We start from the raw sequence: 57,671 nt of genomic DNA, 5'->3' as shown, positions 1-57,671 counted from the left end.
ATCCGCACACTGCTGAACTACGCCGTCCTCAAACACTGCAATACGGTCAGACATAGTAAGTGCTTCGGTCTGATCATGGGTAACATAGATGGCGGTAAAACCTAACTGTTCGTGCAAGCGCTTAATTTCAAATTGCATCTGCTCACGAAGGTTTTTATCCAAGGCGCCTAAAGGTTCATCCATAAGAACAATCGAAGGCTCAAAAATCAGCGAGCGCGCCAGTGCTACACGCTGCTTTTGACCGCCGGAGAGCTGACCCGGATAGCGGTCACCAAAGTGTTCAAGCTCCACCAGTTTTAAAAACTCTTGAACCTTCTGTTTGATTTGCTCTTTGGGTAGTTTGCGAACATTAAGGGGATAAGCGAGGTTTTCTGCCACCGTCATATGAGGGAATAATGCGTAGTGCTGAAATACCATGCCGATGTTGCGATGATAAGGCGCAACGTTAGTGATGAGTTCTCCGTTGACTTCTATCCCACCGCTGGTTACATCTTCAAACCCAGCGAGCATCATTAAGCATGTGGTTTTGCCAGAGCCAGAAGGCCCCAACAGTGTCACAAACTCCCCTTTAGCGATGTCGAGGCTAAAGTCTTTCACCACAAAATTGTGTCGGTCATAACTCTTTTTTACATTCTTGAATTGTACGTAACGACTGTCCATTTCTACTGCCTATCCCTCTGCTTCAAGCTCAACCTCAAAAACTGAGCGCTATTCAAAAACCTAGTTTTGATTAACAACTGAGCAACATTTGATTTTAGAAAGTGTGATTTATCCTTTGTTTTTCAGACATAAAGAGGGATTACGAAATGTTGCAACTTGTACAAAAATTAAGCTCAGTTCGAATGAAGGTGTGAATTAGGAAGATCTACTAGATAAAAATATCAGTATCATAGAAATAAATGGAAGGAACTGCTTATTTGATAAATCAGTCGTTAAATTTGATCTTCGTATCAACACGCACTCTTAGAACAAATTTAGCAATATCAACGAGCTACAAGCGCTATTACATTGTGATACTTAGATGGAATATGGGCATAATCAGTATGCTATTTGACTTGATAAAATCGTTAACCTACTAAAATAACAGCGTTATTCTGGTTAAAGCCGTCGATGTCTACTGCCCGCGTGTCTCTCAGAGGAAACGTTCCTGTGGCAATCAAACAAAAAAGCCGAAGCAAACGCTCCGGCTTTCAACTCATCTCAGGGCGGGTCATCACACCATCGATTAAACGATACGCAGACCACCTTGAGCGATAGCAAAACGACGAGCACGAGTAAACGACAATGCGTTAGTAATACCCTCACCAGTTGGACCCGCGATAGTGAATGTAGACGTTCCTTCTGCGTTATAACCCACACCAGATAGCGTTGGGCCGTTGTGCGCAAAGATAGTGGTGTTGATGCGAGCACCAAACTTAGTCACGTTCTCGATGTTACCCGAGTAGATACATGCCGAGTGCTTATTGGCACGCTCAGCCGCCACTGCGCGGTCGATGGCTTCATCGATATCTTTACAGATAACCACAGGAAGCACTGGCATCATTTGCTCTACGTGAACCAATGGGTGGTCGTTTTCTACCAGCATTACTGCAAGGCGAGTATCAGACTCAACACCGATTGATTTTAGGATTTCACCTGCATCTTGACCGACGTGTTTTTTCACCGGGTGCCAAACACGAGCAATCTCATGGGCTGTGCACGGCTTCGCGCCTTCAAACTCATCTAGCGTCAGAATTTGCTCAGTTAATTGCTCTGCTTCTTCTGCTGTTAGCACGTAAGCGCCAACTTCTTCTAGCTTATCAAGGAATGCATCTGCTACGGCCTCTTCAACGAAGACTTCCTTCTCGCCAATACACAGTAGGTTGTTATCGAAAGAGGCACCGCCGTACACGCCCGCCGCTGCTAGATCTAGGTTAGCGGAAGCATCTACGATTACTGGCGGATTACCAGCGCCTACGCCGACACCTTTCTTACCAGATTGTAGGATAGCCTTAACAAGACCAGGGCCACCTGTACCCACAAGCATATTAATCAGTGGTGACTGAGCAATTTCGTTTAGTGTTTCTAGTGTTGGCTCTTTTACCATAGTCACTAGGTTCTCTGGGCCGCCTGCTTCTACGATGGTTTTGTTTAACAAGTCAATCATCACCGCAGAAACCACTTTAGACGATGGGTGAACGTTAAACGTAACCGCATTACCACCAGCAAGCATCGAAATTGCGTTGTTCACTATGGTTTCTGTTGGGTTAGTCACAGGCGTTACCGCGCCGATAACACCATAAGGTGCGCGCTCACCAAGAGAAATACCGTTGTCACCAGACCATACTTTAGTATCCAGTACTTCCGTACCCGGCGTTTTCATTGCCGTAAGATGGTGCTTAGCGATTTTGTCTTCCACACGGCCCAGTTTTGTCTCTTCACGAACCATTTTTGCGAAGTCTTCTGCACGCGCTAATACTGCTTCACGAATAGCAGTTAGGATGGCTTCACGACCTTCTTTGGTACAGTTTACATAGAACTCTCGTTGAGCTTTATGAGTAGCTTCAATCGCAGCGTCCACTGTCGCGAATACACCTTTAGCGTTGTTAATATCAAAAGACATAGTGATTACCTCGTAAAATTGGGTATTGTGAAGACCTAGGCGTTATGCCAGTTCTTTTCGACATGTTTAGTAAGGCTAATTCCTCACCTAATATGGCTATAATTTAACCCAGACACTCATCAACTCGATGTCACTGGGTGTCAGCTTATTTGACCCATTAACGCAAATAACCCACAGCGATAACTTGACTCATTACGTAGCCCCTCACTATCTCTCGCCTCTTAGCAAACAATACGTTAGTTCACCCACAACCGTAGTTTGTTAACCTATCCGCCCAACCCCAACATCTGCTTTCTGACAAAAGCAACATTAATTCAATACCTTAACACTAGGTGTAAAATAAATTGACCCTCAGTGACATGCTGCATTTTTGACCTCCAGATAGACTAGCGTTCATCAAATCGATACCCAATTACGAACACTTCGTGAGGAATGAATATGAAAAATCAAGCGCTTTTAGAAGAGTCTGTAAAGCAACTGAGCACTATTTTAGAGACACAGCAACAGCTTCTAGCCGAGCACAAAGCTAACCAGAACTATGCTGAGCGTCTTGAAAACATTCTGACTCCAACCGATGAGCTAACCACTCAAGGTGACGACTTATTAATTGGTGGTTGCAAAGCCACTGATCTTATCGAGCAATACGGTAGCCCGCTATTCGTGTTGAGCGAAGACACGCTTCGTAACAACCTGCGCCGTGTAAAAAACGCGTTTGGCAACTACTGGCCAAAACCAATCAACGTGATGTTTGCTATCAAGTCGAATACCAACTTCGCGGTTCGAGCTATCTGTAACGAAGAAGGCGTGGGCGGTGATTGCTTTGGTCCAGGTGAAGTTGAAGCGACATACATTGCTGGCGCAGACCCAAAAACCATAGCACTAAACGGTACCGTTAAGCCTGAACTTGCTATCCGTAAAGCAATTGAATATGGCTACGCGATTCACCTAGATTCTTACGAAGAGATTGAAATCGTAGAACGCATCGCTCGCGAAGTGAAACCAGCGGAAAAAGTACGCATCGCGGTTCGTCTAAAAGTTATCCCTGAAGATTTCTTCAATGACTTCGAACCAGATGCTTATCCGTTCCCTAACTTTATCGGCGCGATGAAGTGGATCAAATTCGGCTTGCTAAAAGAAGAAGCGAAGAAAATCATCAACCGCGTAAAAGAAATCGACATGTTCGAATTCTACGGTTTCCACACTCACCTAGGCCGCTTCTCTAAACAGCCTGAAGGTTGGGATGCGCTATACCGCGAATACGCACGCAACATTATCGAAATATCTCGTGAGTGTGGCGTTCAACCTTTCCAAGTTGACCTAGGCGGCGGCTGGCCACGTGAGCGTGAGCCTGAGTGTCGTAGCAAAGAACACATGATGAACCCGAACACCATCGAAGACTATGCAAAAGTAGTGTGTGGGGGCATGCTAGAAGAGTTCACTAAAGAAGGCTTCGAAGTACCACAACTATGGCTAGAACCAGGTCGTTATATCGCAGGTAACATCGGCACTCTACTTACCTCGGTATACGTTGTGAAAGACGACCAAGAGATGGATTACACCTACACCATGGTTGATGCATCGACTTACCTAGCTACATTGGTCGAGTCTCAAGAGTCGAAGAACCCAGTTCTTCCAGCAAACAAAATGACCCAACCATTGGTAGAGAGAACCACTGAAATCGCAGGCCCAATCTGTATCCCATCTATCTGGGAAAGCGGCGCGCGCATGCCAGCTCTACAACCAAAAGACGTGCTAGCGATTATGGATGTCGGTCACTACGCAGAGTCTCAAGCGAGCCAGTTCAACTCACTACCACGCCCAGCAACAGTGCTAGTGAAAGACGGCGAAGCGGAACTCATCAAACGCGCTGAAACGGTTGATGATGTATTCGCAACGCAAATTCTTCCAGAGCGCTTTGTAAAAGCAAAAGCTGAAATTGAGAAGAAAATGGCGAAGCCAGCTGGTAAAAAGGCAGCAACTAAACGCCGCGTGGCAAGAACGCCGAGTTATTCGAAATAAGCAGGTTGCTGAGCTTTAGGCTTGGTGGTTTGAATTGAGAATTGGTGATTGGAAAGCTCCCGTTGGGAGCTTTTAACTAAACGAATCCCCATAAACTTCCATTGTCACTATTGCTTGAAGCAAAATAACAAAGCTCGACCGTGTAATTTTAACAACAGCAAACCCAAGATAGCCGTTCGTCATCAAGATAATCTTGTCCCTTGTAGAGTTATTTATAGGCAATTTAGTATTAATATCCCTTGGTTTGCCATAACGACGAGAAGCCTGAAGTACAGTTCTCTCATTTCGAAAGTCAAATGCGCCGAGAATTCATTCACTAACGATAGATCCAAGAAACAGATTACTTCTAAATGTTTGTCTAGCATCAGCTTCATTATTTGCAGATAAATACTCTAGCGTGATCGCCTCAATTTCGGCGTAAGATAAATACCGAATTACTGATTTAATACGAGCACCAATCGACTCATTGACGTAGAACTCTCGAACTCCCATTCCTATCAAAAGAATAATCAATCGCTTATCTATCTGGTTGGTTATTTTAACGCCTACCAATTTGTCACTTTCAACCATTGATTGAATGTTATGGGAAAACGTTCTTAGGGACGAGAAATCCCAGTCTAGCAAATCCTCAATTCCACTAAGCACCACAAAATTAGCGGAAGAAAGAACGGAGGGATCAAGCGGTAGTTGTTCGACATTAGTTATGACGCCGAGAGAAAAGTCTCCATCTGAGTAGCTGACATCAAACTTCCCACAGAGAAAATGTGAGATCCACCCATTGTTAGCTAGACTAACTAAGCCCTTTACTTCACGAAACTTGCTTTTGGACTTCAATGCCGAGGCGACAAAGCTCAACTCTTCGAAAAGTGCTTTTGACTCTATTTCTACGTCACTATAATCAATATCTACACGCATGGTTTTTTGATTAATTTCAAGAAGAGCGTTTATAGAAAGTTTGTTATTAAGGTAAAGATCTGACCTGTTGATTTGAATTTTCGCTGGAGTAATAGACCTCTGCCGATTTTCTAAGGTAAAAATCAAATCTATATCGACATCATCAGTAGTCCTAGCATCTAGGCTCCGATAATATTCGGTCAGCACAACGCTGTTGTTCACGCGCTCAAGTAGTCCGCTCACATCAAATGTTGAACTATCTTCGGCAGTACCATCATAATCTCGTTGTTGCGGACTGAACTCAGAACCAAGCAACCTCTTAAGTAAGTGCTTCCTCATGCTTTCAAAGTGCAACGCCTCTTCTGAATAATTGGCAACATTGAGCTGTTGCATGACCTCAACGAAGGAATCGACGAGCTCATCGACAATGGTATCAGCACTGTACACATTGCGTCTGATATTCTCTCTAATAACCGCTTGATTCTCGGGTTTTAGCAACTCCTTAGCATGTAGTTCAAATAATTTAGCAAGCTCTGGTTTTTCCTCAAATTGGCTCCTACTTCCAAGCAGTCCCATTTTCTGAAACAGTTTCCCCATTGCAACGTCATATTTATCGATCTCATCTTTATAATGGGATTTGATGTGCGCACTTGCATGTTTTTTAATTGCCCTGGTTAACGCTATGGGGGTAACAATTACGTTCATTGGTTAATCTCCCTGATGAGTCGCCATAATGATGTCTCAATACAATTAGTCAGTTACTCGATAATCGGTTCGAGATATAATGTTGAAAGAACATAATTCACGTTATTGACATTATGCCCTCTCAAGATGCACGAACTTATTAATCATTAATCTTGTGTTATAAAGGTCCTACTTAGAATTATTGGGGTGTTACATGAAAGCAAGCCAACGCGCTTATGAATCCATACTTAATATGATTCAAACTAGTGAAATCAAAGATGCGGTTGTAGAAAACGACCTTACTGAGATACTGGACATCAGCCGTACTCCTGTAAGGGAAGCCATAGCACGATTAATTGTTGAAGGTTGGGTAGAAGTCCTGGAAAACGGTGGCAAGGTAGTTTGTAAAATAACCGTCGATCAAGCACGTGAGATCTTCCAAGTTCGCATGAGCCTAGAAGCGCTGCTACTGGAGCTCGCTTGGTCCGAAATTGATAGAGAGAAAATCGCTGAGATAAAATCTCAGTGTGAACACGTTGTCTCAAATAGTAACTATGAGCAAATGCCTCAAATAATGAGTGACTTTTATCAAGAGCTAAATTCCAAGTCAAATAACAAACTCCTTGCTGAAAACATCAGCGTGTTACACAACAAAGCCAACCTAATTAAAGTAGAGCTGATTGACCAAGTTAAGAGAAAATCGGTTGAAGAAATCATCGCGCTTCTAGAAAGCATCTGCAGTGAAGATCAAGATAAAGCTGTTCACCACTTAAAGTTCCATTTAGCGGCATGCTATTACCGATTGTTTGGTGAGTTATAAACAACACTCGATTATGCACAATCTCCATCAATGAAGATTGTGCATTTAAGTTTACTTAAAGTTAGTGCTAATAGATTTTACAATTTCACTCACCGCTATCTCTTCATCGGCTCCTTCCGCCCAGACTTTTACTTTCTCTCCACCTTTAACCCCCAGCTTCATCAATGCCATTATCGATTTTGCATTGGCTTTTTTATTGTCATATTCAAGAAATACATCAGCATCAAATTGCTTGGCCGACTTAACCAACAGAGATGCAGGCCTCGCATGTATACCCGCCACATCTTTCACGATAACTTCGTCAGTCTTCATACACTAACTCCTTTGAAAGTACTTGGTACATCTCATTCACGCCCGAACTACGTAACAAAAAATCCAGCGCTTCTCGTGATTGTGCATAACCCATAATGGTCTGCAGTGTCTCAATCTGTGCGTCGTTTGAAGACATCGCCAACATAAACACGACATTCACGAGACATACCTCATCTTCTGCACCCATCATTGTAAATTCGACTGGGTTAGATAAGATCGCCACAGCAATAGCATCCGAAATTGTATGTTCACGGTCAGTATGAGGTATAGCCAACCTTCCTAGTCCTGTAGGAAACACACCTTCTCTCGCGACAATTGCATCTGAAAATGACTCTTTGACGTAACCATGCTCAAAAAGGACCTGTGCTAGTTGTCGCAGTACCTCTTCATTGGTTGAAGCATTTAAAGAAGATACTAACAGTTCCTTTTTGAATAAATTGTTCTTGCTCATTTACTGCCCCATGACCATCACATCAAATTTTCGGGTCCGCTCTCGATTTTGATCGAAGTCTACAAAATAGACGTACCCCACACTCCCTAGATTCAACTCTTTACCTTTTAAGATGAATGTCTTGCTAGGCCCAAAAAAACTCGCTCGAATATGCGCATCTCCATTTAATATGGTTCCTGGGTCTGCGGGATAATTAGGATCATCAAGGGACATCAAGAAATCTAAGTGCTTGTCGCCGGGATAACGATAATTGGTGTTCTCAGTCAGTTCTCTAGGGACTATTTTGTCAAGAATCTTGTTTAGGTCTACCTGTAAAAACTCGTCTCCGTTAAAATCTGTATCATGCACATATTCTTCGAAAATCACTGAGCAGGTCGTGTGGGCAGTTTGAATGACACAAATACCATTGTCTATACCACTTTCTCGAACGATGTTTTTAACTTCGTCCGTGATATTGTGATACGAGACCCGACCAACAACAGTATCTAAAGAGATGGTTCTGTTGTAAAAGTTCATGAGTTTAAGCTCCTTCCTTTTGCCACAGCTTCTATCATCGAAACCATCGTATACATTGGATCTTCTGAGGCAAAAATACCACTCGTAGCACCAGTTCCATGCGCACCGTTTTTGATAACGTATTCAACATCTTCCGGTGAAGATATCCCAGCAGCTTGTAACCCCAATGTTTTTGGTGATATCTCTGCGATAGTTGTCTGCGTAGATAGAATGTACTCTTTGTTAGCAGTTTGCCCTGTCCCAATAAGTTCTGTGGGCTCACAGACCATGACATCGGGATGAAGCATCGCAATGGCTTGTGCGTCTTCAAGTGAGTCGGCACAAACGATAGAGTATAAGCCTAGCTCCTTCGTACGCTTTAGAGCTGCGACAAGTTGAGCAAGTGTTAGAGGTCTCTCAGCATGATTCAAAAACACGGCTCCAACGCCAGCCTCCACCAACGCATTTGGAAGTATGTGCCCCATACCTCGTCCTATTTCAATAGGATCCATATGTTGAGCCGTCACAATGAGACGAGATGTATTATCCTTGATCATTCGCAGGTCGACATGTTGAGCCGTAAAGAAAATATCTAGGTCGTATTGGATCGCAAGTTCATCGGCCTTCTTCGCCATCGCAAGAAGTTTGTCGCCGTATAAATATGATTTAGGGTTCACCGCAATAAACGGTGCTCTGATTTCAGTCATTAGTTTTTGTCCCATACACCGAGTAGTAGTGGGAGAGTGTTTCGCCAACACGCTCGTTAATTTCTCGCTTCATCGAAAAATAATCACTGTATTGTTTTTCATTTGCGGCGCTTAGCGCGGCGATTATGAAGTCAGTGAAAATGTTAATTTTCGATATACCAAGAGAAGCACATGTTGAAAGGTTTTCATCTCCTGTTGAAGAACCTCCGTGAAGTACAAGAGGAATAGCAACGGATGCTCTAATCTCCTTTAATCTTTCGAAACTTATTTTCGGTACACCAGAGTAGGTACCGTGAGCAGTCCCAATGGAGATCGCTAGTGAGTCAGCACCACTGAGATCCGCAAACCTTATGGCTTCTTGAACATCGGTATAGACGGAGTCATTATGTTCGTGATCTTCAAAGTTCTCGCCAGCTCCTACATGACCAATTTCAGCTTCAACAGGAACGTTGTGTTTATGGGCATATTCAACAACTTGTTTGGTTAACGTCACGTTGCGATCAAATTTCTCTGCCGATGCGTCGACCATCACGGACGTAAAACCACACTCAATTGCCTTTTTGATTACATCAAAGTTCATCCCGTGATCTAGGTGCAATGCAATATCCACACTAGCCTTCGACGCTAGAAAGATGGCGATGTTCGCTGCTTCTTCTAAGGTGAGAAGATCCATGTGACACTCAGCAAAAGAAAGAATCAAAGGCATCTGTTTTTGTTCAGCAATATCGACAAATGTTTTTGCCATCTCATAGTCAATGAAGTTAGCGGAGGGAACTGCGTAGCCCCCTTCACGTGCATCCATCAACATTTTTTTTGTTGATACAAGCATAATTTTAACTCCTTATCATCTGTTCCAACTTTCCGTAGAACTCATCGACACCCATCCCTTGCAATAAAGGCAAGCTCATCAAACAGCGGTCATTAAATTGATCCGGCACTGCAGTGGTACTGATGATGATGTCAAAGTCTTCAAGTCTGCCAATTTCGTCCGCAATTTTACCTTGATACATATCTACCTGGTTCGAAAGGTTGTTATCTGAAAGCCATTCTTTTACCGTTGTGGTGACAAGAGTTGAAGTCGCGATTCCGGTACCACACATAACCATTAATTTCTTACTCATGCTTTACTCTCCTCGACAGATTGAGTCTTTACAGACTTACCTTTAATTTTATTTACATAGATCAAACCCGCTAAACACACTCCACCAATAGCGATAATACCGGTCCAGTTAAGGAGCTTAGTTATCAATACATAAAGGCCTGTCGTCCATAACCCACCTTCAGCAAGCGCTGTTATGGTCGTATTCCCTTGAAGATCAAAGTTAGACGCGATAGCGGCTTCAGTGACTAAAGGAGCGACCCAAGTAGTGATACACAGAATTGTGGCCATATAGAATGTACCAGCGATAATGGTTCTGATGATGTTGCCATTAAAGACCGCTGCCATCAGACACACAACGAAGGGAATAGTGGCCAAATCACCAAATGGTAGAGTGTTGTTGAAAGGAAGAACTACCGCCAATGCAATTGTGATCGGAACCAAAATAAGTGAAGATGATAAAACAGCTTGATCACCAACACTCAATGCCGCATCCATTCCTATATAGAGTTCACGATCTGGGAATTTTTTCTTAATAAATGCATTCGCTGCTTGAGAAATTGGCGTTAAACCTTCCATAAGCAAAGCCACCATTCTTGGCATCAGCATCATTACGGCTCCCGTCGTCACAGCTAACTGAAGCAACTCCTTCATTTCATATTGCGCTAAGAGACCAATTCCAAGACCGATTAATACCCCCATGACCGTACTGTCACCAAAAATACCGAGTTTTTCCTGAATTGTTTTAGGGTCACCCTTCCAATCTTTAACAACTGGGATTCGGTCAAACAACCAGTTAAATGGGAGAGCAAATATATAGCCTGGGATAGCAGTACCGTGGGGAAACGTAATGTTGGGGAATTTATAGTAACGATTAATTGTGCCACCGAGTATGTCGCCAAAAAGAAGTATCATTAATACATAGGAAACCGTTGCTGCAATACTAATTGCAAAGTCACCAGTAATTATATACACCAATGACGAAATAAATGCGGCATGCCATATATTCCATAAATCGACATTCATCGTTCTAGTTAAACCAAAAAAGATGAGAACGATGTTTATTCCAATTGCTATAGGTATTGATAGACCACCAAGAGCCGTACCATAACTGATGGCCGCAGCCGCGGGCCAACCTACATCGATGATGTTCAAGTTGAGACCTAAGTGCTCAACCATTTGTTGAGCTGCTGGGCCTAAACTACTTCCCAAGAGTCCGATAACCAAATTCAAACCGATAAAACCGATACCGACGGTTAAGCCTGATTTTATTGCCTTAGATATAGGTGTACCAAGGGCTATAGCAAAGACAAATATGAGTATGGGTAGAACTACAATGGATCCTAAGTCCAAAAAGCTTTGTATGAGATCTAGCATAAGATAACGTCCTAATGTTAGTTAATCGTGATCATGCTAAACACAGCCCCTCTATGTTTTTGTGTTGTATACATGATGTATACATACTATAACCATCAAAAATCAAATGTGGTGATTTCTGTCACATTGGATTTATTTTACACGTGGTAATAAATCATGATCTTGAAGATGATCATATTCTCCCTATTTGAATAATGTTGCTTTTGCATAGGCAGACGTTATTAAATTTATATTTATCATGATGTTAATTATGTCAAATCACCGCGATCTACAATCCGGTAATATAACTACTATTTTGGTGATTCCTATTGGATATAACGGCAGAAATATCATTAGCCTAGAATTTCATGTCAATATGTTTATAACTTCCAATTGTGTTTGAAAAAGCAGAAGCCAATAGGAATAATCCTATCGTAGTCTGATAACGTCAGAAAATTACAGAGAAGATAAAAGTAGTGATGCGAATAAGTGCGCAAGTGCTGTAAAGAGAAGTTTTATTGGATGACGTTAGTTGACATAGTGGCGGAATTGGAGTCAATATCGTTCGTTTGGGCTCTAATTAAAGCCTATTATTTACCGCTCAAAACCCCTTAAAAAGAACACCTCTATGATGTTCCAAGTAACGCCTATGCTGACTTGATATTTGAAATGACATAGCTTCATGAATACCAACTACCTCAGGCTTTTCGAGGTATTTGGAGATCATCACTTTTCCTTGATTATCGAACGATATAAATCCGAGGTCGAACGCTTTATCTAAGTTTGCCAACAGGAGCAACCCGTTGTATTTATCTAAACGTTCTTCGTTACTCGAATCCCGCCAAGGTTTGATATGAGAAGCAAGAAGGAGTTGAGTGTTCTTATATCCGGTTAAGGCACAACCGCCCCACATTTCAACCAGCTGAGCCCTAAAATTGCCCTGTCCAATTCTAGTATTCACCAGAATTGTCTTTTCCGTTTCAGTAAGCTTCTGGTCAGACATAACTTGACGTATATCTGCATTGACGTCTACCTGAGCCAGATCTGCCAAGAAATTGTTGTAGTGAACCAGCGCCGCACTATACATGCCTTTACCTTTGCTATCGCGCTGTTTAAAGATCTCCATCGTTTTGGCCTTCGCTTCCAACGAAACAAATCGGCTATATGATTTCACCTCTGTTAATGGTTCGCGAATCTCGTTTGCATCCATCAGCCAATTTGAAATTGAGCCACGAATAGCTCCAAGGTAATTGGTTGCCGTCTTCTCAGACTTACCTAAATCCAATAACCATTGATAGTAAAGTGATGCTATGTCGGACAAATTGGTTACTAAGGCATCTTTCAACTCGTTTGACACGATATGACTTTTCATAAAGTCAAAAAGCTCCTCATCTAGATAAGCATATGAGATAGCTTTTGATGAGTAACGTTTGACAGCTTGTTCTTTATACCCCTCCTCAAGTTTGAGATGCCAAAAGCCTTCGCTCTTTAGATGAAAATATGGATTCTCAGGCGTATTTTTATCTCTTCCTTGAGCAAAGTTATCAAAGTAATGGGTAAATTGATCTTTGAGAGCCTGATTAAAAAATATCTTATTCGACGCAATGCCCCCCACATGAATAAGATCCATAACGGCCAGTAGCATACAAACCTTGTGAGGACTTTTCTTACCACCTGCACTATTCATATTGAGGTTTCTGAACTTATCCAGATACAACTCAAGAGCCATGTCGTCCCTCCCTATCAACACTTGGATTGTTTCTTAGCACAGCGGTTTGCCATCTAACTCCTTGCCTATGTTGTATGTCTTCGCCATTGAATACATCAACTAAAGCTAAGTTGAAGTCACTCGCCAGTTCCGTTAACTCTTCAACCGAAACAGAGTAAGACTCGCGGCCATCATTGAATAAACCATGACGCAATGAAATCACAATAACACCACTATTTTTCAAATGTTTAACTAGGGCATTCAACGCCTTTTTACGCAAGTTACTAGGAATATGCATCCAAACCGCAGAGACCAAAATGACGTCAAATTTAGTATTAAGCTCTGATAGTTGTTTAAGGTCAGGAAGCCTATCATCAAGCCATACAACCTCTTTCCCAGTGTGAGCACTACCTAAAACGAGCAGCTCTTTGCAAGGTTCACATGCAACCACATGACAGCCCAGACGAGTAAACCAAAGTGAATCTCTTCCCGAGCCCGCACCAATATCTAATACATTGTCTCCTACACTGGGCCAGTACTTTCGCCAAACGTTATGGACTTTCGTAGCCGCTAGAGAATTATATTGTTTGGCAAGTTCATCTGCATTTTCCGCGTAAAAAGAGGAGGTTATGGACATTATGATACCCCGTTTTGAACTGAAACCATCTTATAGGTCCAAGTTGCATAAAGCTAGAGGGCGCTAGGTTAGTACGAGATGTTTTGAGCTAAGTCACTATTTAGTGAAAACGCTGTCGGTCATAGAAAGGGGGGGAAGTATGGAAACGAAAAAGCCCCAGCATTTCTGCTGGGGCTTCGAATGTGGCGGGAGGGAGAGATTCGAACTCTCGATTGTGAGCTACCAAGTATAAATCTATTAAAAACAATAAGTTAAACATAGTGGATTTATGTAGTTTGTACCACTTTTTTGTACCTTTAAGCAACTTCAAAAACCCTATGCAACATATTGAACGTAAAATCCTAAAGTGGCAATATAGTCAGGTTCTCTGATCACGAGGTGCCATCTTAAATGAATAAGATTATTGCCTACGCCGATGAAAGCGGTATAACCAAAGGTTGCCCTTGTTATACTATTGGCATACTTACTATCCCAGAAGACTTTTCGGACGATTTCAACAGTCGAATGGACACGCTAATAGCAGGCAGTGGAATCAGAGGTGAGCTGAAGTGGCAAAAGATCCGAAAGAGTGCCGGAAAACTGAACCTGTGCATAGATATTGCCAAGTTAATCCTATCATCACCCTGCTCATTTCATTGTATTGTCGTTAGAAAAGACCTTTATAGAAAATGGCACCAAAATGAAGAAGAAGCATTCTTCACTACTTATGACTTTCTATTAGCCAACACCCTAAAAAATAAGAAAAGTTCAGCTACTGTAAGAATGGATCAAAAGACTACCTCTTACGCTAAGCAGGACGAGGTCGTTAAAATCATTAGTAACCACCTAATCAAAAAACAAGCAGGTGAAGCTGTAATAGAAGAACTCAGTATGGAAGACTCCAAGCAACACTTAGCACTTCAAGCTGTTGATATACTTACTGGAGCTGTAAATACTGGACATTGGCTTTACATAGACAGCAATGCGCAAATAGACCTCGCAAAAAAAGTAGCCTGCAAAAGAATAGCTATGACCTTAGGGTGGGAAAAGCTTGTCCACGACACAATGCCGAACGACGAGTTTTACATTTGGCACTTTCCACAAGAATATCGAAATACTCCATCAACAAAAAAAGTAGAAATAGACCTTAATGTCCCCTCAGTCTCTCGTGAACAATTTGAACGATGGGCTGAGTTATATGGCTAGCAGCCCACAAACTACTAGTTACGTGCACTGCTAACTTTATGTCAACAAACAACATCAAGTAGGTTTCCAACAAGGTATCAATTACTTATTGATAAATAGTGAACGCCTACTGGAGCAACAACTAATGCCAAGAATTGAACCAACAGAAGAGCAACTTAACGAGTGCCTTATTACCCCTCTTAAGAACTTCCAGTCCATAGATGGTGAAGCTGGAAGAGGTTTCATTTCAGAACTCTCAAAATGCATAGTTAAATCAGTGTTCAGGGATAGCCCATTAGAAGACTTGCACGCAGGATTTTCAATTGATGAGACAGAAACAGAACAGGATATTTCCAAGATAACTGACGAAGAAATGAAGCATCTAATGGTTCACACAACCAACCATTTAGCTAAGCTACTAGAAGACATTCTGAACGATCCTGAAAGCCTTTATCTATTTCTGCATGGATACACTAATGAAAAATCCTTACGCAACAAGAGTAAGGAAGAGCAAAGACAAGTTTTAGAAAGGATTTTGAAATATAACATTAAGTTAGCTCCTAGTTACTGGAACGAGCCAGACTGGGAACTTATAGACACAGAAAGAAAAAAAGGAGACATAAAAACTCAAGAAATCATAGCTATGGTGGATGACATGTCTCAAAAAGGATAGAGATATTTTTTAGAAGAGCTAGACACACTGTACCTGTTAGGTATACCCATATGACTATAGTCAAAGTCTGAATCAGACGTACCCGTTAGAGTTGCCATTTAATTATAGGTACAATATCTTAAAGCACTTCTAAGAACCAAACGGGTACACTAAGTGGCACACATAGCTTATTTGAGGGTCTCTACTGTAGACCAAAACACAGACCGTCAACTTGCTGATATTGGTATCTCATTTGATAAGTCTTTTACTGATAAATGCAGTGGTGGCTCAACTAGTCGACCAGCCTTGACGGAACTAAAAGAATACGCCCGTGAAGGGGATACCATCCACGTACACAGTATTGACCGCCTAGCTCGTAACTTGGTTGATTTAAAACAGCTAGTAAATGGTTGGAATGAACAGGGTGTGAGCGTTAAGTTCCATAAAGAAAGTCTTAGCTTCAAAGCTGGTGGAAGTGTTCATATGTCTGAACTGATGCTGAATATGTTAGGGGCTGTTGCTCAATTTGAGTTAGCAATGATTCAAGAGAGACGTCAGGAAGGCATTGAAAAGGCTAAAGTAGCAGGGAAATACAAAGGCAGACCTAGCAATGATAAGAACCACCAGCGCATAACACAGCTACGCTCCGAAGGGATTTCACTGCGTAAGATTGCTTCAGAGGTTGGTGTGTCTCTATCTACTGTTCAAAGAGCTTTAGCAGCTAGTCAGAAAAAATGAAGTTTTGAATCGACCATATTCTGTAAACGTAACTAGTCGATGCAATCGTAGTAGTCGGTACTAACCCTCAGACCTCCCCCCCTACCTTCGATAAAACTTCAGCGGCAGCCAATGCGTAGTCAAAAGAGCCGATATGACTACAGACAAACTCACACCAAAGACAATATCAAAGCCTTGTATATAAAGGATTTTTGGCGTAACAATCAAAAACATTATGGGTATACACCTTGTATTTACCTATACATGAATGTAGATTCAGAACCCCAAAATCATCTAGATACATAAATGAAAACAATAAGAATATCTCTATCAGCTATCAACCCAGAAGATAAACGCTATCAAGTTAGAGACCCTAGAGCGTCAACCTTCGGTGAGAAAGTTGACCAAGAAAAGACCTCTAGACGCCACATCAAAGCAATAGTCAAAGCACTAACCGATGACCCTAATCTCCGTATTGAGCTAATTGAAGTCGTAGAAGACCCAAATAAAACGGGACAGTACATCATTGTTGATGGTTTCCATCGATACGCAGCATTTAGCCAAATCAACACTAAATCTAAAGGCAAACTTCGCAAGCAGATTAGAGTCAAAGTCCATACTGAAGGTGTGCCAATAGAAAGAGCCCTCTCTATCAACACTGAACACAACGCACTACCTCTAACTAGCTCCCAACGAGTGGAGTTACAATGGCAACAGTTTCTGGTTTACAACCTACAAGAGGATAAACCAAGCATAAAACAAACGGCCGAACTACTTGGTGTTCAAACCTCAACTGTAAGTAACTGGCGCAAGCTGCACAAAGAGTTTGAGAGTGAAGGTTTCTTTGAAAAGGGTCACAACGTAGCAAAGAGCTCTCTTACAGGCTATCCAATGCTAAAACCAAGCCGTGACGAGTTAAAAAGATGCAGTGACTTCACAACGGTCGATGAAACAGACGGAGGCTTGCTTGATGCAGACAAAGAGCTAGCATTGGAGATACTTAAAAAGGCAAGAGCAAGCAAAGAACCAGACAAATTGTACACGTTCATCCAACACTACTGGGGCAACTCCATAGAGCATATTGACCTTGATATTAGCCTTGAAGAGTTGGAGACGGACTTCTAGCGTATATAAACACCGCCATTAGCTTTAACAAATCCCTCTAGTATAAGTAAAGCAATCCAACTAGAGGGAAACCTCCTAAAACTGCAATGGTTCTAATGCGAGACGAGGAAGTTTATCTACGCAACTTTCTTTGTTTTCAACTCCACCGTTCCGTACGAAGCTCCTATGTTCGATGGGGAGTGACCAGTAATTGAATCACTAACTGTATCAAGCACACTTTGTGCTCTTAGTTGAGTTCTAAAACTGTGCCTAAACGAATGAAAAGGTTGAGTTGTTTCCACTTCCAAAGCCCTCAATTGCTTTCTCCACCACTTACCTAACGCTGAATAGCACTTACCGTACTTGTTAGGTTTTAGCTCAGGGAATAGAAACTCCGACGAATCCTCGACATAATCCAGAAAGCCCAGCTCTATTAAATGGTCATGTATTGGCACACGCCTAAGTGAACTATCGTTTTTAACACTCTGCCCATTACCCCTGCGTATGTTCATAAAGTGGATCCCATCAACAGAAACCCCAATATCTGGCTTACGCAGCTGCACTATCTCACCAACTCTTGCTCCAGTGTACCTACACAGAATTGGAACCCAATAACAAGCCATACCACAAGGCTTAGGTGTTTCTGAGTAGTTAAAGGTATCAGCCTTAAACAATAGGCTTATTTGTTCAGCGGTGTAGCCCTTACCTTCATCTGCTTCTATTTTTTGTTTACGATTGACAACTTTCATCCCATGAAGAGGGTTTACATCAATCCACCCGAGTTCAATGGCATGACCAAATACTGCAGAGATCTTTCCTATTGTACCGTTGACCGTAGTGCTACTGATAGTCGTAAGACCTTCTTCTTTAGCCATCTGAACCTGAGCTTCAAGAGGTAAACTCCTTACCGTTTTAGCCTTAGATTTGGGCAATTGCAACGAAGTATCTCTGAAGTGAACAACATGATTACGTTTGACCTCACCGACATCAATATCACCAACTATTTCAATGAAACGTCTAATCAATTGTTTAACTTCATCAAGGGATTTGGTGTCTTTTCCTTTGAGTGTTTCCGAGTCAAAGTATAGGTTGAATAAAGATGATATTGAGCGCTCAGATTTCTGAACTCGCCTAGTTGTTACTTTGAGATTCTTAGGTATTGTAAGCTGTTGACCCACTATAGGGCTTTTAATCGCTGTATAACCAAAGTCACGTCTGTGCCTTGCTTCACAAACACTTTCTATATGCCTGACATAGGTATAAAAAGCACCAATTAGCTTTCTAAAGGCTGAACTATCCTTTGGTATGACTAAGCCTTCTAAGTCGAGTTGAGCCTGTATATAGCCCTCTAGAGCCTGAACGAGCTCCTGATACTCTTCACCTGTGGCTGCTTCTGCGTCCATCCCTCGAAACTCTAGACTGTCAGATAAACCAAACTGGTGAACACGCTCTTGTCCATCATCGGTGAAGTATCGTTCGTAAGTTAGAAAACTATCATAGTCCCCCGTAGAATCAATTTCTTCTCTAGTTCGTTCGTACCAGCGCTCTGCAATAATTGCACAGTCATAATCAGTCAGCTCAACGCTAGGACTGTTAGAAAGCTTGAGCTTAGCTAGATCAATCTGTTTGTGTGCTTGTTCTAGGTGTGAACCAAATACTCGTTTGGCTTCTTTGAAGTCTTTCGTCTTGAGAGAAGTTTTGAATTCGGTCTTGCCAATTAGAGGGACTAATTGTTTTGGGACAGCCATTCTGAAGTAATAGACTCCAGTTCTAGGATGCTTATGTGGTGTTGCCATAATGCCCATTTGTACCTACCTTTTGTACCACAAGGTAGCTACGCCAGATACAACTAAGCCCTCGTAACATAAGGAATTCTTACACTACAAGGGCTCACAGAACTTGGCGAGTGAGGAAGTCGGACTCTAAGCCTATCTATCTGAAATTTAACAACTTATGACAAGTCGACTTTCAGGAATATACACCTTGTCATACATTTCATTTTTGTGACAAACATCAAACTAAAAACTCCACTCTCAGTCTCTATTACTACTGGGGTAAGCACTTAGGAACATGTGACTGAGATTTCCATTAAATGAGATTCAATTAAACTATGGCAAATACCGCTGATCTACATTTTAACTAAATTGAATCAACACTGGATTACCAAATTTCCTTGGCTATTCAGTTAACTCGACTACTTTTTCTTCTGTATCAACATCAAAAATTAGATGTAACTGCTCTCGCATCAATCTTTTCCTAGCTTCGAAAAACAAAGCAAAGTCTACTAACTTGAGCGATTGTGTAGCGGGCACATAATTACGTTGACGATAATACTGTTCGTCAATCCCATTCTTGGATACCCAAATGTCCAGAGGTGTGGCCTGTTTCTCCGCGTTTTCTTGTCCTTCAAGTAATTGGAGATTAGGTAACTGGTCACGGAGGTTCTGCCAATGAGTAATATCTTCCTGTTGTAATGCCATGTCGACTAATGCTGATGTTTTAAAGCCACTGTGGGGATGCATATGATCTTGATGGAAGCTGATTTGGTCTATTTGAAGATCTGGATAAAGGACAGATAACAGCAAGAAACTGAAGCTACCTTTCTTATACTCTAGGAAATCCTCTATATCATCACCGTCAACTGTAAGCCTCTTACCACCAGCAAGTTTCGTATGTTGGAAACTAGAAAATGAAAAGCTAGTCTGTTTTAGAGGATAACTACCTTCACGCTTATCTCTCAATCCATCACGTAATCCACTTAAAGCTGAATCAGCTTGCCCGCTATAGATTTGCTTGAGCAGACCATGAATAACTAGCTTTCGCAACTCGGCTTTTGATTCTTTATCTACCCTTCCGCCTTTGAACACGTAATATGCTATTGGTGTAGCAGCATAGTTAGATGACAACCTGGTCTTATTGAAACCAAACTCACGTAATATTGATGAAGTTTTTGTTAGCGCCGTAAAGATTGCCCCCCAGTTATCACGAATCTTAGCTATGTTACTTCGATCAAACGTTTGTACCTTGAAGCTCATCGGTGCATCAATCAAAAACAAGCACGTTCTCATTAAAAAATCAGTGTTAAAATTGAAGAGACTATCCTCACCATTCATGGTCTCAATAAGCTGTTCGATATGCTCTCTCCCATCCTCCCAATGAGCGACCAACGTAGAAAATAACAAATCAGATTTTGATAGGATAGTACCGCCACTGTTTACACGCACAAATATATCCAGAATATCATCTAGGTCTTTGTCCACGATTTTGAAGTAGTTAATCAACTCATCTTGGTTTAACTTTTTAGCCAGCAAAAATAATTTTTTTCTTGCAACACGACCGTTTCGCCTCAACATATCTGCGGCTTTGTTACCGAACTCAACGAAAGAGCGAACGCAAGCTAAATAGTTCGCATTTTAAACAACATACTGAGTTTCGGGCATACCTATCCCAGTTAGCTTGTTGAGTGCTTTGAGCATGGCGTAAGTCTCACCAACTTGTGCATTGTAATTTCGAAGCGTGAGTGAAGCCCCTAGTAGTTGTTTTACGCGATACATAGCGGTCTCCGACAATGACCGCTTATGGTAACCATACTTCTGTTTCCACTTTTTGTTCGAGCCATAGAGCTTTTGGCAGCCAACTGCCAGATTGCGTAGATGCCCTTTTTCCCAGAAAGCTGCACCCTCACGCGGGGGAATTAAAGGTGTCGCTTTCTTAACTCTAATCGCTCTGTGACACTCTCTTGTATCGTATGCTCCATCTACCGAGATTTCCTTAATGGTTCGGCGTGTTTGCTTGAGTAGATTCGGGAGTACTTCCGCATCAGTCACACCTGATAGTGTTAGCTCTGCGGCGATAATTTCATGTGTATCTGTATCAACCGCAAGATGAAGTTTACGCCAAACTCGACGCTTGCCATCAGTTCCATGCTTTTTCACTTTCCATTCTCCCTCACCGTAAACCTTGAGCCCCGTTGCATCAATGGCTAGGTGTTGGATGGCGCCTCGTGTTGAGGCTTTGAAATAAATTCTACATCCTTGGCTCGGCGGCTTATACAGGTATAGTGAGGACAAACCAATGGGACATCCGCTAATTTGAATACTGAGTTTATGAAGCCTTGTAGCGCCCTTAAGGGTAAGGAAAAGATGCGCTTCACCATGAGAGCGGTCGTGATAGCTAAGTCACTAAACAATCACGGTCTACCACGTTTGTGCTGTTTAGATTGTTTCCACCCCGATATAGCTTCTTCGTCAATCCAGAACGTGAGTGAACCTCTATTGACTAGGGAGTTGTTGTACTTGCACCAGTTGGTGGTTTTATAGCGAGGCTTCGGCATGAAATCAAAGTCAGTGAATGAATGTCCCTGATCTGATCGCAAAATTCTGATTTAGTTCATTCGATTTCGGCAACAAAGCCTCGACAACTATTTAAAAAACTATTTAAACGAAAGTAAGAGAGACATCCAGGTTTGAAAATCAAAGGTAGTTTGATTCAGAGTAAAATATAAGACACCAATAGTCATGCGTAAGGCTCTAACAACAAAATTCCTTATCATATTACGCTTATTAACTTGCTCGAACTATTATATAAAAATTCTGTCTTTTACAATCTCAGATACATATCAACCAATAGCTAACTTGCAATCGTTACCTTTAGTGTATCATTATTACCAATATACAGTACGTAAAAAATCCACTACTCAAAAGGGGAAGAACAGTAGCGGCTTAGTAATTTGTAGAGGGCGGGACTTCCATGTCCCTATTGATCAGAGGAAGTAGTCTTCGGAAATAACCCTAGTCAATATGAGTGATTATAATATATTCACTCAATAAAATCTATATTTAATCTCACAATAATGTATAAAGCCTCAATCGAATATTGATATTGCGTTACTATACATCTTGGCCAATTTATTTTCTTCAAATTCGGTATAAGTATAAAGTAACTTACAATATCGATAGGAGCGTCTAAGTATTGGCTTCAACTTCTCTTTAAGCTTTTCATCAGGTACTAAGTGCTGGGAGACATTGATAACTGATTTATACGCCTCTGCATCGTAAATATTTGACTCATAGAGTTTTATAGCCATTCGCAGAGCAGACTGAAAATCACGTCTCTCCATATTATCCTTGAACGACGACAGGTTATTTGCGAAATCTTTTGTTACGGTATTGTACTTTATAGCCAGCTCTGTATACATCAAAATGACCGACTCTGATACCAAACCGATATCACCAAGTTCCATTACCTTCTTTTTGAAGCGCAGTGAATTGTCGTTAAATTCCTTTCTATAATAAAAAAGAGAGAGTATGTATGATAAATGATATAACTCCGAAAGATTGCCTAACTTGTTATCTTTTAAGGCTTCGAAAATGAGATTTTTTCCCTCGTTTATTTTTCCTTCCAAAATAAATATATGTGCATTGATAAGCGTATTTGAAAGGGCATTCTTGTCAACAATTGTTGTATCAGCATAAGCTAAATTATGTTGTTGACTCATAACGAAACTGTCAAAATCTGCTTTGACTCGGTTAATAGAACCTTTTAGGTATTCATGAGATAGTCTGTAGTTACTGTCTATATCGAGAAGTGTCGACCTTAATATATTGTATGTACAAGCATCATTATCCAGAAAAGTACCTTCGACGAGCTTTTGATAAGATATAAAACATGAACTTGCTGCTTTTGGGTTATTATTAGCGACATTTAGCATAGCTAGAGCCAATTGTCTTTCAGGATTATTAAGAGCTAAGTTAGATATATAAGTCAACTTATGTATTGCCTGCTTAACATTCTTATCATGAATATCAATCCTAGATGATAACACGTGCATACGTAATGAATTTGGATGTTCGTCTAGATAACTCGTTATCAAATCGCTAGCCAAATCGAATTTTTTCTTTGTTATGTATAGCTCTACTAACTCGCAGCTTGCCCATTCAACACCATCTCTTGCTATAATTTCCTTCAATAACAGCTCTAACTCCCCAAAATTACTAGTCAACATCAAGCATTTCGCTTTTATCTTTTGGATTGGAAGTTGATATTTGGGATATTTGAATAGGAGCTCGCCACACAAATCGATAGCTTCAACGTATTTTTTTTCTTGATAAACCCTGTAAAGAGAAGCTAGAGTCATTTTACGTAAAACGGACTTCATAATTCGATTTGAAAGTTGAGTCGCACTAAATGGCTTAAGTATATACTCATCAGGACTAACTTCTATAATAGAACGAACTAACTTAGCCGAAGATTCGCCCGTTACCATTATGAAAACACCTTCTGGCTTAAGGCGCTGCAGGTATGTAAGCTCTTCGAAAACCTGCCGACCATTCAATTTATCATGAAATTCAAAGTCACAAATTATCAGGTCAAAAAACTGCTCTGAAGATAGGGAAAGTATTGACTTTGGATCCTTTGCTATTTGTATATTATCGTCATTAAAGCCCATGCCCAAAATGATTCTTCGCACACTAGAAATAATAACCGGCGAATCATCCGCGATCAAAACCGTTTTGTCTTTATATATACTCATCAGACCAGCTATCTATTAATTTAGTATTATTTAATCGATTATACTATAATCAACAATATGCATGAAGGCCTATTTGGAATAAAAAGTAACATTTAAGAAGGGAATTAAACGAAATTCTCTAAAAAGTGGCTATAGACTAACTAGACAGGAAATTCGTTTCATGGCTATCACTGTTTTCCTCTCTAGAGTTTTCAAAAATAGAAAGCAGTTTAGGATCAAAGTCTTTTCTTCTTAAAAATTGATTTAATATGTATATCAATGAGTCAGCCTTCAATGGGTTCTTTTTCATAAACAACGATAATTGTTTACAGAGCTTTTGAATTTCTATAACAGATTTTACGTCAACTTCCTTCATCAAATGTTGATTTTTGATGACTACTTTCTCATCACTCAAGTAGCCTCCCAAGGACGACCAGAATAAAGCGACCGGGTAATTCTTGTGATATTCATTTGACCAAGTTTTTGCAAGAAAAGTCATTGCGTCGACATCACCTGTTTCAGCAGCTCTTTCAAGCCAATACAAACCTTTGAGTGAATCTACCTTTGTACCTACCCCTTCTAAATAATGGACACCAAGCTTTTTCATACTCAAAGTATCGTGTTTTTTTGCTGAAGAGAATAATAGATTCGTAGAAAACCTCGGGTCTGGCTTTTCATTGTTTTTCGATACTAACCATTCAGACAAAAGTGTAATTGCGTCTATATCATCCTCATTGCATAGCTCCGTTAAGTATGTTGTTACTTCAATAACTATATTTTTTCTTTTATAGTGGCTTTCCAAAATAGATGCACAACATTTGAACTTTGTAGTTTTCTCTTCGGAATATCTAAATAAATACAATAAGTAGTAAGCTTTTTGTTCATCTGTACTAGTAGAAATCACACTGTTACTAATGATCTCTACTAAACGTTTCTGTGAATAAGTATTATTTAGTTTTGCGGCGACTAGATACCACTTTAGGGCTAATTGTATATTGGTTTTTTCATAACGTTTTGCTAAAACAACGGCAGACGATTCATCTCCATCATACGCTTGTTGCTCTAATATCTGAATTTGTTTTTTTCTTTCTTGATTTAATATCTGTATATAGTCATTATTGTTTGTTCTTGTGACAATAGCCTTCTTCTTGGGCTTTGAAACCAAGAGAAAAATTGAAGAAAATACCAATATTAGTAATAATACTATGATTAACATTACTCTGATTCTGATAGTTGACCATTGATAAATGTGATCGGCATTGGTCTACCGAAGTAAAAACCTTGAAAATGTCGAACTCCTAGTTCTTTCAAAATATCCAAAGTCTGATAATCTTCTACTCCCTCTGTAATCAGTTTTATGTTGAGTGCTGTGGCTAATGCAACTAATAGAGAGACGACTTCAGTCTTTTTTTGAGAATATGTAATATCCCTTACTATACTTTTGTCCACTTTTAGTTCGGATATAGGTAGATCTAGAACTTTGTCCAATGACGCAAAACCAGTACCAAAGTCATCAATTGATAATCTAAACCCTTTAATTGCAAGGCGAGAGAGATTAGACAGCATGGAAACACTATCCTCATACATTTCCTCTTCGGTTATCTCCAAAGTCAAATCCTGATACTTAAAGTTATATTTATCACACAATTGTACAAGATGTGAATACAACGTTTTATTTCTGAGTATTTCCTGTGTTACATTTAAAGATAGTGATTTTTGAATATTGAATTCCCGAAAATCGATGAACGCTTGTTCTAAACTAGTTAACATTAGACTAAAAATATAACCGTTCAGTTTAACTATCGGGATAAAATCTCCTGGTAGTATATAATCTCCTTTTTTATCGACTAATCTGGTTAAAATTTCAAATGAAACAACTTGGTTTTTTTCAACATCAAATTGTGGTTGATAGAAGTTAACAATACTACAATCGTAATATAGGCTTATGATTTCTTCGTGGCTATAGCTACTTTTTGTTTCGATGATCACATTTTCGTTGGTAGAAAATTCTAGTTTGGAATTTATATACTCAATTAATTTTGAATTAACGTCTACTTTCCTAAAAACAGCGTGCGAACCAAACTCAAGTTTCCGACATATTTTTTCAACCACTTTCAACACATCTTCATCGATAGAGCTTACAATGATAACATGTTCAAGATCGAACTCATCTAAATAAGTCAGCAGTTCGACACCATCCATATCTGGAAGTTTTATATCACAGATAACCATATCAAACTTAACACCGTCTCTTAGCAGTACAAGGCACTCTTCTGCTCTTTCAACCGCTGTCACGCTGGTAAAGCCATTAGTGCATAGAAAACTACGCATATAATTACGTTGTACAACATCATCCTCTACGACTAGAATTTTGAAGTTAGATTTATGGTACATCTTAAGATTTTTTTTCATTATTAAGATCTTCTAGTGCTTTATCTAAGTTCGAAATAAATATTATTTTTAACTCCTCGATGCCTTGTGATACTCTTAAAGTGCTATAACGTTCTAGTAGTGATTCAATGCTTAGATTTTTTATGTATTCCGACTGCCCTTTATACATATGCATTAATTGATCAAACTCATCTACCGTCGAGAAGCTCTCTATTCGACATTTATCATCTTCGAAAGACTTGATAATGATATTTTTAAACTCGTCATCCAAATAGCTAATCTCAGCTACATTATCCTGCTCCTCTTCTTCGAAAGCTTCAAACTCATGAACGATAAGGAATTTAGTCAAATATGAGTAAAGCTCGTTCGGATTTTTGACATTCACGACATTTCCGCCATCGATGACGGAATCGTTCATATGGACATATAAACTTGGAACATTCAGCATCGAGCCTGTTTTTATTGAGTTTATTTCACTGTAATCAAACAAGATCAAATCATAGGCGTTCTTGGACTTGATGTCTTTTAAGTCCCATAGTTCCAAGTTATAAACGTCGTAATCAATGAGCTGAGGTTCGCAAAAACGACTTAGTTTGGTCAACACCTCGTCATCATCGAGTACAAATGCCAACTTTCCTATAATTCTATCGTTAGGAATATCTAAGCTTGCATCTGTTGCATATTCTCGGATTTTCTCAATCAGTTCACCCTTTTTTACCGGTTTATATATAGTATCATCAAAGTACTCACTGTAATCTTCAACCATTTGAAAACTAAATACGTTAGCTGTTAAGGCTATTATAGGCATATTAGATTTAGATTTAATGATTTTGGCAGCATCAACACCATTCATTACCGGCATTTGTATGTCCATTAAGACACAGTCAAAGGTAAAGCTATCACAAGCTTCAACCGCCTCTTTTCCGTTAGTAACAAATGTGACATTTTGAAACTCAGACAAGAGTCCTTCGAGTATATATCGATTAACATCATTATCCTCTGCGACTAATATTTTCAACTGGTAGTTGATTTCGTTAGTGTTTTGTTTTTCGTTACCATTCCCATATTCACCTTCAGCACAAAGTGAATCAAAGCTCACTCTAAAAGTGGAGCCAGTATTTTCTTTACTTTCAATCGTCAGGTTCCCTTTCATCGTCTTAACAAAATTGTTAACTATGAATAGTCCTAACCCGGTACCTGTTTGGTGTTTATTTAGAATGTTAATATCTTGAAAAAAAGGTTTCGTCAGTTCATTGATTTTATCATCAGCGATCCCAATACCAGTGTCCTTAACTTCGAAAACAATTAAATCATCGCTTCTATTCACTGTTAATATAATATCGCCTTTACTTGTAAATTTATGCGCATTTGAAACTAGGTTATTTATAACCTGCTTTAATCGCCTTCTATCTAGTTGAAGATAACTGCAAAGTGGTACGTTGTTTATAACTTCAAAATTTACATTATCTTTTTGATACAATGTAGTTAGTTCTTTGGCTAATTCCTCAACAAACTCTCTTACATTAAACAAGTTCTTTTCAAAAACAATTTCATTACCGGACTCGATTTTTGAAACGTCAAGAATATCATTAACTATTTGAACAAGAGTTTTGGCTGTATTATTAATTAATGTAATATCATGTTTGTTTGAAGTGCTTAACTTACCTTCTAACATTTTGTCTGTGATACCTACAACACCCGAAATTGGAGTCCTTATTTCATGACTAATGTTAGCCAGAAAAATGCTCTTCATTTTATTTTTATATTGAGCTTTCCTTCTTTGCTCCGCCTCAATTTTCACAAGATTGCTATAGTTCACAAAACTGCGAAATTGGAAAAATAGCAGAATCAGTAAACTAAGCTCCAAAATTATAGTTGAGTATCTAAGCGTATCTTTAGACTCTTGGGTTTTCTTGAAGCCTGAAAGTAGGATGTCTTCTTTAGCTGACAATGTATCACTAATCGTCCTAAAATTTGCTTCCTGATTTATTAATTTGGAGTTAATTTCTGAATTTAACCTTATGAATTCATCAATACTAGCCATAAGATTTTCTTCTTTTACAAACTCCAAACGCTGCTTTACTTTAAATGGTAAAAAATCTATTAGACTATCGATTTTCAACAATGCATGACCTACAGCATTCTTTAACTCTAAAGCTTGCTTACTATCAACCTCTAAATCATTTACAGACGAGTTCAATATCAAACTGATCTTATCCAAATAATAGGTGGCTTTATATATTTTAGTCGTTGTGGCAAACCAAACTTTCAGTTCATTTTTATTCGAGGTTTTTACTGCCTCATCAAATTCCTCGATTAATTTGTTATTTCCACCTCTTATTTCATCAAATGCGTTTGCGCTTTCTATTTGAAACTGTTTTAGTTCACTACTAAGTTTTTGTTTACGCTCAAAAAGAATACCAAAAGCTTCAAAGTTCATTACATAATCATCTAGCAAAATTCGCAGTTCAGCGAAGCGACTCTTATCTAGATCTAGTGTGTTTTTTAACGACTCAAGTGTCTCGGTTAAATTAATATGACTCTGTATAGTTTGGGAGGCAATATAGATCTTTTTTTGTTTCTTAGATTCATCCAGCAATCTATTGACTTTGTTTAGCACTAAAACTTCATTGTAATAGTCATCAATCTGTCTTACACGTTTGAGAACATTAATTTGCACAGCGATAATCAAAACCACTGTAAACATCGAAAGCAGAAACGGTAATTTACTTTTGTTTACTTTCATCTTTCAAGGCCTTGTAACGCATTTTCATATTGTGTGCTTATACCATGCTCTAGCATTTCCTCGGTTGTGTATAAACCTTTGCAACGTTCATAACAAACTTTTAAAATTTTTTTTGTTCTTCCGCGAGTATAATTAGTAGGCCAGGCAGAAACCATATTTTTAATCAGCAATAAATTACCATCTCTGAAATATGGAGCCTTAATTGTTAGCTTTATTAATTCATCAATAGCCAAACTTACATTTCCTTGCTGTATCATACTTTCGTAGTTTCCCATAGTTTTTTTAATATAATTTTTTTGTTTAACATGCTTTTCTTTCAATTTACTTATCATCGCTATCATGGAATTAAGAACCAAAGGATCAATTTCTTTATTATTAATGAAAAATTCTGTTTTTGATATTACAGCATTGAACTCTTTGTCATACATAAATAATGACAATAAATATGCAAAATGGAATAATTCATAGAAGTTATCCCATTTAGTTACTTTGAAAGCATGCTTTAACATTAAAATAGAGTGCTTGATATTTCCTTCTATTTCGTGGATATGAGCTTCAACAAGTTCTTTACTCATAAAACTACTAATATGAGTACCACCACCATCACCATACTCAACATCAGCTTGATGAGATTGACTTATTTGGTGATATTCAAAGTAAATTTCTGGTTTAACTTTTCGCCCAGGACTTGTAGTGTTTCCAAGTGTTGTAGGTTCTTTATTCCCAAGGGAGTTATAATAGCATAGAAGTGTACGTATTACGTTATATCTAGATTCGACCGTATTTCTGTAAGTATCTTTGCTCAAATCAAAATATACCATATACCTATTGGCAGCGGTATTGTAATCACCTTGAGAAAAGCAAAGATTCGCTATCACTAATTCTCGGTCAGGGTTTCCAGGCGAAATTTCACTAAGATATTCAAATTTTTTCACAGCACTAGGTATATCACTACTATATATATCGCTCTTGGCTGACATATTAAGCATGCTTACAGAGCTTGGTACTTTCTCTAGATATTCGTTGATTAGACTTTGTGCCTTGACCACGTCTCCCATCTCTATATAGGAATCAACTAAGCCAACGTTTGCCCATTCTGTGTCATTATCTTCAAGTAGTCCTTCGTAAAGCTCTTTCGCCTCTCTATAACGATTCAAATACCGAAGAAACTCTCCCCTGAACTTTTGTATAAGTGAATAGTACTTATGATGGTCAAACTCTAATTCATCGCACAAGGTCAGTCCTTTCTCATACTCCTTGTTATTATGAGCTCCATAGAGCTTCCCAAGAGCTTTTCTTCTATTAATCGCTCTCGAAAGTTTTTTGTTTAAATAAGTAGCGTTAAATGGTTTCAATAAATATTCATCTGGCATCAGCTCTATAATGGCTCTTACTACTTTTGCGGAGGACTCGCCTGTTACCATCATAAATACCGACGTATCTTTCAACAAACCATAATGATTTAGCTCTTCAAAAATCTGTCTGCCATTAAGCCTATTCATGAAATTGAAATCACAAATGACCACGTCAAATGCTTCTTTCTTTGCTTGATACAAGACGGCTTTTGGGTCTTTTACATGTACTACATTACTATCTTTGAAACCCATACCGAACAAAATTCTTCGTATACTAGATAACATCACAGGTGAATCATCAGCTATGAGCGCGTTTAGTTCAAAGTACTCGTTCATTCCAGCTCCCAAGCCTATGTCTCATTTTTGAGATATTGATGCCAAATATATAAATTAACATTGATTTTACAACATTTTTTAGTGATACCGATCCATAAATTTTATAAATTAGATGACATTTCACACGATTACTTTATTTATGCGATCGATATCACACTTAGCTTTGAGTATAGTAGCATCTCGTTGCTCATTTGGTTTTTACGAGTGTTTCTTAAATGTTACCAAACCCAGATGTACACTTTCCATTTGACACATTACCTTAACAACAGTTGAGCAACGCCGAGACCTTTACTACATTGCTATTCTCACAAGGATGAAAATTCCTAACGATAAAACAAGTCTAGCCCTTGAATTTTCAATGCTTATATTTCTGTTCATGTATAGATTACCAACTAAATTTCATTGCTCCCGTCTAAGCATCGTGAACACATTAATACTTTCGTAATTTTATTGCGCTGTTAGTAGATTACCGAAAGAATCAATAACCTAAAGAGTTGCTGTGTACTTCCTGAAATATCAATGATCTCCGAGAATTTATCTTTCTGCTTTTGTATAAGGCGTGCCGTTGTTGCCTAAATCCATTGCACCTTTTCAAAGTCTCGCTACCAGGTCCTTTATGATGGCTAGGACGTTGGTAATATGGATAAAGCAAAAAAGAAAATAACCAACTGGACCTAGTACTATAAAGCCTTGTGCAAAGTAGGGTCAGTTACATTTTGGATAGATGACTCAGCCATAGATGCATAGCAATGTAGGGCCTATCATGGTAAGCGTGGTAGAGGCTTCCAGTATTCAGATACAGCAATTGAAACTGCCTTGATGATCCAGGATATCTTCTCTCTATTAACGCGTGCGGTTCAGGTTAAATATCGCAATAGACCTAGAGGAGCTATTCGCCATATAGCTATTGTCTCAAAGTCTTTGACGAGGCTGAGTGGAAATAGAAAAAGCATGGGGCAGAAAAACGCAGAACATGGCGTAAACTGCACCTAACTGTAGATTTGGATACTCACGAAGCTTTTAGTGCGGAAGTCAGCCTTGTAAATGTTGGCGATAGTAAAGTGCTACCGACGTTGCCCAATCCACCACGCAGAAAAATCACTGCAGTATCTGCCGATGGAGCCTACGACACCAAAAATTGCCATGAGATTCTGAAAAAGAAAGGTTAGTAAGTGTTCACCAGTCCTTTATTGACATTCAAGTGTGACTCATCGCACTTGATTTACTTTTTCTTCTAGAGTGATCATTCCTAGCCTTCAAGCTGGAGATATGAAAAAGTGCAAATTTACACAAGCACCACCTATTACTTCCAACATCAATGAATCTAACGCGCTCATCGAAACTCTATGGGAGCAACTGTGCGATTGTGAAGGCAAGCTGAGAACAAGTTACTCTAACTCTTCCAAGCCGCCTTCTCCCGATGGTCCGAAAGAACGGGCTGAACGAAAATGCGCAAAGCTCCGGTGGCCGCAATTCGAGGGGAGCTAAACAAGGCCACTTAAGGAGTCAACGACAACTCTCTGAGCTAGAGGATACTGACACTGTCATTGACTGCTTGCCTGACTCAACTTGTCTGCGCTGTGGTGAATAGGAAATTTCCGTTCGCCATAACCCATTTTGTCGTCATCTAGTACACGAAATACCAAAGCTACGGTTGATATCACTGAATACCAACGATTTTAAGGCCAGTACCAACACTGTAGTGAGGTCATTAGAGCAAAGAAACCTAACAATATCCCACAAGGTATTATGGCGCCTAACCTGTTCAGCTGCATCGTTGTGTTGGCTGGACAATATCATTTAAGTCCCCCCAAGATCCGTTCTCAGTTAAAAGAGGAACTAGGCACAACTTTCTCTGTTGGTGCCATCAGTGAAGCACACACCAAAGTTACTTCAATGTTGCCCCCTTTGCATCACGCAATTCGCAACAGTATCCAAACTGCATCGTTGGTTCATGTCGAAGAAGCATCCCAACCTCGCAATAGTGAAGAGAGCTTACATTGGCGCTGGTTGGTAGCGAATGAAGACCTTGTCTACAAAAAGATTTTATTCTCTCATTCTGCCAAGGCCATGTTAGGTGCGAACTACTCGGGCTTAGTCGTCACCGACCAATGCCAAGCAACTGGTTGAAACCAGAAAAACATAAACTGTGCTGGTCTCATGTAAAGAGGAATCCATAGCAGATAGCAGATTATAGTGTCGGTGGTGATACTTCTCATGTTGGTAAACGTCTGACACTTATCTCAAATATGGTCTTTAGAATACGCCACCGCCCAGATAGAGAAAAAATCCAGTATGTACAATATATCCGTCGTATGAACAGGCTTCGAAAATCGTTTAATCACTGGCTTCAAAAAGGCAGTGGGATAGTCCTACGGCGCTACAAAGGTCGATTTGAAAAACTGCCATCCCATTGGTAAACGCTTATTGCTGTTTCTAAAGGATACCTCGATATCTCGGACTAACAACGAAGCGGAGCGGCGAATACGTGGATGTGTTATCCAGTGTAAGATTTGCTCCGCCGAGACATCTGATGCCAGTGACAAGTTCAAAGGCAGAGTGCATTCACTTGTGGAGACCAGTAATAAGCGAGGGATGTCAACCTTGCCTGCGTTAGCAGAAATCGTGCAGGCGGTTAACCTTAATCAACCTCCCCCAATAGCTTTAGCCTCTAGTTCACTGAGTCAAGTACCTACCAGTGAACGCTTACAAAGGTTGTACTCGGTTGATTCCGCCTCCAAAAAATGCGGCGCTTTGGGAAGATAGTCGTCCCAGAAACGAAGCGGTGGTAGCTCCAAAAAATGCCAGAATAGCAAAGTGGAAAGCCGAATCTGGTTATCACTCTCGCTCATTATCTGAGACCGCGATGCCTCAATATAAAGGACTAACAAGCTGCAAATTGAGCTTGATATTTTACAACGCTCAATTTGGTGAAATCATGGCGAATGTCAAAGTCATAGGACTAGATATGCCCGTCAGTAACTGACGGCAGTTGGCAAAGCGTCGTTGATCTTCTGCCTGATTTAATCATATATGGACACTCCTTATTGGCAAGTAGCAATTGGAAAATTGGTAGTCGATTGCAGACATATATCCGAGTTCTAAGACTCTTAATGGTTTCTGCTGAATGTGCTCTTATCAACAACACGAACTTTGAGTTCCAAGATCAAATCAAAGTTTTGTTTCAGATGACCAAGGACAGCTAGAGCCCCATGAGCACGTAACCTTCTCAAGTATCCAGCGCTTCTTTTGTTTATGCCTAATAGGACTTATTTACCTCCAGTAGAAAACTGTTTAGACACAAGCCCGATCCAAGCAGATACTTGCCGACCATTATTGAACGATTTTGAGTCACCGATGCTAGCTACTAATGATGTTGGCGTCATTGGCCCTATTCCTGGGATTTGAGCAATTCGCTGCGAATCTTCATTAAGTTGGTGACAAGAGTCAACTTGTTTAATTAGCTCTTTGCTTTGTATATCTAGCTCGTCGATTAACTCTTTCAACTGTGACACCAAACTACGGAGAGTCATTGTCAGCCCATTTTCTGCACCCTCTAAAATCAAAGGAATTTGCTTATTTAATGCTGAAGACCCTTTAGGGATGACGATGCCAAACTCACCTAGTAACCCTTCTAGTTGATTGACTAGTCCCGTTCTTAAAGAAACCAATCGTTCACCAGTTTTATGTACCAACAGAATGGATTGGTGCTCTACTGTTTATATTGGTACAAAGCGCATATTAGGTCGAGTTACCGCCTCAAAAATAGCTTCAGCATCAGCCGCATCGTTCTTATTAGATTTAACGTAAGGCTTTACAAATTGAGGAAGCATGAATTTAACGCTGTGACCTATTTTTATGAACAATCAAGCCCAATAGTGAGCTACTGAACAAGCCTCCATTCCAATTAAGCATGGCTCAAGCTCTGGTATCATCTGAGCTAAGTTCGCTCTCCTAACATTCTTTTGATCAACACAGAGCCTTGTTGATCTATGCCATGTAGAGTAAAAGATAATTTTGCCACATTGATCCCTAAAGTTGTTACTGTCATGGTTTGCGTCCTCTTCAATCCTCACACAATCAGTATAGGTGTGAGGTTGGGTGAGAGTGTCCATATCATTAACAACGCCATATGGCGTAAATCGTTTTACTAAATCTAGACTCGACCTAGGGAATTACTAATAGTGATGGCATTTGTAAAATACACCATAAAAGGATCGACAGAAAGCAAGACAAGTATCTGTAACTCATGCATTTTGAGTTGATACGAAAAAAACATAGACAACTTAATAAGTTTACTGTTTAATTCTGTGGGTTACTCTCTCTTTTATCATTTTTATAGAGAATGTTATTTGGTTCCTTGAGAGAGTAACTTTTAACTGCCCATAACAATTTCAATATACGGCAGCATTGAACTACTAAAAATAAATATTGCTGTTAATGAACGTTTTACTTTCCTCAGCTTTAATTTCTCGGTGTATAAGTAGTAACACCTGAGATATGAACAAGCCTCTCACTATAACTCATGAGTCTTGTAGTAAACTGGAGGCGTCATGTTCTAAACCGCTCTAGGCTATCATTATTCAACTCAGAGTTATCGATATTTTCTATGGCATTTCATACCAAGCAAAGCCCAACTGACCGAAAAGTTCACTGCCATAATGCATCAATAGAGCACTTTTTAACCTTGAAGACGGAATGAACACAAACCATAGTTTGTGGGAGATTTACACAAGAGATTACTCGATAGATTATTGGCTGCTATTACCAGATCCGCCCTAAGCAATACAACTCTGCTTTAAGACACAATCAAAGCAATTATTCTGGTTAAACCCTAAGAACGTGACCGATATTAATTGACCACTACATCATCATCTAAATTCAGGCTCTATATATAAATTAAACGAACCTGTGAAGATGTCACTAGAATCAAAGTTTGGGTCGTTAGCAACATCATCTATACTACTAGCGTCAAATTTGACGAAAATATTCCCTTTTATAAGTTCTTTATACCTAAGTCCTTCACTATATTGTACTGATACTGGCTGATCTAGTAGAAATTTAGGTATTGATGGATTTGGAGAAAGCGAAAATCCTACCGTATAAGGGAGGTTTACCGTTCCTGAATGGTTAACAAGTTTACAATCTGCCAGGCAGTCGGTCGAAAACTTAAGCTTATCAAAGGATGTAAACAAATCGAAAGGGATATTTAGTAAGTGATCTTTACCGGGTTCAAGAGTCACACGGCGATCACTATTGTCGTTTAGTATAAATTCCAAATATCCTACTACGTTTATTTTAAATTGCCATTCTATATTATTTGAGATTGTTACCTTGTTCTGACTTGGCTTTTGATAACTTATTATATCGGAGTTTGCCGGACGACTTGGCCATGTAACCATATACTCACCAGGGACAATGCCCGTGTAAAAGTCATCTCTGATACGCCATTGAGCATCGTTCTGTGCTATCCTGAGCTCTGTATCCATCGTAGGATCTACATTAACAACGTGAATTTGACACTCATATCCGGGCCCCTCGAACTTGTTTGTAACTCTGATTGATTTTTGGTCTGCATCTAAATAAGCATAACTACAGCCTCCCAAAGAAGTGACTCCATCAAAATTCCCATTATCATTCGTTATTTCAAATACATAACCTTTAAAAGCTACAGAAGGAGAAGATCCCCCATAATTGATTATACCAACAGTGCTTGGAGCTCCAACGGGTCCGTTGACTACTGCAGCACGATCCCATACATAGCCGGTAGACAGTGTTAGAATAAAAGTACTGTCGCCGGATGGTACACTAATATCATGCCACTTTTTATTTATGTAACAGACGCTATTTGCAGGTGCATTGCAATCCGTTCCCCAACTATCATAGCCCGCTAAGGTATTTTTAGTATGCGTGATCCCGGCTCCTGCCCCATCAAAACCGCTTACGTCTTCAATCTGTATACCCATGTTGTCCGAGTAGGCATCTAACTTAGAGATAATTGAAGCCTTAGAGTTTAGCGACCAAATCAGTAAAATCGATAAAGTCAGATAATTTTTTAACGTTCGCATTGTAACCGCCCAAGAATAACTACTGATTGATTTTTATCGACATAGTCTTGTATATTATACTCACCACATCTTTTGTCTTTCATCAATTTAATTGTTGGGTTATTTCGACTTACAACCATCGCAAAATATCCATTTTCGTCACTAATAACGCTAGAAGAGTGATTAATTACATCAACCCCACCAAAACCCTTTGAACGTTGATCAATCACGCGACCGTAAACAATATAATTGTTTTTTAATTCTTTTGGTGCTGAAATACTTATCATCCGAAACCTGCTTACTTTGCCCGATTGATTCTCAAGTTCTTTCATTTTTTGCTCATCTGTAGAAACTGTAATATATTGATCAAAACCTACTTTATCGTTAAGAGGACTTGCGTAGTTTATTTGGGTATTATTTACACTGTATTCGTCTAGCAGTGCATAGTTGTCGTATTGTTGACTATCAGACCAAACTTGTCCTTTACCTGCATAAAAGCTATTTGATAGTGAAAATCCATAGCCACTACCTTGTCCTCGATTTGCAAATATATTACTATTGAACCAGTCATTCGATACATATAATGACGCATCTGACTTAATACGTTGGCTTTGTTCTTCATAAGATACACCTAAGTCTAATGACTCATTTTCGTTAAACTCCATCTTATTTCTTAATTCCAGCTCATTTCCTCTGTTGTTCCCGTAAGCGTATCTCATCGTAGGGTTAATTAAAGAAGAGCTTTTTCCATAATACGCAAGAGATAGAAAAACATTTCGATCGTTAGTGACAAAATTATTATCTGCTGTTAACGTCCAATTCCACGTTTTGTATCCGGGTAATGCACCTGACAATGATATATTTAGATTACGATATTCACTTGTATTAAAGTTTTTTTGATAGCTCATAGTGAAATTATATTCTTTAGCTATTTTTGTATTGTAGTACAGGTTTATACTTTTATTATCGGTAACCTCACCTTCACTATAAAAGTAAGAAGCACCTATTGAAGATATACCAAATCTTTTTTTATAGTCGAGTGAATACTCCGAACGGTTTTTCTGGTCATCACTATATATATATTGATAGCTAGTATTAAAATCTAGAAAATGATATTGCAATCTATTAAGAAAGTAGTTTCCAAGTGTTGAATAACTGAATTGATAGTCCAATTCATTATAACTAAAGTTTCCAAAAAGCAATAATTCATCTAGATTTTCACTCAACGAAAAACTTAGAAGCTTTCGATTACCTTCATTACTACTACCTATGGCATAATTCGTCTCTTTTATTATTTCGCCATCAACAACTAACTGAACAATAGCAGTATTAGTACCAACAACTCGCGAGTCAAGAACGATAGAATTATAACCTCTTATTAATGGCTGTGTGACTTTTATCACTCCATCACTAGATAGTACATTAATACTTCCCGATTCATTGCTATATTCTATGACCTCTGTTCTATCATCGCTCTGACTAAATTTACTGTCATCTTTTGATACTTCTAAAGTTAAATAGTTATTATCTGATGACTTGTCAACGTAATATCGATTATTATATCCTCTTTGATAAGAGTATTTTAAATCGATATCATTATATATTTGAGATATATATAAGTTTGTTAACTCGGCACTGTTAACACTTTCGCTAGTCCAAGAGTAACGTAAATCCACGCCTAAATAAACATTGTCGCTCAATCCATGCCTAATATCTCCATTATAATTGCCTGAGTAGTTATTGTTGTATTGATTATAGGTAATATCGTTATTGATGCGTGTAAGACTGCTTGTATTTACCTCCTTCCCTCTAGCTTTCATAATAATCGATAGTGTCGCTGTAGAAAAGTCAAACGCAAAACTCAATTTTGTGTAATTTTTACAAACATCTATACTATCATACTCAGAACAATCGAATCTAAAGGATAATTGAAAATCATTTGAGTTGATATAATCAAGTATTGCTGAAATTGATTGCGCGTCTTTAGAACTAGAAAGTCGAAAGTTCATTCCACTATCTAAATATACCAAGTTCTCATAAACCTCGTTGTTAATCAAAACCTTGATAGGTATATTAAATTTGTTATTTCCAATGAGTTTAGCGTTAGTTTCTTTCTCATAGCTAATTTTACTAGTATTTAGGTCCGAAAGAACAGCTCCCTGAGCAAAATTGCTCAGGAAGACTAGTAATATGGTTAAGAGCAGGATGCTCGACCTCTTATCCACAATACGCTTAGATATTAGACTCAAACAGAAGGTTTACTGTACCGGCATAAGTTCCATCAGCCGGAGTCGAAGTGGTAACTCCGGTAGCACCTAGCATTGACAGCTCATCAGCATCAAAATCAATATCATACTGAGAGACAGCACCACTTTCCGTAGCTTTAGCGTAAATCGTTTGTGGAGTAGCGGTCACCGTCTTTATACCTGCAGTAGACGAGCCAGCAGTAGTCACTTGGGTAATCATAACTGCGACCGGGATTTCAGCCAAACCATTGACTAATTTTGCATCAGACGTCAATGAAACCAAAACGTCTTCTGTAGACTTAACTTTGATCCTAAGAGGACTGGGGTTGTTAAATTTGCTGGCTGCTTCATTATAAACAAACTCAGTGGCTGTTGTTGGCCATGAATCAGACACATCAGTAACAGAAAAATCTGATGTTGAACTAGCCACTGTCGCTGACAGCGAGATAGATCTATTAATAGTTGCGGCATGCGCAACATAAGACACACCTAACATAGCCATAGATACCCCTATGGCAAACCTCTTAAATTTCATTACATTCTCCACTTTGGTTACATTTAATCCTAATGCCATTCTGTAAAACACCTTTCAAACTATTAACTCTTTCATTCAGCTTCAATTTCTTACTACTAAGCCCCTTTAATATTAAATTATCCATGACTCTGCCATTTATAATTAAATTAGAAATTTCGACTACATATTTAGAACGGTTATTAACTTTTGTCCCAGATTTATCAAAACTAATATCTAATAAATTCGGCCTAATTTCAGAGAACGGTTGAGTTACTACTATCGCACCATACCCTATCCCTACATTAAGTTTTGCGGTTGTGTTTCCCTCTTGTGAGTACTTCAATTTTTGCTCTTCGCTTAGTAACTTTTTCAACTCAGTATTATCTGAAAGCATTTCGTCTAAAGGTACCGGTATTGCGCGAACTCTGAAGATTCGTTCTGTATTGTCACTTCCAATAGGAGTAATATTTAAAGACACATTTTGCTTTCGTTTGGGTGACAATATAAATTCATTCGGAAAGACATCTATGTCTTCAGAATCCTTTTCGAAATCAAATCCTATTGACTCAGAAAGAGTTTTCTTTTGATCATAAACTTTGAATCTCACTGCCGTAAGGAAATCAGATTCATTAGAGACTTTTACTTCTCCCACAGGTTTTGTGTTATCATAAAAATAAAACAACTTATCCAACTTTAATGAAACCACCTGGGCATATACGTCTTTAGTGATCATTAATGCAATCAAAAGCGTAGATAAAATCTTTATTTTACTGTTTAACTTTAACATTCAACAAACCTTTATTTCTTTTGACGCGCCCTTTTTTTAGGTTATTTTTCCCGACTACAACCTGAACCTCACTTCTTTGTTTTTTGTTCGTAAATGTATTTTCATTCAAGAATTTCTCAATCAGATATTTCATTACAGCATACCTTAATTCGCGATCAGACGAATTATACTTATACTACGATAAGGAATACATTACACACCCTAAACCCATACTTAATAATTTCTAATATAACGTTATTTATCAAAATCTAAGTCAACTAATATACTTTTTTCAAATGTATTGTCATGCCAACCTTTAGCTATAATCAATATTTCACTTTGATATCGCTTACCATTGGGTAAATTTATATAGGATTCACTATCATAATCTATCACCACTTTCATTTGCCCGTATCCTCTTTGGACACCGTCTTCCATTTTAATATTACGATTACCAAACTTTTTGTATCCAATCAAATCTAGTTGGTATATTTCACCATCATCTGATTCTACTTTTACTTTAATCGATGTTTTGCCGGAACTTCCACTCCATAAAGCTTGACTAGGTTTACGTGGGCCATTGCTCTCAATAACATTGTCTTGATAGTTATCGATATAAAAATAGACAGATGAATTACCAGAGGGAGTCATTTGACTATAATTCTTTGACCACTCGCCTAACTTTAAAAAATCTGCGTTTTTCTTCTTATCTTCTGAAAAGAATGAAAGATCAACTGGTATTATCTGTGAATAGTTAGAATCATGCCAACCGTCAGCTGTAACTATAAAGTTACCTCTATAAAATTGGTCTTTAGGTAGGTTATAATAACTATAGTTATATTTATCTAACGCAATTTTCATTTGGCCATAACCACGCTGAACTCCATCTTCCATTCTAATTCCTTTATTACCGAATTTTTTTTGACCAAACACATCCAGCGAGTATTCTTTCCCATCATCTCCCCTGACTTTTACCTGTATATTCGTTTTACCATTGGCACCACTCCACAGTGCCTTACTAGGATTTCTTGGGCCTGTAGAAGAAACAACATTTTTTGGTTGATTCTCTATATAAAAGTAAACTGAGGAATTTCCTGAAGGAGTTTCACTACTATAATTCCTCGACCATACGTTATTTTTAATTCCCGAATTGTAATTATACTTAGAAAAATCAACCTTCAATCGGATTTGTTTTTTGAAACCGTCGTCTGCCGGAAACTTGCTAATATTTAACAAAACAACACCACTATACCTACCATCTGGTAGTAAATCTAAGCTTTCTTCTACCAAGCTAAAATGCAAACCTCCACCGTCATTTGCAGAGTTGTCAATCGCATACTTGTCACCGATTGAACCTTTTACTTTTACCGTCTCGAATGTTCCATTCTCCAGGTTTTTAACATACAATTTGATATTTGTATATTTACCAATATCATCTTTATTATAATACTCATCATCGGTAGAACGGATTGAATCAGTGTATACTACTGAATCCTGGACTGGAATAAAGTAGTAATAATTTTCTATTAGCTCATCTTCAATATTGAAGTTTCTATCGCCGATAGTTATATAATCGTCAATAGTTGTATTTTCTGAGGTACTTAAGTCAGTGTTGTCGATAACATAAGAAAAGTAATTATCATCACCATAGATAGAGACCAAAATTGGATCATTGGTTTGTTCTAATGGGTTTAGTAAAAACCTTCCATCCTGTACTCCTGATCCCTCTAGGGACTTTGCTTTACCAATCGCTTGTATTTTGTCTACCTTAACCCCTTCTTTAACAAATATCTTCAACGATTTAGTCGAGGAATTATAATATGCGTATAGATTAGAAGATTCTTTTGTCAGCTTTCCTGATTCAATACTACCTTCATCCTTTGCGTTTTTTACTAAATCCTCAATTATTAAAGGCCATTCATTTACTAAAATATCACTTGAATTTTCACCTAGCGTAATCGCACTTGCCCTTGAAAAGTCAGCATATATTCGTGTGTCATCTTTATTTTGGTTAAAAACATCGAGCAGCCAGTTAATGCTTAACCAGTATTGCGTTGCAGAGCTAGAGTCTAGACCTTGTCTCGCTTTATATTCTTTTGGCACATTGTATGTCATCAATTTATACCATGCTTCGATACTCAAAGCCTGATTATAGTTTTCGTTCATAAATGTGTTAAAGAATCTTTCTTTCACTTCCTCCTTAGAATATAGGTATTTAAGATGATTCAATACTAACTCATAGCTATTCTTGTCGACAGAGTTGACTGACTGATCAAAAAACAATGGAGATGATTCAAACTGGTTGTTTGGATCAAGGAAAACCAAATCGTTTATATTTTTATCCAAAGCTATATTAATCTTTCTTCGAGGAAGAAGCTCAATATCTAGTAAATACGCATCAACACCATCAGACAACACAACCTCATTAAAAGACCGAGGGGAGTAATTTGAGATTTCTATCCCTTCAGATGTATCGACAACTTTTATATCATTCAATCTAAATCCATTCGATGTCTGATCTGATATCATTTCTTCATTTAAGATCTCAAACTTAGCAGCTTTGATCTTTTCGAATTTTTGTTCAGGTCCAACCGCCTCATATACTTTAATTTCAGAATTTTCATTCTTATATATCTCACTTGCATATTCAAATGAACGTGCCATTTGAGTGGTTAACAACAATAATAATGTCATTATTAATTTAATCACAATAAATACCAATTTTAAAACTAATATGGATCAACTGACATAGTGTTTTTTTCAACTATTCTCCACTTTTCTATTCGCCTTACCATAGTTAAATCTTTATCTTACGTTAAGTTTTACTAACATTCTTACTAGCTATCCTTACTCCAACAACAATTATTTTTCCAATAGCGTATTCCATATGACTGACCAGGTTTAAGTCACGACTAACCTTAAACCTAGTCATAAAAACTAACTTTAGTTTGAAATGCCTAGATTTAATGAATTCAAATCAAGCAATAATTATTAGACCAGGTACGTTGAGAATATCCCCTTGTATCTCTAGAATTATTCGTATGCTACTAGGGGCTTTTTCTAAGAAGTCGACCTAACTAAATCAGAATTTTACTATTAGCTCAGAGACATTTATTCAGTAGTTTAATTCCATGCCAGAATCTAGGGATAGAACCACTAACTGGTGTAGGTAAAATAATTTCTACTCCAGCCTTCAAGGTAAACCGCGTCAGTCTATCACTAAGGACACTTTAAAATTTTTTATAAGGTAGCAATCAATACCAAACCACTTTTCAAGTGTCGTCAAACTATACGGTGAAAACGATACTCTAAACATTTATGCAATAGCGCTGATATTATCATGTGTCACAGATACAAAAGTACTAAACAAACACCCAGAGCAACAAGTAAATTTCAGTACATGACGTATAGGTTAAAAGGGTTAATACCGAGCGAATAGGGTTAAGAAAGCAACTCACCGCATGTGTCGGAGTTGCTTTCTTAGAAAGGAACATCTACAAAAACTATCTTTCAGAAAGAGTAGGTAAGTATTCTCTATTCTGAATCTTTTAAACCGTTTGTCTGGTCAATAGTTTCATGAAACATTTCGGCGTGTAGCTTAAGAGACAGAATAAGCACTATAGCCAGGTCGTTCATCCGGTAACTGCCTCTTGTATGTAGAAGAACATTGAGCAAAATCTATAGCCCAGATCTATTTAAGTAGAAAGTTCATACATTCAAAAATACTACAGAGGTACTATGGTTATTGTAACCTTTTTTCTTATCGTAAGACAAAATACGTTACGCATAATTTAAAATGTAATAATCTATTGCGTAATGCCTAGTATATTGTTTGATATTTTACAGAATTGTACCATACATATGAAAACTTAACATATCTTATCAATATCCTCCGTTCGCCTTATATCACAGAGCTGACATTCTTTAATGTAAAAATCTTAAAATACTGTGTATTATTGCTTATAAAGTTCAGAGTATTTTTTAGATAAAACTATCGACTTTTCATCTAAAAGATTATTTATGTAAGTTTTCAACCTGGATATTTCTTTGATATTTCTGTTTCCATTTTTATGGTATAAGTATAAAGAATGTTTAATGACAGGCATGTCTTCTACAATGGTTAAGTTAAGTATATCTTTATAGAGATCGTAATAAAACAGAGGAATCACCGTATAATCGTTACTCAGTTTTACCCTGAGTACAGCCTCACTTAGGCTGTCAACTTCTTTGATATTTTTATCAAAATCAACTAATTGTGGAAGACAACTGTACTCAAAATCACGGATGAAAACAAACGAGTCATCTTCAGACAAAGGACTCTGAGTTCCTTTTACATAAACTAATGACAGCTTTGATAATTTATGTATAACAAATTTATTATTCGATATTGGATGCGTTGTATTGATAATGACATCTGCATCTTGAAATTCAAGTGCATTGTTAATGCATCCATCATCATACTTAGTGAACATAAAAGTGGTATCAAGATCCAATGTTGAAAGCGCAAACAAAAAATCCTTATGCATTGTGACTTTAATAGTGTCATTTTCTGTTAACGAAAAATAAATACCTTCAATATGCTCTTTGATATTTTGGAACAGAAATATAGCATATTTGGTAGGTGTTGTTTTTCTTCCATTTTTCACAAACAACGGCTCTCCTAGTGCAGAAGATAGCTTTTTTATTACCTGACTTATTGAAGAGTCTGTTATATCTAGTTCATCTGCCGCAGATGTAAAACTTCCTTTTTTAACTACAAGATAGAATACGTAAAGCCAATCAAGTTTAATCCTATTGTTACGTAAAATTGCTTCTCTAGTTTTTTGGTGCATAGTTAAATCGTCCATATAGCATGGATTAGTGAAGGTATATCTCCCCTGTTATGCCATTCACTTCACATGCATAGCAAAAGTGCAATCTTATATTTTTATAAGCACTTGTTTGTTTCTATATTTCAACTAAACGTTGTGATTACGATTCCATTCTTGCCAAATTATAACATCAAAAAACTATTAAACAATATGCAGATCAAAATGATCCGCATATTTTTATTTAAATTTACCTAGTTAATTTCATAGGTTACAATCGTTCCTTCTGGCCCCCAAACTTTATTTCTATAACTACTGCCAACAATAACTTTAATGTCACCGTTACTTTTTTGTTCACCAGCAATTATCCCTGGAATTTTCATAGCATTAATTTTGTTCGCTACAACATGTTGCCAACCATATGATTCGGGTTTTTTATTGAACTTGGTTTCCACCTGAGTTGAGTTTCCATCAGGCAGTTCTATTGTTGTAGTGACCGTTTGTCCAGCTTCAGGAGTCGGCCCGTAAATACCAGAAACCATTGTAACTTGATCTTCAACCAACTCTTGCTTAATAGAAGTACCTTGTGGTCCCCATATTTTGTTTCTGTAGCTACTGCCATTTATAACAACGATAGAACCATCACTTTTTTGCTCGCCAGCCTTAACGTTTTCGATTCCCGCATTGTTGATATTATTAGCCACACTTTGTTGCCAACCATAAGATTGCGGATTGTTATTAAAGACAGTTTCAACTTTATGAGTATCTCCATCGACTGTTGTTATAGTTGTTACGATCTTTTGATTCGAGTTCGGCGTTTGCCCAGTTATTGAAGATAATAGAACAATATTATCTTCGAGTAATTCCATATCAACCTTGGTTCCTTCAGGACCCCAAACTAAATTACGGTATCCACTTCCATTAACGACTGAAATTTCACCATCAGCAGTTTTTTCTCCCGCTTTTACGTTACGGATCCCGGCCTTATTAATGTTGTTAGCAACCACGTGCTGCCAGCCGTAAGATTCCGGATTATTATTAAATACGGTATTGATTTTATGTACTTGACCTTGAGTAGTTGTAATTGTAGTTACAACTTTTTGAGACGCCTTTGGTGTAGGACCATCTATCGCAGCCACTGAGATTAACTCAGGAGGATCAATAAGATCAGCACAGTCGGAGTTTGACACATTTACACCACAAGTCTGTGAAAACTCCTCGATTTGTTCTACTGTATAACTATCAGAGCCAGATAGTTGATGACCATAAGCCAGGTTAATCGAATCTACGGTAATACCTTTATAGTCCTGTTCAACTGTCCAAACAAACGTTCCTGCTAATCCATTATCCTTTACATATTTCGCTTTCATAGCAGCAGTTCTTGGGGTATCAATAGAATAGTATACGTTAGTATTTGCGTTGTAATAATAGTCTGCATTATTGTCTACATCAGTATATAGCTGGAAACCATTGTCACCTCGTAAATCGGAACCTGACATATTTCCATAAAGATCATAGCCTTCTACAACACTTGGAGCATCAGGGTATGTGCCGAATACTAAAGTATCTGTAACTGATTCTGCCTCAAATGGTTGACCATCAACAGTAATAGTCCCTTGTTTACCACGCGAGTAATTGGCTACTCCCAACATCATTCTCGATTTCTCGACTCCCCATGATGCTAGCAGTTCAACAGCTTTTGATGCACTATTACTACTCTCAGAAGAATCACTAGAAACTGAACTACCATATAAATTTGAATGATGTCCGAGGGTTGTATCCCATGCTCCCCAATAATCGTAATTCATCAAATATAACTTATCTAAGAGGCCATTTTCTCCTGCTAGTTTAAGATAGTTATCTTTACCAATATAGTTAATATACTCAGAAGTAGCACCTACAGCTGAAGATAATTGGATGGAGTTATAACCGTTGCTATCTAGTGTATCTCTTAGCGTTTGTAGTAGAGATACAAAGTTACTTCCATCGTCCTCTTCAAATGCGCCGCTCTCGCCACCATGCCCAGGAAATTCCCAGTCAATATCAAAAGATGTGAATAGCGGTTTTCCGTTAACTTTAAATTTATTTAAAAGTTCAACAATTGAATCGGCAAAGTTCTGTCTTAGTGTCTCGTCAGCAGCTACTCGATGGAATGGTTCTGATAGCGTCCAACCACCAATACTAAGACCAATATTAATGTCGGGTTGGTCTGTTTTCAACTTAACTAATTCACCAAAAACGCCTCTAACATTAGATGAATTTAATTGAGACCATTTTTCTTTTGTGAGGTTTCCGTCGTATAACTCGCTGTAGTCATAGCCAGGATCATAAGCGTTAGCTGATTGGAATGAGCCCCAGTGATCAAGTGATACAACCGAACCTTCTGGCTTTTCTAAAGAGTCACAGGACTCTTTAACTTTCTGAGATTTTTCTGTTGAACCGACTTCCGCTCCAGCCAGACCTCTATCACCACATATACCGAAGAATGAATAAACAAGATCTGTATAACTTGTTTCGTCTACATCACTTAATGCAAACTGCCTGTCATATTGTGCCCAATCAGAGAAGTATCCGGCTGTTTTTAAATTATCACCTTCAGCGCGAATTACTGGCGACGAGTCTGCATTAGACGGTTGTTGCGTCGAACCTGTGATGCTAGTTTCGTAATCAAATTCATTTGGCTTATTAGGCTCTGTCGTACCACCATCTTTAATACTAAAAGCGTCCCAACTTTCAGGTGCTTTTACAAATGAATTGCTATTTCCATCACTTCCTGTAGCCCAAATTTTAAACTCTCCAGTAGGTAACTTATCACCTGGTATCTTAATACTAACTGTACCCTGACCCGTTGTCCCCCCATCAAGTGACATGATATTGTTTCCAGACTTGCATTCTAACAGGTTAGTTTTATCAGCATCACTATATAAACATACGTCAATCAGCTTCTCTGACGAGTTAGAGACCCAATAGTCAATCACATTAACTACAAAGTTATCCTTGGGCATACTATACCCATCTGCACCCACAACTTGATCGATACCAGCATAAGCTGCCGACGTTCCGATATTTGCAAGAATGATTGCTTTAGCTATTTTACTGTACTTCATCTTATTAAATTTATCTCTTTGTGAATTAATACTGCTTAGAAGTTTTAAGCCACACTATTTTCTCCAGGATTGACACAGGAATACATTAGAAAAACATGTTTTTCTAGTTAGTTAATCTTAATGTAATACATGTTTTTTTGGCATATGATTCGTGCCATAGTTACATGTCAAACTAATTTAAATAGGTTGCTTTAGTGATCAGAACCACACATTTATTACTATTCGTTATGCTGATTAGCCTAATGTCGTTATTAGGCTGTTCATCTTCAAGCCAAAAGGAGACCACAGCAATGATAGCGAAGAATAGAGCGTCAATTATAAATGCAGCTAATAGCGCAGATGGATTTGTGAAGTCTTATGCGACAAATACCGACATCTATATAGAGTTCATTTCACCGGTAGATGTTAAAGCAGATATGAAGTCGTTACTTGTTAAAGTCACGGACAGTTATTGTTCCAGTAGTGATATCATTAGAGTAATGAAAAGCGGTGTTAGCTATCATTTGAAAATATGGGATCCCCAAATGAAAAGTAGCTATTCTAGTGTAGCAAGCTTTCAATTATGTGGTAAGCGTAGCTAACGTTCTGATCATTTAGTCGCCTATGACTGTCCATGACGACAGTATATAATAGGTTAGCAAAGAAACTATCATGAGTCGTAAATTTTAAGAATTATCTGCATAATGTTATTTATTTAAAAGGAATTTTGTAGAGCATCGTTAGATAGAAATCTTCAACTTTCGAATTGATTTGAGCTTCTTTCATCTAACTTCTATGAGTCTTTTCATTAAAATGGTGTTCACGAATTACCCTTAATATATCAGCATCAACATATAAGCAATGTCGTTCTCTAAATTATGTTCGAAATCTATCATGCTAAATCATAATACCTAGCGGCCATTTGCGACCCAAACATTTTTCATAATCAACAAAGACAGTAGAAGAGAATATCATTTATGTGTACGCAAATAGATAGGTTTATTACAAGCACTATAGAAAGTAGCATAAGTTTCCAGTATAAAATGCAAGGTGTATATAGTGTAAGAGGTCAATGTCTAGGGTATGAGATTTTGATTGATTCAAAGAGAAGTCGAGAGACTTCGCTTGACCCAAATTTTCATCAAGATTTAATGTTCTCATCCTCAGCCAATTATTTACTCGAACGAATCAAAGTTGCCATTGAGCATGGCACGTTTAAATGTGATTGGTCAGGAAAACACATGTTCCTCAACCTTGAGCGAAGTAATCTCTGTGATATAACCCTGTTGTCGGGACTGATCGAGTTAAATAACTACCTGTTAGAAAAACAAATCAGGCTTGTTGTGGAAATCACTGAGCGAAATGTCTGTGAGAACTGTGTACGAATCATAGAAGGCCTTATTCTACTAAAACAGAATGGCGTAGTGATGGCAGTGGATGATTATGATATTTACAAGTCAGACTTTCGTGCTAATGAACTGGAAATGAAACTATATGAATTCATAAAAATTCAATCCCCAAGTTGCGAAAGAGAATTTGATGCATTAGAGGCCTTCGTACAAATCAGACCGGAAAAAATAATCATGGAACATGTTGAATCTACGTCGACATTCAAAATGTTAATCAACCTAAATAAAATTTTTTGGGGATATCAAGGCTATTGGTTTGATAAAGGTGCTGCAATTGATATCTAAAGAAGTTGATTTTTGGTGATATTAAAAAACATATAGAGTCTAAGTTATAGTTAAGCAAGATACGTCTACTCGTTATAACAACACTACTAGTCAGGGTATAGTGCTATATCAAAAAGGGAAAATTATGAGCTTCTTTGTTGATCATCATATTGAAACAATCTCCACTTCCTTACTAGAATTTGACTTCACCGAGGTCCAGTGTGGAAGAGATGACTTCAATTTCTTCATCATAGGAAAACTTAAATATGTAAATATTTGTATATCTTGTAACTTGATAAGTAAAAGCTACGAGTGCGATATCTTAGCAAACCTTGGTTATCACAACCTTATATCAGACATACCAACAATGGTATTTTCGATTCAAGCACCATTAAAGATTAATATAATTAGTGTTATTAGATTAGCGCGCATCCAAGAGAAAGCCTTAGCTAACTATGTTCGAACACGCGCTAAGTTCAAAGAAATTAACCTACTAAAGAAACGGCAAAGTTCCTAACGTTCGGTAAGGTCATAAAATAGAGAGATGAGCGTCAAGCTATCGCAATCGTTGAACATCGATGTGTGATGCAACCAAACGATATGAATACTAGTACATAAAGGCATAACAGAATCAGTTGTTACTTGTGCCTTGATGTGCCTACAGTAATGACACTCGACCGGAGCAAACATACCTCTCGGCATATCCGCAATGGAGTTATTTCTAACTTAGCAAACCACATTGTTTCCCTGCCTGATTCAGCAGTGCGAGTTGATGACACTCAAAATATGAATTTAAGCCACCTACCTTAGGGGAGCATATTGTGGATGTAAATATTGTAGATTTTGCCGAACAACCTATCGCTTATATTGAGCACCGAGGAAACCCACAAAGGGTTTTTGAAACGGCAGCTAGGTTTATTGAATGGAGAAAATCGACAGGCCTCTCACCAATAAAAACTAGCAAAACCTTCGGTATTCCCTATGGAGATCCAAACCAGACTCGAGAAGAAGAGTTTCGATTTGATATCTGCGGTAGTCATAGTGGAGAAGTCCCTGATAACCCATTTTCAGTAAAAGCAGGGGCCATTCCAGCAGGACGTTGCGCAATGGTGTTGCATAAAGGAAGCCATGATACGATTGGAACTACGATATATCAGCTCTACCAACAATGGCTACCCAAAAGTGGTGAGGAGCTTCGAGAGTTTCCTGTATTCTTCAGCTATTTAGATTTTGTGCACGAAGTAGATGAATGCGAACTATTGACTGAGGTTTACCTTCCGATTAAATAGCAGCTATTCCATACCTCAATCGCAAGTCTCGTCTAATCGAGGCTTGCTCATATTAGATTTACTTATGATTACCTATAACGTTGAAAACACATAATGGGCAAAGGTGTGCTTGGATACTTCACATCAACACTGATCTGTAAATGCTAACTTGTGGTAAACAGTAACCATTACGTGTGTAGTAAAGTACGGTGTTAAATCACGACTTACAATGCAAGCGCTGTTTAGCATTTTATTGGGATTAGAGAAAAAGTGCCCCACTGTTAGCCGAGACGTTAGGGATTGAGTTAAAACTTGTTTATAAGTAATAGGTTACTAATCATAAGAGCTAAACTTGATTAGCGACTTTTAGCAATGAGGAGCGATTCTCTTCAAGCCAAGCGGTGAAGGTTTGCGGTTTTTTTCCTGTCAACTCCTCGAACTCTTCGCTACTACCATCTGAGTAATTTCCACGGCCGTGTTGATCCATAGTGGTAATCATCGCCACTAGACCTCTAGGTAGCTGTAACTCTTCCAAGTGCCTTTTATAATCTTCATCAGAGAGGTACACAACATTGATTACCTTGCCTAATACAGAGTCAATCGCTTTTGCCATATCTTCTGTTGTTAGTGATTTTGGTCCATTCAACGTTAACGTCTTTTTACCTTTCAAGCCTTTGACAAGTGAACTGGCAGCCGCATAAGCGAGATCTGCACGACTAATTTGAGCGCTACGACCCTGTGCAGCTGCCGTTAACCATGTAAAGCTTTGAAGTACACTAGCCGAGAACTCATACAAGTTTTCATAGTACCAATTGTTACGCAAAATCGTCCAAGTTGGAATTGTGCTGTCCGCAATCGCTTTTTCACTGTTAACGTGTTCATACGCGAACACAACAGGTGAAGTGTCCGCTGATGGCATAGAAGTATAAGTAACGTGTTTTACGCCTACTTTTTCCGCTGCTTTGATGGCATTGTAGTGTAGCTTGCTACGTTGACCGACAGCATCAATGCTGATGAGTAGTAGGTTATCTGCACCACAAAAAGCCTGTTCAAGTGAGTCTGGATTGGCGAAATCGGCTTCACGCACATCAACACCTTTTGTCACTAGATCTACTAAACTATCCGTTTTACGAGTTGTGACAATCAGCTGACTCGGTGCGATTTGTAATTCATTGAGTAAGTATGACACTACTTGCCTACCAAGTTTACCTGAAGCTCCAGTAACGAGTAATTTACGCTCTGACATAGTTATTCTCCGTTCATTTAGTGTAAAACTGATTGTCTTGCGACTAATAGTTGAGTTAACTATATAGTTTATTTTTTGCTAGATAATTAGCTTTTGGATAAACTAATTGTTAAGTATAAATAAACAGTGTGAATTAAATGATCTCGATTGATGATATGATGGTATTTGCGAAGGTGGTTGAAACTCGATCTTTTACCCAGTCGGCAGAAGAGTTAGGGATTGGTAAAGCGCGAGTTTCACAAATTATCACTAAGCTTGAGCAAGGGTTAAATACACGTTTGCTTAATCGCACCACGCGCTCCTTATCGCTTACTGACTCTGGAGTGCGTTATTATGAAAAGTGTCACGACATTCAAGAGTTGGCGATACAAGCCAACACAGAGGCACAAAGCATTAGTCGTGAACCGAGTGGCGTGATACGAGTTTCGACTCCAAGTGATGGTACAGCATACATCAACATCTTCAGTGAGTTTCTTAGCCAACATCCCCAAATTCAGCTCGACATTATTGAAAGCGACAGGTACATCAACTTGATTGAGTCTCGCTGTGATATTGCTATTCGCTCCTCCTCCGAGCTCGAAGATTCCAGCCTATATGCAATCAAATTTGGTGAGTTTACCGATATTCTTTGTACTTCGCCTAAATACTTAAAGCACTTTGATGAGTTACAGTCAGCGCAAGACCTGCTTAAACTCGACTGGGTGAGTCATGAGATAGTGCATGGTAACAAATGCTTAACGTTAACGTCATCGCAAGGTGAGAAGATCAAACTAAACCACAAGCCCAAAGTACAGGTTAGCACATCCAACTCTCTGAAAGGGTTTCTGAAAAACCATATTGGTTTTGGTATTCTGCCTAGTATCGTGGTTAATGATGAGTTAGCTAGTGGTGAGTTAGTTAGAATCCTTCCTAATGTTCATGATGTCACCATCCCATTGTATGCTGTATATCAAAATAAGGCTTTAATGCCACTGAAAACGCGTACCTTGATAGAGTTCCTAAAACAAAAAAGGCGATTTAAGGTAGATTTTTCCTTCTGATCGCTAAGTCATGAATCTTTCAAGAGATTGCTCAATACGGAAAAATCTGTTTGTAAAGTCATTGTTCTTTAGGAGCTGGGGGATTAATTGATAGGAAAAGTATCACTATAGGGCGAAAGCGAATCAGCCAATAAATTCAAACTAAAGCAATTAAACTAACTTTTAACTTGTTCGTTTCAATTATTAGAAATGCTGGTACGAACGATACTCCTAAACCATTTGTGAGTAGGAGATGTATGTGTGGCCTTATGCCAAACCATCTTGAATTTTACTGTAGGGAATTCAAAAGGCAACGAGATACAATCAAACTCTGAAAATAGACCTTGTTTTAATTTGGATGGCAGTGTCGCAATCAAAGGTGTACCTTTCATCATAATCGCTAATGCCTCGAAACTAGGGCTTTCTAATTTAACGTTGCGAATAATCCCAAGGTTCTCAAAAACGCTATCCGCAATTTGTGTTTTATTGGTGCCAAATCGGACGACAGCATGCTCTAGACGAGCATAATTTGACAACACCTCTTCTGCACCAATTACCGACGGATCGAAAAAGAACATAGAATTATCTTCGAATAATGGAGTGTAATGTATGTCCAAATGGTTAGGTAGATTTAAAGGGGTCACGACAAGATCGCATTTTCGACTTCTGAGGTCTTCAATGAAAGACTCATTCGCTGAGATGAGTTTTAATCCTGCCTTTGGAGCTAACTGCCACATTTCTTTTGAGAGTTTTGGGGCAATCAATTGTCTTTCAAAATCATTTGCAGAGAGGCAAAAATGTGTATCTATTTCTTTGATAGTGTGCGTGTGTGGCTCTGCCAAGTTAACCAGCCTATCAACAAGTTCTGAGATTTCAGGAGCAAGAACCTTTGCTCTTTCTGTTGGTGTAATAGTGCGTCCGGCGCGGACAAAAAGTGGGTCATTCAAAGCTAGGCGAAGTCGCTCTAACGAATGACTCACTACAGGTTGGCTCAACCCTAGCCGTGCTGCGCCTTTTGATATTGAGCCTTCTTCGTACACCGCACAAAAAATAGAAAGTAGTTTTCCATCTACGTTCAAAACATTAAATTTCGACATGTATATTATCAACTAATTGTGTCTTTTTTATATTTTGGCAGGCCTGTACTCTTTCAGCAACACCAGAAAGAGGAATGATGATGAAAAAACTCCTGATTAACTTAGCTGCAAGCCTTCTCTTGATAAGTGGGACAGCCCTACACGCCGAAGAGTTCAAAGGTACACCGCCAACGATGACCAAAGTTGCTGATGGTGTGTATCAGTACTTTGCCGGTTTCTACTCAAGCTTAGTCGTCATTGGGAATGAGAGCGTTCTCGTGACGGACTCTGCTAACTCGCAGCGTGCTGAAGGCTTGAAAGTTGAAATTGCTAAACTCACTGAACTGCCAGTGACGTATGTGGGTCTTAGTCATGAGCACTTTGATCATGTAGGCGGTACCGAGGTGTTTGAGGACGCTCAGGTAATTTGTCATGAGACATGCAAGGATGTATTTTCCACAACAGCCGTCATGCCAGTACCTGCTGTTGATATTGAGTTCTCAGATTCGCTTAAGATTGATTTGGGCGGTAAATCTGTTGAGATTTTCCATACTGTCCCTGGTGATGGCATGGCAACCTCAATCTACTGGGTGCCGGATGCAAAGGTTGCTTTTAGTGCAGATATGTACAATTACCGTGAATTCATTTTTGCAGACACACGACAAGACACTAACTTCCTTGGTGTCATAAAAATTCTTGAAATGATTGAAAGCTGGAAACCAAGTTACGTTATTGATGCACATATGCCTGGTAATAGTCTGACTGCTATGACCGAGTACGTTCAAATGTTAAACGACTTGAAGACTGCAGTTGAGGGACCAATGCGAACTGCCCTTGAGAGCCAAGGCCCCCATGCTGTATTTGGCTTAATTAGTACCTTGCCTCAACAGATCAAGCTTGAACAATATGCTGACTGGAAAGGATACGATAAACAATTCCCAGACTTTGTAAAACGAATGGCTATTGTGGTTTTTCATGGTGGGTAATTAGCCTCTCGAAACTTCCTCCGCAAGAGCTTGATTCGAGTGATAGGAATAGACTCCTCTATGAGCAAAAACTATATGACCGATGGAGCAGACCAATAAAGCGCTTGTAAAAAGGTTTGTCCAGAACGCTATACCAGAAAGCCCAGCTAAAATGGCTCTTCAAAACGGGAAATTCTAATGTTTTAGAGGGTGTTGTAACACTCTTAACGTAAGACTTTTATCCAAACTGAAACCCAAATAAAAAGGATACTACGTAATGACTTCTGCTCTACTTGTAATTGATATGGTTAATGATTTAATTCACGAAAACGGCAAAATGCCTGGTTGCTGTGATTATATTAAAGCCCATCAAGTGATAGAAAAAACCAACAAGGCTATTGCTTTAGCTCGACAGAGTGGGCACCTCATTATATTTATGAAGGTCGGATACGATAAATCTTATATCCTCAATCATTCTGGTTCACCATTCTTCATTGCTAACGAAAAACTTGAAGCTTTACAGTTGGGCTCTTGGGGAGGTGAGTTCCATCAAGATATTGACTTAACCGATAACGACATAGTAGTTATCAAACCGCGTATTAATGCTTTTTATTCGTCCCAACTAGAGGCCGTTCTCCGTGCTAACCATGTGCAAAATATTGTGCTTAGTGGAGTGAGCAGTGCATGGGCAATTGAAGCGACTGCTCGAGAAGCGCACGACCGAGATTACAATGTAACTATTTTGGATGATGCATGTGGTGCTAAGAATAAACAGGAACATGTCTCTGTCATGGAGCGAATGCAAACTATCGCAAGTATTTCGATTGTCGATGCATTTTATAAAGCGTAAAGTTGCTTAGAATGGGAACTAATAGTATGAAAAAATCCTCTTTTAATAAGGAGCCCTTAATACTAGCCTTGATGGTCATGGCAACGGGCCAGATGGCCGCAAGCATTATCTTCCCATCATTACCAATGATAAGTACAGATCTGTCCGTGGAGCCCGAGCAGTCACAAAAACTCGTTTCTCTGTTTCTGATTGGTTTTGGATTGTCGCAATTGTTTTTGGGGCCATTTTCTGATCTTCGAGGGCGCAGAACGACGTTCATATTGGGACAGAGCATTTTTCTAATCGGTGCCATCGTGAGTTATGTATCCGTATCAAACGTTGATGCGATGGCCTTTGGGCGTTTAATACAAGGAGTTGGAGCGGGAAGTTGCTCCGTTTTAGGGAAAAGCATCATTCGCGATAAATATGAAGGAGCGGATTTATCAAAGGCCCTCTCATACCTTGTCGTAATAAGCTCGATAGTGCCGATTATTTCGCCTGTGCTTGGCGGTTGGTTGACGATACATTTGGGATGGCAATCTGTATTTGCTCTTATTACGCTTTATGTCGCAGTGACTTTAGGCTTCGCTTGGTTTGCTTTTCCAGAAACATTACCACACGCTAAAAAGAAATTTGAGATTGCTAGGGTGCTTAAGGCCTACTCATTAATAGCGCGCAATTTTCAGGTGTTTTCGAACGCGAGTTACAACTGGCTCACCTATCTAGGAAGCATTGTTACATTGACCATATTTCCTTTTCTCTTGCAAAAAGACCTTGGCTTAACAGCATCTGAGTATGGTGAAGTGGTTATTATCCCATCATTAGGATTACTGATGGGATCAGGAATTGCGAGTATGTTAAATGGAAAAGTGAGCACATTCAGTACTCTTATACTGGCGATCTGCATCTTATTGCTTTCTGGCGTATGGTTTTTGTTCGCAGAAATGACCGTTATTAATACGCTTGGTGGCTTTACGGGTTTTGCTGTAGCTCAGGGGATCTTGTTACCTGTTTCCATGACCATGCTACTTATGCCCTATAAGGATAAAGCAGGTCTTGTATCTGCTTACGCAGGGGCTATTCAAATGTTATTTGCGGGTATTATCGGAGGGGGTTTAGCAAATGTATGGGTTAAGACACAAGCGGATTTAGGAATGATGTATTGCTGTCTAGCGGTGATCTTGTTTTTTATGACCACCATGAAACAGTTCAAGCTTAAAAAATCTCGAATCTAAGTATCTTGCTGAAATAAACCCAAACAACTTATTCCTAGAACACTGGGCAGTATTATGGGCTTTGTTGCCGAAATCGAATGAACTAAATCAGAATCTTACGATCAGATCAGGGACATTCACTTACTGACTTTGA

At 38.7% G+C, this 57,671-nt stretch carries 40 protein-coding genes and 5 pseudogenes (1 of these 45 running past the window's edge); 15 read left to right on the top strand and 30 right to left on the bottom strand.

Going from position 1 to position 57,671, the window contains the following annotated elements; genetic code table 11:
* Window positions 1-660 carry the 5' portion of an ABC transporter ATP-binding protein gene (locus MMA19_RS15575; RefSeq protein ID WP_240206616.1) on the bottom strand. The gene continues 426 nt to the left of window position 1, outside the view, so only the first 660 of its 1,086 coding nucleotides appear in the window; its start codon is at window positions 658-660; its stop codon lies beyond the left edge, outside the window.
* Window positions 661-1,225: 565 nt separating this feature from the next.
* Window positions 1,226-2,602, bottom strand: coding sequence for an aldehyde dehydrogenase EutE (locus MMA19_RS15570; protein ID WP_240206615.1), 1,377 nt, complete (start codon window positions 2,600-2,602; stop codon window positions 1,226-1,228).
* Between the two features lie 438 nt (window positions 2,603-3,040).
* Here MMA19_RS15570 and MMA19_RS15565 point away from each other — a divergent pair, with 438 nt between their 5' ends.
* Window positions 3,041-4,621, top strand: a complete 1,581-nt coding sequence (locus MMA19_RS15565; RefSeq protein ID WP_240206614.1) for a diaminopimelate decarboxylase — start codon at window positions 3,041-3,043, stop codon at window positions 4,619-4,621.
* A gap of 309 nt (window positions 4,622-4,930) precedes the next feature.
* On the opposite strand, the gene MMA19_RS15560 is transcribed toward MMA19_RS15565, so the two are convergent.
* Window positions 4,931-6,220 (bottom strand): hypothetical protein, encoded by a 1,290-nt coding sequence (locus tag MMA19_RS15560; protein ID WP_240206613.1) that lies wholly within the window; start codon window positions 6,218-6,220, stop codon window positions 4,931-4,933.
* A 193-nt stretch (window positions 6,221-6,413) separates the two neighbouring features.
* On the opposite strand from MMA19_RS15560, the gene MMA19_RS15555 reads away from it, so the two are divergent.
* Complete coding sequence (locus MMA19_RS15555) at window positions 6,414-7,019, top strand: GntR family transcriptional regulator (RefSeq protein ID WP_006071524.1); 606 nt, start codon at window positions 6,414-6,416, stop codon at window positions 7,017-7,019.
* 51 nt (window positions 7,020-7,070) lie between these two features.
* Here the strand turns inward: MMA19_RS15555 and MMA19_RS15550 are convergent, their stop codons facing one another.
* The 9 genes from MMA19_RS15550 to MMA19_RS15510 form a co-directional block, all read right to left on the bottom strand.
* On the bottom strand, window positions 7,071-7,331 hold the full coding sequence (locus MMA19_RS15550; RefSeq protein ID WP_006071523.1) for an HPr family phosphocarrier protein: 261 nt from the start codon (window positions 7,329-7,331) through the stop codon (window positions 7,071-7,073).
* On the bottom strand, window positions 7,321-7,782 hold the full coding sequence (locus MMA19_RS15545) for a PTS sugar transporter subunit IIA (protein ID WP_006071522.1): 462 nt from the start codon (window positions 7,780-7,782) through the stop codon (window positions 7,321-7,323). Before MMA19_RS15545 ends, MMA19_RS15550 begins: the two co-directional genes overlap by 11 nt.
* Entirely contained in the window at window positions 7,783-8,298 is a 516-nt protein-coding gene (locus MMA19_RS15540; RefSeq protein WP_240206612.1) for a YjbQ family protein, read from the bottom strand.
* Window positions 8,295-8,984, bottom strand: coding sequence for a triose-phosphate isomerase (locus MMA19_RS15535; protein WP_240206611.1), 690 nt, complete (start codon window positions 8,982-8,984; stop codon window positions 8,295-8,297). The genes MMA19_RS15540 and MMA19_RS15535 overlap by 4 nt, the downstream gene beginning before the upstream one ends.
* Window positions 8,977-9,813: a class II fructose-bisphosphate aldolase gene (locus MMA19_RS15530; protein ID WP_083399965.1), complete on the bottom strand. Its 837-nt coding sequence runs from the start codon at window positions 9,811-9,813 to the stop codon at window positions 8,977-8,979. Before MMA19_RS15530 ends, MMA19_RS15535 begins: the two co-directional genes overlap by 8 nt.
* Window positions 9,814-9,817: 4 nt before the next feature.
* Window positions 9,818-10,105 carry a PTS sugar transporter subunit IIB gene (locus tag MMA19_RS15525; RefSeq protein ID WP_006071518.1) on the bottom strand — a complete coding sequence of 96 codons (288 nt, stop codon included), beginning with the start codon at window positions 10,103-10,105 and terminating at the stop codon, window positions 9,818-9,820.
* On the bottom strand, window positions 10,102-11,460 hold the full coding sequence (locus MMA19_RS15520) for a PTS transporter subunit IIC (protein WP_240206610.1): 1,359 nt from the start codon (window positions 11,458-11,460) through the stop codon (window positions 10,102-10,104). The genes MMA19_RS15525 and MMA19_RS15520 overlap by 4 nt, the downstream gene beginning before the upstream one ends.
* 580 nt (window positions 11,461-12,040) lie before the next feature.
* Window positions 12,041-13,168, bottom strand: coding sequence for an HNH endonuclease (locus MMA19_RS15515; protein ID WP_240206609.1), 1,128 nt, complete (start codon window positions 13,166-13,168; stop codon window positions 12,041-12,043).
* A complete protein-coding gene (locus MMA19_RS15510; RefSeq protein ID WP_240206608.1) occupies window positions 13,158-13,784 on the bottom strand; it encodes a class I SAM-dependent methyltransferase in 627 nt (208 codons plus the stop codon). Before MMA19_RS15510 ends, MMA19_RS15515 begins: the two co-directional genes overlap by 11 nt.
* Before the next feature lie 390 nt (window positions 13,785-14,174).
* Here MMA19_RS15510 and MMA19_RS15505 point away from each other — a divergent pair, with 390 nt between their 5' ends.
* The 4 genes from MMA19_RS15505 to MMA19_RS15490 all read left to right on the top strand — a co-directional run bounded on the left by MMA19_RS15505 (window position 14,175) and on the right by MMA19_RS15490 (window position 17,442).
* A complete protein-coding gene (locus MMA19_RS15505; RefSeq protein ID WP_240206607.1) occupies window positions 14,175-14,969 on the top strand; it encodes a DUF3800 domain-containing protein in 795 nt (264 codons plus the stop codon).
* 124 nt (window positions 14,970-15,093) lie between these two features.
* Complete coding sequence (locus MMA19_RS15500) at window positions 15,094-15,621, top strand: hypothetical protein (RefSeq protein WP_240206606.1); 528 nt, start codon at window positions 15,094-15,096, stop codon at window positions 15,619-15,621.
* A gap of 153 nt (window positions 15,622-15,774) precedes the next feature.
* Complete coding sequence (locus MMA19_RS15495) at window positions 15,775-16,338, top strand: recombinase family protein (RefSeq protein ID WP_240206605.1); 564 nt, start codon at window positions 15,775-15,777, stop codon at window positions 16,336-16,338.
* Window positions 16,339-16,623: 285 nt separating this feature from the next.
* Entirely contained in the window at window positions 16,624-17,442 is an 819-nt protein-coding gene (locus MMA19_RS15490) for a hypothetical protein (RefSeq protein ID WP_240206604.1), read from the top strand.
* A gap of 116 nt (window positions 17,443-17,558) precedes the next feature.
* Here MMA19_RS15490 and MMA19_RS15485 read toward each other — a convergent pair whose 3' ends face one another.
* From MMA19_RS15485 to MMA19_RS15450, 8 genes and pseudogenes are all read right to left on the bottom strand, one after another.
* Entirely contained in the window at window positions 17,559-19,226 is a 1,668-nt protein-coding gene (locus MMA19_RS15485; RefSeq protein ID WP_240206603.1) for a site-specific integrase, read from the bottom strand.
* A 372-nt stretch (window positions 19,227-19,598) separates the two neighbouring features.
* Window positions 19,599-20,771 carry a hypothetical protein gene (locus tag MMA19_RS15480; protein ID WP_240206602.1) on the bottom strand — a complete coding sequence of 391 codons (1,173 nt, stop codon included), beginning with the start codon at window positions 20,769-20,771 and terminating at the stop codon, window positions 19,599-19,601.
* A 63-nt stretch (window positions 20,772-20,834) separates the two neighbouring features.
* Window positions 20,835-21,754 (bottom strand): annotated as a pseudogene (locus MMA19_RS15475) (IS5 family transposase).
* Between the two features lie 531 nt (window positions 21,755-22,285).
* On the bottom strand, window positions 22,286-23,953 hold the full coding sequence (locus tag MMA19_RS15470; RefSeq protein ID WP_240206601.1) for a response regulator: 1,668 nt from the start codon (window positions 23,951-23,953) through the stop codon (window positions 22,286-22,288).
* Window positions 23,954-24,089: 136 nt separating this feature from the next.
* Window positions 24,090-25,148 carry a hypothetical protein gene (locus MMA19_RS15465; RefSeq protein WP_240206600.1) on the bottom strand — a complete coding sequence of 353 codons (1,059 nt, stop codon included), beginning with the start codon at window positions 25,146-25,148 and terminating at the stop codon, window positions 24,090-24,092.
* The gene (locus MMA19_RS15460; protein ID WP_240206599.1) at window positions 25,148-26,344 is read right to left on the bottom strand and encodes an EAL domain-containing response regulator; all 1,197 of its coding nucleotides are present in this window, start codon (window positions 26,342-26,344) and stop codon (window positions 25,148-25,150) included. Before MMA19_RS15460 ends, MMA19_RS15465 begins: the two co-directional genes overlap by 1 nt.
* Window positions 26,328-29,069 (bottom strand): ATP-binding protein, encoded by a 2,742-nt coding sequence (locus MMA19_RS15455; protein WP_240206598.1) that lies wholly within the window; start codon window positions 29,067-29,069, stop codon window positions 26,328-26,330. Before MMA19_RS15455 ends, MMA19_RS15460 begins: the two co-directional genes overlap by 17 nt.
* Window positions 29,066-30,760 (bottom strand): response regulator, encoded by a 1,695-nt coding sequence (locus MMA19_RS15450; RefSeq protein ID WP_240206597.1) that lies wholly within the window; start codon window positions 30,758-30,760, stop codon window positions 29,066-29,068. Before MMA19_RS15450 ends, MMA19_RS15455 begins: the two co-directional genes overlap by 4 nt.
* 690 nt (window positions 30,761-31,450) lie before the next feature.
* On the opposite strand from MMA19_RS15450, the pseudogene MMA19_RS15445 reads away from it, so the two are divergent.
* From MMA19_RS15445 to MMA19_RS15435, 3 pseudogenes are all read left to right on the top strand, one after another.
* Window positions 31,451-31,926: pseudogene (locus tag MMA19_RS15445) on the top strand (transposase); the annotation flags it as partial.
* Between the two features lie 103 nt (window positions 31,927-32,029).
* A pseudogene (locus MMA19_RS15440) lies at window positions 32,030-33,418 on the top strand (IS66 family transposase); the annotation flags it as partial.
* A 52-nt stretch (window positions 33,419-33,470) separates the two neighbouring features.
* A pseudogene (locus tag MMA19_RS15435) lies at window positions 33,471-33,746 on the top strand (IS5/IS1182 family transposase); the annotation flags it as partial.
* A gap of 283 nt (window positions 33,747-34,029) precedes the next feature.
* Here MMA19_RS15435 and MMA19_RS15430 read toward each other — a convergent pair.
* From MMA19_RS15430 to MMA19_RS15395, 8 genes are all read right to left on the bottom strand, one after another.
* Window positions 34,030-34,431, bottom strand: a complete 402-nt coding sequence (locus MMA19_RS15430; RefSeq protein WP_240206596.1) for a transposase — start codon at window positions 34,429-34,431, stop codon at window positions 34,030-34,032.
* Between the two features lie 1,200 nt (window positions 34,432-35,631).
* Complete coding sequence (locus tag MMA19_RS15425; RefSeq protein WP_240206595.1) at window positions 35,632-36,828, bottom strand: hypothetical protein; 1,197 nt, start codon at window positions 36,826-36,828, stop codon at window positions 35,632-35,634.
* A complete protein-coding gene (locus MMA19_RS15420) occupies window positions 36,816-38,816 on the bottom strand; it encodes a CS1-pili formation C-terminal domain-containing protein (protein WP_240206594.1) in 2,001 nt (666 codons plus the stop codon). The genes MMA19_RS15425 and MMA19_RS15420 overlap by 13 nt, the downstream gene beginning before the upstream one ends.
* Window positions 38,817-39,039: 223 nt before the next feature.
* Window positions 39,040-39,588, bottom strand: coding sequence for a hypothetical protein (locus tag MMA19_RS15415; protein WP_240206593.1), 549 nt, complete (start codon window positions 39,586-39,588; stop codon window positions 39,040-39,042).
* The gene (locus MMA19_RS15410; protein WP_171391187.1) at window positions 39,578-40,354 is read right to left on the bottom strand and encodes a hypothetical protein; all 777 of its coding nucleotides are present in this window, start codon (window positions 40,352-40,354) and stop codon (window positions 39,578-39,580) included. Before MMA19_RS15410 ends, MMA19_RS15415 begins: the two co-directional genes overlap by 11 nt.
* Window positions 40,355-40,588: 234 nt before the next feature.
* The gene (locus MMA19_RS15405; RefSeq protein WP_240206592.1) at window positions 40,589-43,042 is read right to left on the bottom strand and encodes a hypothetical protein; all 2,454 of its coding nucleotides are present in this window, start codon (window positions 43,040-43,042) and stop codon (window positions 40,589-40,591) included.
* A gap of 1,244 nt (window positions 43,043-44,286) precedes the next feature.
* Window positions 44,287-45,165 carry a LysR family transcriptional regulator gene (locus MMA19_RS15400; RefSeq protein ID WP_240206591.1) on the bottom strand — a complete coding sequence of 293 codons (879 nt, stop codon included), beginning with the start codon at window positions 45,163-45,165 and terminating at the stop codon, window positions 44,287-44,289.
* 230 nt (window positions 45,166-45,395) lie between these two features.
* Window positions 45,396-48,248: a glycosyl hydrolase family 18 protein gene (locus tag MMA19_RS15395; RefSeq protein WP_240206590.1), complete on the bottom strand. Its 2,853-nt coding sequence runs from the start codon at window positions 48,246-48,248 to the stop codon at window positions 45,396-45,398.
* Window positions 48,249-49,204: 956 nt separating this feature from the next.
* On the opposite strand from MMA19_RS15395, the gene MMA19_RS15390 reads away from it, so the two are divergent.
* Window positions 49,205-49,921, top strand: coding sequence for an EAL domain-containing protein (locus MMA19_RS15390; RefSeq protein ID WP_346657540.1), 717 nt, complete (start codon window positions 49,205-49,207; stop codon window positions 49,919-49,921).
* A gap of 755 nt (window positions 49,922-50,676) precedes the next feature.
* Window positions 50,677-51,189 (top strand): annotated as a pseudogene (locus MMA19_RS15385) (GyrI-like domain-containing protein); the annotation flags it as partial.
* Window positions 51,190-51,514: 325 nt separating this feature from the next.
* Here MMA19_RS15385 and MMA19_RS15380 read toward each other — a convergent pair.
* Window positions 51,515-52,414 carry an NAD(P)H-binding protein gene (locus MMA19_RS15380; RefSeq protein WP_171391139.1) on the bottom strand — a complete coding sequence of 300 codons (900 nt, stop codon included), beginning with the start codon at window positions 52,412-52,414 and terminating at the stop codon, window positions 51,515-51,517.
* A 137-nt stretch (window positions 52,415-52,551) separates the two neighbouring features.
* On the opposite strand from MMA19_RS15380, the gene MMA19_RS15375 reads away from it, so the two are divergent.
* The gene (locus tag MMA19_RS15375) at window positions 52,552-53,454 is read left to right on the top strand and encodes a LysR family transcriptional regulator (protein ID WP_240206588.1); all 903 of its coding nucleotides are present in this window, start codon (window positions 52,552-52,554) and stop codon (window positions 53,452-53,454) included.
* Between the two features lie 176 nt (window positions 53,455-53,630).
* Here MMA19_RS15375 and MMA19_RS15370 read toward each other — a convergent pair whose 3' ends face one another.
* Window positions 53,631-54,530, bottom strand: a complete 900-nt coding sequence (locus MMA19_RS15370; RefSeq protein ID WP_240206587.1) for a LysR family transcriptional regulator — start codon at window positions 54,528-54,530, stop codon at window positions 53,631-53,633.
* A gap of 77 nt (window positions 54,531-54,607) precedes the next feature.
* Between MMA19_RS15370 and MMA19_RS15365 the strand changes: the two genes are divergently transcribed.
* The 3 genes from MMA19_RS15365 (at window position 54,608) to MMA19_RS15355 (ending at window position 57,538) form a co-directional block, all read left to right on the top strand.
* The gene (locus MMA19_RS15365; protein WP_240206586.1) at window positions 54,608-55,495 is read left to right on the top strand and encodes an MBL fold metallo-hydrolase; all 888 of its coding nucleotides are present in this window, start codon (window positions 54,608-54,610) and stop codon (window positions 55,493-55,495) included.
* A gap of 256 nt (window positions 55,496-55,751) precedes the next feature.
* Entirely contained in the window at window positions 55,752-56,324 is a 573-nt protein-coding gene (locus tag MMA19_RS15360) for an isochorismatase family cysteine hydrolase (protein WP_240206585.1), read from the top strand.
* 26 nt (window positions 56,325-56,350) lie between these two features.
* The gene (locus tag MMA19_RS15355) at window positions 56,351-57,538 is read left to right on the top strand and encodes a multidrug effflux MFS transporter (protein WP_240206584.1); all 1,188 of its coding nucleotides are present in this window, start codon (window positions 56,351-56,353) and stop codon (window positions 57,536-57,538) included.
* The last annotated feature ends 133 nt before the right edge of the window (window positions 57,539-57,671 follow it).

The organism is Vibrio sp. CyArs1, assembly GCF_022432925.1.
Classification (GTDB): domain Bacteria; phylum Pseudomonadota; class Gammaproteobacteria; order Enterobacterales; family Vibrionaceae; genus Vibrio; species Vibrio mediterranei.
This window is presented reverse-complemented; position numbering and strand designations above follow the sequence as displayed.

Bases quoted from the DNA above. Each gene is read 5' to 3' on its own strand.
- MMA19_RS15400 (WP_240206591.1), bottom strand. From the start codon at position 45,165: ATGCACCAAAAAACTAGAGAAGCAATTTTACGTAACAATAGGATTAAA.
- MMA19_RS15415 (WP_240206593.1), bottom strand. From the start codon at position 39,588: ATGAAATTTAAGAGGTTTGCCATAGGGGTATCTATGGCTATGTTAGGT.
- MMA19_RS15525 (WP_006071518.1), bottom strand. From the start codon at position 10,105: ATGAGTAAGAAATTAATGGTTATGTGTGGTACCGGAATCGCGACTTCA.
- MMA19_RS15410 (WP_171391187.1), bottom strand. From the start codon at position 40,354: ATGTTAAAGTTAAACAGTAAAATAAAGATTTTATCTACGCTTTTGATT.
- MMA19_RS15485 (WP_240206603.1), bottom strand. From the start codon at position 19,226: ATGGGCATTATGGCAACACCACATAAGCATCCTAGAACTGGAGTCTAT.
- MMA19_RS15560 (WP_240206613.1), bottom strand. From the start codon at position 6,220: ATGAACGTAATTGTTACCCCCATAGCGTTAACCAGGGCAATTAAAAAA.
- MMA19_RS15470 (WP_240206601.1), bottom strand. From the start codon at position 23,953: ATGAGTATATATAAAGACAAAACGGTTTTGATCGCGGATGATTCGCCG.
- MMA19_RS15355 (WP_240206584.1), top strand. From the start codon at position 56,351: ATGAAAAAATCCTCTTTTAATAAGGAGCCCTTAATACTAGCCTTGATG.
- MMA19_RS15455 (WP_240206598.1), bottom strand. From the start codon at position 29,069: ATGAAAGTAAACAAAAGTAAATTACCGTTTCTGCTTTCGATGTTTACA.
- MMA19_RS15535 (WP_240206611.1), bottom strand. From the start codon at position 8,984: ATGACTGAAATCAGAGCACCGTTTATTGCGGTGAACCCTAAATCATAT.
- MMA19_RS15530 (WP_083399965.1), bottom strand. From the start codon at position 9,813: ATGCTTGTATCAACAAAAAAAATGTTGATGGATGCACGTGAAGGGGGC.
- MMA19_RS15465 (WP_240206600.1), bottom strand. From the start codon at position 25,148: ATGTTAATCATAGTATTATTACTAATATTGGTATTTTCTTCAATTTTT.
- MMA19_RS15505 (WP_240206607.1), top strand. From the start codon at position 14,175: ATGAATAAGATTATTGCCTACGCCGATGAAAGCGGTATAACCAAAGGT.
- MMA19_RS15365 (WP_240206586.1), top strand. From the start codon at position 54,608: ATGATGAAAAAACTCCTGATTAACTTAGCTGCAAGCCTTCTCTTGATA.
- MMA19_RS15550 (WP_006071523.1), bottom strand. From the start codon at position 7,331: ATGAAGACTGACGAAGTTATCGTGAAAGATGTGGCGGGTATACATGCG.
- MMA19_RS15425 (WP_240206595.1), bottom strand. From the start codon at position 36,828: ATGCGAACGTTAAAAAATTATCTGACTTTATCGATTTTACTGATTTGG.
- MMA19_RS15545 (WP_006071522.1), bottom strand. From the start codon at position 7,782: ATGAGCAAGAACAATTTATTCAAAAAGGAACTGTTAGTATCTTCTTTA.
- MMA19_RS15395 (WP_240206590.1), bottom strand. From the start codon at position 48,248: ATGAAGTACAGTAAAATAGCTAAAGCAATCATTCTTGCAAATATCGGA.
- MMA19_RS15380 (WP_171391139.1), bottom strand. From the start codon at position 52,414: ATGTCAGAGCGTAAATTACTCGTTACTGGAGCTTCAGGTAAACTTGGT.
- MMA19_RS15565 (WP_240206614.1), top strand. From the start codon at position 3,041: ATGAAAAATCAAGCGCTTTTAGAAGAGTCTGTAAAGCAACTGAGCACT.
- MMA19_RS15570 (WP_240206615.1), bottom strand. From the start codon at position 2,602: ATGTCTTTTGATATTAACAACGCTAAAGGTGTATTCGCGACAGTGGAC.
- MMA19_RS15555 (WP_006071524.1), top strand. From the start codon at position 6,414: ATGAAAGCAAGCCAACGCGCTTATGAATCCATACTTAATATGATTCAA.
- MMA19_RS15510 (WP_240206608.1), bottom strand. From the start codon at position 13,784: ATGTCCATAACCTCCTCTTTTTACGCGGAAAATGCAGATGAACTTGCC.
- MMA19_RS15490 (WP_240206604.1), top strand. From the start codon at position 16,624: ATGAAAACAATAAGAATATCTCTATCAGCTATCAACCCAGAAGATAAA.
- MMA19_RS15450 (WP_240206597.1), bottom strand. From the start codon at position 30,760: ATGAACGAGTACTTTGAACTAAACGCGCTCATAGCTGATGATTCACCT.
- MMA19_RS15390 (WP_346657540.1), top strand. From the start codon at position 49,205: ATGTGTACGCAAATAGATAGGTTTATTACAAGCACTATAGAAAGTAGC.
- MMA19_RS15500 (WP_240206606.1), top strand. From the start codon at position 15,094: ATGCCAAGAATTGAACCAACAGAAGAGCAACTTAACGAGTGCCTTATT.
- MMA19_RS15370 (WP_240206587.1), bottom strand. From the start codon at position 54,530: ATGTCGAAATTTAATGTTTTGAACGTAGATGGAAAACTACTTTCTATT.
- MMA19_RS15515 (WP_240206609.1), bottom strand. From the start codon at position 13,168: ATGGCTCTTGAGTTGTATCTGGATAAGTTCAGAAACCTCAATATGAAT.
- MMA19_RS15520 (WP_240206610.1), bottom strand. From the start codon at position 11,460: ATGCTAGATCTCATACAAAGCTTTTTGGACTTAGGATCCATTGTAGTT.
- MMA19_RS15460 (WP_240206599.1), bottom strand. From the start codon at position 26,344: ATGAAAAAAAATCTTAAGATGTACCATAAATCTAACTTCAAAATTCTA.
- MMA19_RS15375 (WP_240206588.1), top strand. From the start codon at position 52,552: ATGATCTCGATTGATGATATGATGGTATTTGCGAAGGTGGTTGAAACT.
- MMA19_RS15540 (WP_240206612.1), bottom strand. From the start codon at position 8,298: ATGAACTTTTACAACAGAACCATCTCTTTAGATACTGTTGTTGGTCGG.
- MMA19_RS15360 (WP_240206585.1), top strand. From the start codon at position 55,752: ATGACTTCTGCTCTACTTGTAATTGATATGGTTAATGATTTAATTCAC.
- MMA19_RS15420 (WP_240206594.1), bottom strand. From the start codon at position 38,816: ATGAACTTTCGACTTTCTAGTTCTAAAGACGCGCAATCAATTTCAGCA.